The organism is Ruminococcus sp. zg-924 (assembly GCF_024433635.1).
Taxonomy (GTDB): domain Bacteria; phylum Bacillota; class Clostridia; order Oscillospirales; family Acutalibacteraceae; genus UBA7067.
The window spans coordinates 1-55,239 of the sequence record NZ_WNJZ01000018.1 but is presented as its reverse complement, the minus strand read 5'-3'; the positions used below and the strand labels follow the sequence as shown (position 1 = coordinate 55,239).

Sequence of the window (55,239 nt, the reverse complement as noted above, 5' to 3'; positions counted from 1 at the left end):
GAACCGCTGTGTTTTTGCTTGCCTTTTCCGTTACGCTACGCTCCACTCCAAAGGCAAGCAAAAACACTATACCATATCGTTAGTTTATTTTTTTACCAAATTGGGTCACATCTATTTACAACGCAGATCAATTATTTCAATTAATTTTCCGAAAAGTTGTAATAATTAAAAGAAAATGATATAATTAACTTTATAGGAAAATTCTGCAACAGGAGGGAAAGCAGTGGATATAAGGGTTGGCGATGTGCTGCAAATGAAAAAGCCGCACCCATGCTCGTGCAATATGTTCAATGTTTTGCGTGTGGGAATGGATTTTCGGCTTGAATGTCAAAAATGCGGTCATAAAATTATGATTCCCCGAGCTAAGGCAGAAAAAAACGTGAAAAAAATAATCAGAAACGAAGATAACGAAAATACGTCAAAGGTGGAATAATTTTGTTTAATCGGCTTGACATATTTGAAAAAAGATATAACGAGCTTAACATAAGGCTCTATGACCCGTCAGTTGCCGCTAATCCCGATGAGTACGGCAAGGTTATGCGTGAGCTAAAGGAGATTGAGCCTGTTGCACTAAAATACGGAGAGTACAAGACAGCCCTCCAAAAAGAGGAGGAGGCTCTTGCAATTTTAAATGAATCCGGAATAGAGCCTGAACTTAAGGAGATAGCTGCAATGGAGCTTGACGAAGCACGAAACGAAAAGGCGGAGCTTTCGGAGGAGCTTAAGGTGTTGATGCTGCCTAAGGACCCAAACGATGAACGCAACGTAATTGTTGAGATAAGAGGAGGTGCAGGCGGCGAGGAGGCGGCGCTGTTTTGCGGTGTGCTTTACAGAATGTACACTATGTATGCCGAGAAAAGGGGCTTCAAGACAGAGCTTTTAAACGCCAATGAAACCGAGCTTGGCGGCTACAAGGAAATAAGCTTTATGATAAATGGCTCAGGTGCATTTTCACGGCTCAAGTTTGAAAGCGGCGTTCACCGTGTTCAGCGTGTGCCGGAAACGGAGTCGCAGGGCAGAATCCACACATCTACGGTTACTGTTGCCGTTTTACCTGAGGCTGAGGATGTTGAGGTAGAGATAAATCCGGCGGATTTGCAGATTGACACATTCCGCAGCAGCGGTGCGGGCGGTCAGCACATAAACAAGACCGAGTCTGCAATCAGAATTACTCATCTGCCGACAGGCGTTGTTGTTGAATGTCAGGACGAGAGAAGCCAGTACAAGAATAAGGATAAGGCTATGAAGGTGCTTAAATCCAGACTTTTGCAGGCAAAACAACAGCAGCAGCACGATGAGGTGGCTCAGGAAAGAAAAAATCAGGTTGGTACAGGCGACAGAAGCGAGAGAATAAGAACCTATAACTATCCGCAGGGTAGAGTTACCGACCACAGGATAGGTCTTACGCTTTATAAAATAGACGATATTTTAAACGGAAACCTTGATGATGTAATTGACCCGTTAATTGCCGCCGCAAGAGCGCAGCAGCTTAACGAAGAAAGTTAAGAATAACTTAATATATAGTTTAATAATTTTTGATTAAATAGATTTTATCAATCCGAAAGAAAGTAATAATATGGAAACAAAACTATTATCTCAGGAAAATGTTGCAGATGCGGCAAGAATAATTAAAAGCGGCGGATTGGTTGTAATGCCGACAGAAACGGTATATGGCTTGGGCGCAGACGCATTCAACAAGCAGGCAGTTGCCAACATATTCAAAGCGAAGGGCAGACCAATGGATAATCCGCTGATTGTTCATATCGGTGCAATTCAGGATTTGAAGAGGGTTGTAAGTGAAATTCCGGAAAAAGCGTTAGAGCTTGCCAAGGCTTTTTGGCCTGGACCGCTTACAATGGTCCTGCCAAAATCGGACGCAGTTCCCGATGAGGTCAGTGCAGGACTCGACACGGTTGCCGTGCGTTATCCGTCACATCCGCTTGCCGAAACGCTCATTCTCCTCAGCGGCACGCTTATTGCTGCGCCCTCGGCGAATTTATCCGGCAGTCCGAGCCCGACTATGCTTAAGCACGTTGTTGACGATATGAACGGCAGGGTTGACGCTATCTTAGACGGCGGAAGCTGTGAGGTAGGGCTTGAATCAACGGTACTGTCGCTTGTCAGCGATCCGCCAAGACTTTTAAGGCCTGGCGGAGTAACCGTTGACGAGATAGAGAGCGTTATCGGAAAAATAGAGCTTGACCCTGCTGTTACCGAAAAGCTTAAGGAAGGGCAAAAGGCGGCAAGTCCGGGAATGAAATACAAGCATTATGCGCCAAAGGCAAGAGTAATTATTGTAAAGGCCGGTGACGAGCAGTATATTCGTTATGTCAACTCAAAAAAGCAACAGGGAGTAGGGGCAATTTGCTTTGATGAGGACGCTGAAAAGCTCAGCGTTCCGTTTTTCTCTCTCGGTGCTAAAAATGATCAGTCGGCACAGGCGAAAAATCTTTTCTCTGTGCTGAGAAGTGTTGACAAGGCAGGAATAGAGCTTGCGTACGCCCGTTGTCCCCGTCTTGACGGAGTAGGTCTTGCAGTGTATAACCGCCTTATAAGGGCGGCAGGCTTTGAGGTGATAAAACTTGCGTAGCTTTGTTATTTTAGGCCTTACCGGTCCGTCAGGTTCAGGTAAAAGCACCTTTTGTAAGCACTTAACAGACTGTGGCTTTGCCCTTGTTGACGCTGATGCCATAGCAAAGCAGGCACTTATGCCCGGCTCAAGCTGTGTGTTTCAGCTTAAGGCTGTGTTCGGTGACGATATAGCCGACAGTGACGGGGTTGTAAACCGTTCTCTTCTTGCGTCACGTGCGTTTTCATCAAAGCAGAGGACACAGGCACTTAATGATATTACCCATCCATGGGTGTTCTTGCGCTCACTAAAGCTTATCAAACAGCTTGTCGAAAACGGAGAGAGGCTGATTGTATTTGACGCTCCTGTTTTGTTTGAAAGTAACAGCGACGTTATGTGCGACCTTATTGCAAGCGTGATTACAGATAGAGAAACAAGGCTTAAGCGTATAATGAAAAGGGATAATATAACGCAGGAGCTTGCGAATAAACGGTTTGACGCACAGCAAAGCGACAGCTTTTACATTTCAAAAAGCGACTTTGTAATTGACGGTGCAGGGGATGTAGAATACCTTAAAAATATGGCGCTTGAGATAAAACATAAGTCATTGTCACTGAAAGGCGGTGGTTAATATAGCAAGAACAAGAAGAGCAAAATGCCGTGGCGCAGGCTTTTTAGCGGTGATTGTGCTGATTATTTTGTTTGCAGTTTTAGGAACAATTCTTTATTTCAGCAGTTGTAGTATAAATAAGGCGCAATATCAGCTTGAATATCAGGATTTGGTAAATAAATATTCAAAAGAATACAATGTCAGTGACGAGCTTATTTACGCCGTAATAAAAACCGAAAGTAATTTTGACCCAAACGCAGAGTCTGCCGTAGGCGCAATCGGGCTTATGCAGATAATGCCGTATACATTTGAGTGGCTGCAAACATATTATGACGGCGAGGTAACGCTGGATACCGACAGCCTGTACGACCCGGAAACAAGCATAAAATACGGCACGCGTTTTCTTGCTTTTTTGCTTGAAAGATATGAAAACTGCGAGGAAACAGCGGTTGCCGCATATAATGCAGGCTTCGGCGCAGTTGATGAATGGCTCATGGATGAGAACTGTTCAAGCGATGGGGTAACGCTTGATTATATTCCTTACAGCGAAACACGAAATTATGTTGTTAAGGTTGAAAACGCAAAAGAAAATTATAAGGATGTTTACAATCTATAATTTGTGGTAAAATATATACAAGTGAAAGGATGAACGATATGTCAAAGACAAAGGAAAAATCTGAGGCGGCTGTGCTTAAAGAAAAGCTGTTTTGTGACGCCAAAAAGGGGATAGGCACACTTGACGATAATGAGATTGCCGCCGCCGATAAGTTTTGCAAAAAGTATATGAAATTTCTTGATGACGCTAAGATTGAGCGTGAAGCAGTTGCAGTTTCAAGAGAGCTTGCCGAGAAGGCTGGTTTTACAGAGTACAACTTCGGCAAAAAATACGCACCGGGCGACAAGGTTTATTTGGTTAATCGGGGCAAAAACATCATTCTTGCCGTAATCGGCAAAAAGGGTTGCAGCGAGGGAGTAAGGCTGTCAATAGCTCATATTGACTCACCTCGTCTTGACTTAAAGCCAAATCCGCTGTATGAGGCAAATGACCTTGCTCTGTTTAAAACTCATTACTATGGCGGACTTAAAAAATATCAGTGGACTGCAATTCCGCTTGCTTTGCACGGCGTAATTGTTCTGAAAAGCGGAAAGAAGATTACTGTCAAGGTCGGTGAAAAGGAAGATGACCCGTGCTTCTGTGTAACAGACCTGTTGCCGCATCTTGCCAGAGAGCAGATGAAAAAGACCGGCGCAGAAATGTTTACGGGTGAGGATTTGAACGTGCTTATCGGCAGCCGTCCGTTTAAGGATGACAGCGAGTCGGAGCTTGTTAAGCTTAATATTATGAACCTGCTCTTTAAGGAATACGGTATTACAGAAAACGATTTTCTCTCGGCTGATTTGGAGCTTGTTCCTGCTCAAAGGGCAAGGGATGTTGGCTTTGACAGAAGTATGATAGGTGCCTACGGCCACGATGACAGAGTTTGCGCTTATCCTGCTTTGATGGCGGCAATAAACTGTGAGCAACCGGAAAAGACAGCTGTTACGCTGCTTGTTGACAAGGAGGAAATAGGCAGTGACGGTAACACGGGTATGCAAAGCGACTTTATGAAATATTTTATCTTTGATATGGCTAAGAGCGAGGGTCTTGACGAATACAGGGTTATTTCACAGAGCACCTGTCTTTCAGCCGATGTTAACGCCGCATTTGACCCGAATTATCCAAGTGTTTTTGAGGCGAACAACTCAAGCTACATCAATAAGGGTGTTGTTATTACCAAGTACACAGGACACGGCGGTAAATATGATACCTCCGACGCATCGGCGGAGTTTATGGCTGTAATCCGTGAAATGCTTGACAGCGAGAAGGTGCTGTGGCAGACAGGCGAGCTTGGCAAGGTTGACGCAGGCGGCGGCGGTACGATAGCAAAGTATGTTGCAAACCTTAATGTTGATGTTGTTGACCTGGGTGTTCCCGTGCTTTCAATGCACGCACCGTTTGAGGTTGTATCAAAAATTGACGTATATATGGCTTACAGAGCATTCCTTTCGTTCTTTAATAAATAAACTAATCTTAAAAAATCCCATTGCAGAAGCCAAAAGCTCTGTAATGGGATTAATTTTATGCAGTCACATTACTGCGTTTTTATAACTTATTGTAATATGGCAGAATGTGAAAATAACCGACGCAACGATAAGCGGAATATTAAGAGTTATTATGCCGCTGAATATGAACATAACCGATGGCAGAACAGACAGTGCAAGCGACTTGAAAACACAAGATTTACCTCGGAATAACAGCCAGCAAAGGCAGTAAAGGAAACACAAAACAGCGTTTGTGATTATGTAAATTGTTTCCGCATTATTAAAGAAGTATCCAAGGCACAGGTAAGGAATGTTTATTACCATAAGAATAAATGAAGAAAATCGCCCGACCTGCTCAAGCATTATTATCGTTTTATTATTGTATTTGTTTACAAATAAATCCTTGCGCTTTACTGAAACAATAATATTCGGTACCATAATTACTGCCATAAAAATTAAGCCGTAAAGATTAAGCCAATTCATATTATTCCCCCCTTTATTCAGCTATAAGCTTCATGGTAGATTCTGCCTTTTCACGTATTCTGTCCTTGAGTCTTTGCGGAGACAATATCTTTATCCTGTCGCAGTATTGAAACAGCCAGTCGATAAGCCCTGCGCTGTAAAACACAGTTGTTCTCAGGCTGAATTTTTCGCCTAACTCATCAACCGTTACTGCGTCAACGCCGAATTTGTCCACCATCACGTCAAGTAGTCCGTAGTCGCATATAAGCTCCATCTCCGTTTCCTCTCCGTTGTACATCATAATGTTCTTTTTGACATATTCAGTGGTATCAAACACACTGTCCTCACCGCAAATGTCGCTGTATGGTCTTGCGGCTTGTTCAGTTATGCTTATCATCTTCATTTTATCAAGGCGGTAGTTGCTGAGATTGTCATATTTATCATAATTCCCGACAAGATAATATTTGTCGTTCGCCCATACAAGCGCATATGGGCTTATAGCAAAGTGCCTTTGTTTCTTAAGATTCGGCTTGCCGTTTTCAAGTTCGTATTTATAGTAGTCAAATTCAACTTGTCTGCCTGATGCAATCGCCCTGTTAATTTCATCAATTACATAATATATCTGTTCGTTTTGAGATTTAACACGTTCGTGCGGCGATAGCTGAGCCAGAATCTGCTCACGCTGGTGGCGGCTCATAAATTTAAGGAGCTTGTCCCGAAGCTCCCTCGTCTTTTTCTCGGTGATAAACGGGGCTGAGGTTACGGCGTCAACCATTACTCTGACTTCTGAGCTCTGAAAGGTACGCTCAGCAAGAAAGTATCCGTCGTTGCTTGTTGCACCCTTTAGTATTTCATAGCCGAAAAGCTTAAGCGCCGTGATACTGTCATAAACCGTCTTTCTGCCGCATCTGATGCCATTTTCAGCAAGGTATTCTATTATAGTGTTTGAGTTTGCGCAGTGCTCCGAATCTGTGTTTTCTCTGAGATATTCAAGTATATATTCACACCTTAACCTCTTCAATAGAGTTTCTTTATCGTCCATCTTGTTCACCTCTGATAATAGCTTCGGCACATTTAATACCGTCAACTGCCGCTGAAATAATGCCTCCTGCATAGCCTGCACCCTCTCCGCACGGATAAAGCCCCTTACAATTAAGGCTTTGTAAGCTATCGTTCCTGATGATTCTCAGCGGAGCTGAGCTACGTGTTTCCATACCTGTCAGTACTGCGTCAGGGTGGCAAAAGCCCTTTAACCTTTCATCAAACCGAATGATTCCCTGCTTAAGAGAGTCACTCATATATTGCGGCATAATTATGTTTAAATCTGCGCCGGTAACGCCGGGGCGGTAGCTTGGCTTGACCTCGCCGAAGGCGGTGGTTTTTCTGCCGTTTAGAAAATCCTCAACTCTTTGCGCAGGAGCAAAGTAGTTTTCACCGCCAAGCATATAAGCCGCTTTCTCAAACTTCCTTTGCAGTTCAATTCCGGCGAGGACGCTCTCACTGCCGAAATCGTCACAGCCAATTCCTACTAACAGTGCTGAATTTGAGTTTTGCATATCTCTTGCAAAGCGGCTCATACCGTTTGTTACAACAGTCTTAGGCTCGCTTGCCGCTGGAACAACCTCGCCTCCGGGGCACATACAAAATGTGTAAACACCCCTGCCGTTTGGCAAATGTTGTGCAAGCTTATAATCAGCGGCGCCAAGATGCCCTTTTTCTGCAAAAGCACCGTATTGTGAGCAGTCTATCTTTTCTCTGAGATGCTCAATCCTCACGCCGATTGAAAATGGCTTTTGCTCCATAGCGACGCCTAAGTCATATAGCCTTTTGTATGTATCTCTGCTGCTGTGACCGAGAGCAAGAATTACGCTGTCTGTCTGTATTTTTTCGCCCTTGTCGGTGATAACAGCGTTAATTACTCCGTCAGAAACAGAGAAATCTGTAACTGTTGTGTTGAATTTAAAACTGCCGCCGAGCGATATTATTTTGTTTCTCAGATTCTTTACGGCTATATGCAGATAATCCGTACCGACGTGCGGCTTTGCTCTGTAAAGTATCTCCTGCGGTGCTCCGGCCAAAACAAACTCCTCAAGTACCTTCCTTGCCCTTGAATCCTTTGTGCCTGTGTTTAGCTTTCCGTCTGAAAATGCTCCTGCACCGCCCTCACCAAACTGAATATTACTGTTTGCGTTAAGCTTACCGCCGTTTGAAAAGCTATCAACAGACTTAATACGCTCGTCTATCGTTCCGCCACGCTCAATTATAATCGGACAACAGCCTGCCTGCGCAAGAATTAAGCCGGCAAACAGTCCGGCAGGGCCTGCCCCGACTATGACGGGTGCATTACTTGGCTTTTTGGCAAGTTTAGGAAGCTCATATCGGTAAGGGGCTGCAATAACAGCGTTCTTGCTTTTGCATCTGTTTATGACCTTGTTCTCAGATATATTCAGCGTAACGTCAACTGTGGCTGTGAAATGCACATTCGATTTTTTTCTTGCGTCTACCGACAGCCTGTGAAGTTTAATTGTGTCAATCGCATGCTTGTCGCATCTAAGCTGCTCACATACTCTTTTTTGTATTGCTCTGTCATCATAATCGACAGGCAGCTTTATATTACTTATTCTTATCATTCAAACACCCCAAAACAGCGCTTTTTGCGCTTACAGCCGCCGACGCCCACGCCCACTGCAAATTAAAGCCGCCGCATGGGGCGTCAATATTGACAATTTCGCCTGCAAAATAAAGCTTGGAAACTTTTTTAGAGGACATATTGCTCAGGTCGATCTCCTCAACATTAACTCCGCCGCCGCTTACCTGTGCTTTGGTAAAATCGAAATTTTGTTTTGCCGTCAGCTTAAAGGATTTAATTTCATTGCATATTTCAATAAGCTCATGCTTGCTAAGTTCACTACACCTTACGGAAGGGGAGAGAGCAGCGGCTTTTTTTATAATATAGCCGCATAGCTTTTTGTTCATAACGCCCGTCAGCACTTCATCTAAAGCAGTATCGCCGTTTGCAAAAACTGTCTTCATAACAAAGCTTTTAAGCTTGTTTATATTGACTGTCGGAAGTAAATCAATAACAATCTCAGGTGCTTTTTCACCCTTGCTGTAAGCAAGATTGACATAGTGCGAGAGATTAAAAACGCAGATTCCCGAAATATTATTCTCGTTAATTTGCAGCTCCCCGTATTCACAAGCAATTACATCGCCGCTTTTCTTAAGCTTGATTTCACAATCGCACCGAACGCCCTTTATTGAGCGCAAATCCTCGCAAACATAAAGAGGAGTAAGGCTTGGGTACGGCTTTATTACAGTGTGACCGAAAGCCTTTGCAAGCGCAAAGCCGCAACCGTCTGAGCCAAACACAGGCGAAGCCGAACCTCCGCATGCCAAGATAACGCAGTGTGCGCAGTGCTCGCCGCTGCTTGTGCTTATAATAAATTTACCGCCGCTTTTTTTTATTGAAAGAACCTTTTCGTCAACACGTTCCTCTATATTATATTTCTTAAGGCTGTTCCTTAAAATGTCGATGACAGAGGATGCGTTTCCGCTTTGCGGATAGGCTCTGCCTGCACTGTCAGTTTTTATCATAAGGCCAAGAGAGCCGAAAAGCTTTTTTGTGTATTCAAATGTAAGGCGTTGCTTTAGCTTGTCAGGAAAGATTGAGCTGTCGCAAAAGTAAGACTCAGCCGAAGAGAGTGTATTGCCAAGGTTGCACCTACCGTTGCCTGTTGCAAGCAGCTTTCTGCCCGATTTGCTGTTGCGCTCAAAGATTGTTATTCTTAGCCTGCCTTGACTTTCCTGCCCTGCTATACAGCCGCACATCAGTCCGGATGCGCCGCCGCCGATTATTGCAATATCAATTATGCTGTTATTTTTCACATTATCACCATAAAAATAGGGCAGCCAACGCTGCCCCGTAATTTATATTATTTTGGAGCAAATATTGCACCGATTGCACCAAACAAGCCTGCGCTTGCAAGACCCATAATTATGCCGGCAAGAACAACACCGCAGAAAACTGCAATCATACTCGACTTGAAGTCCATATCAAGGAAGCTTGCGGCAAGCGTTCCTGTCCATGCACCTGTACCGGGCAGCGGAATACCAACGAATATCATCAGGGCAAAAAACAAGCCCCTGCCTGCTTTTTGTTGCAGCTTTTTGCCGCCCTTTTCGCCCTTCTCAATACAGAACGTGAAGAACTTGCCGATATATTTCTTATCACGGCCCCAAAGAAGTACCTTCCTTGCAAAGAGATAAATAATTGGCATTGGCAGCATATTGCCTATAATAGCAATTATATATGACGGTACAAGGTCAAGTCCCATTCCGACAGCAAAGGGAATTGCGCCCCTTAGCTCAATCAGCGGAACCATGGAAATGAGAAACACAATAAAATAATTTAGCATTTTTACCTCCCAAATTTTGTGTTACCACAATTTTACATCTTATTATACTAAGAATATACGATTAATGCAAGAAAAATATCCTTTAATAATACTGTTATTAAGCGTATTTTGCCAATGCTTTGACAAATATTAGATTTTGAGCTAATATTTATGTAGAAATTAAAGGAGGGTGATTTTGTATGTTAGCTGTGAAGCTGAAAAAATCCTCTATAGTTTTTATAGTTCTTACCGTCTTGTCGGCATTATTCTTTATTTTAAATTCGCTTGCAAGCAGTGAAGCGTCAAATGCCGCAAGCGGCTTTTTTGTCAGCTTGTTTACCAATTATCTTTTTCCTACAAGTGATACTAATACAATTCACATAATTACACTAATAGTAAGAAAGCTTGCGCACTTTACGGAATTTGCAGTTTTTTTCGGATTTTTTAATTCTTTTATGATTAGTCAGAATGCATATAAAAACCGTATGTTTTATTTTTTGACGCTGTTTCTTGTTCTGTGTGTACCGCTTCTTGACGAAACAACACAGTATTTATCGCCCGGCAGAACGCCGATGGTGTACGATGTTTGGATTGATGCCGCAGGCGGCGTTTTCGGTATTATTGCTTCGAGCGCTATTTATAAGCTGGTTCGTAAAAAAATGTTGAAAGATAAGAGAATTTGATGTATACTTAATAAGCATAATATATTTGATTTATTGGCGGAGTTTTCTTCGCCATAAATTTATGTTATGCGGAATTGTAAAGGTTAAGAGGGGATTAATATGGAGAAAGCAAGTCCTAACAAAATGGGCACAGCGCCGATGTTTAGGCTGATTATTTCAATGGCTACGCCTGCAATGTTTTCTATGATAATTCAGGCGCTGTATAATATTGTTGACAGTATTTTTGTGTCGCAGATTAACGAACACGCACTTACTGCCGTTTCGCTTGCATTTCCGATACAAATGCTTATAATTGCTGTGGCTGTCGGTACGGGAGTAGGTATAAACAGCCTTGTTGCAAGAAAGCTCGGAGAGGGAGATATAAAGCAGGCTGAAAGTGCGGCAACACACGGGCTGTTGCTCGGAGTTTTATCGTGGATTGTTTTTGCAATAGCAGGACTTCTGATAACAAAGCCGTTTTTTGCGCTTTATACCGATAACCCTGAAATTTTTGAAATGGGCGTAAGCTACCTCAGCTGCGTTATGATATTTTCCTTTGGCTGTTTTATCGAGGTAAATATGGAAAAAACACTTCAGGCCACGGGAAATATGATTCAGCCTATGATATTTATGCTTATCGGTGCCTTAACAAATATAATTCTTGACCCGATGTTTATTTTCGGAATTGGCTTCTTCCCAAAGCTTGGTGTATTGGGTGCGGCTATTGCAACGGTAATCGGACAGATTCTGTCAATGGTATATGCGCTTATCATAGTATTTTGCAGAAAACACGCAATAAAAATCCGTTTTAAAGGCTTTAAGCCGAGCCTTGGCACAATAAAAAATATTTATGCTGTCGGAGTACCGTCAATCGTTATGCAGTCCATAGGCTCTGTTATGCTTTTGTTTATGAATCAGATACTTGTTGGCTTTTCAACAGCCGCCGTATCGGTTTTGGGAGTGTATTACAAGCTTCAGTCCTTTGTGTTTATGCCGGTGTTTGGCTTGAATCAGGGCGTTATGCCGATAATGGGATATAACTACGGCGCCAAAAATAAAAAGAGACTATTACTTGCGCTTAAATACGGCTGTTTGATTGCGGTTGTAATTATGACTGTCGGTACAATCGTTTTCTGGGCTTTCCCTGAGCTTTTGCTTTCTTTGTTTTCACCAACACAGGAAATGATTAAAATAGGTGTGCCTGCACTCAGGACAATCAGCTTGTGTTTTATTCCGGCAACAATCGGAGTATTGTTCACAACATTATTCCAAGCTGTCGGCAAGGGAATACGAAGCCTGTTTTTGTCTGTTCTGCGTCAGCTTGTTGTTATACTGCCGGTTGCATATGTTTTTTCGTTTATCGGGTTAGACGCTGTTTGGTATGCCTTCCCGATAGCTGAGGTGGTGGCATTATTAACCGCATTGCTGATGTTCAGAAATCTGCTTCACAACGACTTCAAAAAGCTTGACTCTCACGCATAGTAGCATTATTTCCGTATTGCAAACATAATATATACCAAAACAGACTGGGATGTGGCAATATGGAAAAAGATGACTTTGCGTATAATGAGTTTGAGCAGAATGAATTTGAGCAAAACGAATACGATCAGGATTGGCAATCGGTACAGCAGTATCACGCCCTGCCGGTTGGGTATGACGCCGATGAATATAATTCCGAATACGGTGAGGAATCGTCAGAAGATGATGAGAATAAAGCTGTAAAGGAAAAAAGAAAGCTTTCAGGATTTCAGAGAACGGTGAAATATCAGCTTATAATCTGCGCTCTGGCTGTAATCGGAGTTATAGCGGTTAAATTCACCAGTGCGGATTTGTATCAGACGGTAAAAAGCTGGTATTATCAGCAGTTAAATTCTCAGCTCTTTGTTTCCGACGTGTTCAACCGGATAAGCGGTAATGCCAATGAAGTTTAAGCTGTTTAAAACGCCTGTTTACCTTAGCTTTCCGCTTGCGGCTATGCTGTGTATAGTCCTGTGCGTTGACAGCAGTATGACTGCGTTTTGTGCTTTGATAAACGCTGTTTTGCACGAGCTGGGACATATTGCTGTGCTCAGGTTTTACGGGTGCAAAATAAAATCAATAACACTCAGTATGTTTGACATTAATATCAAGAAAACAGAGTGCGCTGTGTCAATCAACAGTGAAATTGCCGTTGCGCTGTCCGGTGCGGCGGCTAATATTTTATTCTCGCTTCTGTTTGGAGTGCTGTATTTTTGTTTTGATTTATATATTCTGAGAATACTTTCGCTTTCAGCCGTTTGCCTTGCCTGTTTTAACCTTCTGCCTGTGGATTCGCTCGACGGCGGCTGTGCGCTGATGCTTTTTATGATGAAACGGCTTGACCTTAATAAAGCCTCAATGATACTGAACATTATTTCAGCGCTTGTTATTATCCCTATGGCTGTGTGCGGAATAATTTTACTTTTGATTTCAAAATATAATTTTACTTTACTGTTTACAAGCTGCTATTTGATAGGTATTATATTAATAAAGAAGAAACGGATAACGGAGATGATAGGATGATAAGCAGGGACGTTGAAAAAATACTGCTGAAGGTTCAAAAGCCGGGCAGATATACCGGCGGAGAGCTTAACAGCGTTGTTAAAGATAAGGATAAGGTCGATGTCAGATTCGCCTTTTGCTTTCCTGATGTTTACGAGGTAGGTATGTCGCACCTTGGAATGAAAATTCTTTACGGTCAGTTTAATGAGCGTGAGGATATATGGTGTGAGCGTGTGTTTGCTCCCTGGACAGATATGGAGGAGCAGATGAGGAAAAATAACATTCCTCTTTATGCGCTTGAAAGCGGCGACAGCCTTGATAAATTCGACTTTATCGGCTTTACCCTGCAATATGAATTGTCCTTTACCAATATTCTCTATATACTGGAGCTTGGCAATATACCGCTTTTGTCTAAGGACAGAACAGACCTTTTCAATATTGTTGTCGCAGGAGGCCCGTGTGCCTGCAACCCTGAGCCACTTGCCGATTTTATTGATTTGTTCTTTATCGGCGAGGGTGAAGAGGTTGACCTTGAGGTAATGGACTTGTACATACAGTGCAAGAAAAATAACGAAACAAAGCAGCAGTTCCTTGAAAAGGCTGCTCAAATTCAGGGCGTGTATGTTCCTGCGCTGTATGATGTAGAATATAACGCTGACGGCACGATAAAATCCTTTATGCCGAAAAATAATGCGCCGGCGACTGTTAAAAAGAGGATAATAACCGACCTTGACAATCTTTACTATCCTGATAATTTTGTAGTGCCGTCTATTGAGATTGTTCACGACAGAGCAATGGCTGAAATTTTCAGGGGCTGTATCAGAGGCTGCCGCTTTTGTCAGGCAGGCTTTTTGTACCGCCCTGTACGTGAAAAATCTCCTGATGTAATAGACAGACAGTGCCATATGCTCTGCAACAACACAGGCTATGACGAGGTGTCGCTCTCATCCTTAAGCTCAAGCGACTACACAAAAATCGGCGAGCTGCTCACAAACCTTACAAAATGGTCTAAGGATGAAAACGTCAGCATATCTTTGCCGTCGCTGAGAGTTGACGGATTCTCGGACGAAATTCTTTCTAAAATAAAAACTGTAAGGAAAAGCGGGCTTACCTTTGCGCCCGAAGCAGGAACACAAAGGCTTCGTGACGTTATCAATAAAAACGTAACTGAACAGGAGCTTATGAGCACTTGCTCAACAGCCTTCAACGGTGGCTGGACAACCGTTAAGCTGTATTTTATGATAGGTTTGCCTACCGAAACCCTTGACGATGTTGCAGGAATTGCACAGCTTGGGCAAAAGGTTGTAAACGCATATTATAATGCAGAAAACAGGCAAAAGGGAAAGAGTGTTAAGGTAACGCTGAGTACAGCAAGCTTTGTGCCAAAGCCGTTTACGCCGTTCCAGTGGTTCCCGCAGGACACAATGGAGTCGCTCAGGGAAAAGCAGATGCATCTTAAGGACTCAATTACCACAAAGAAGATTAACTATAACTATCATGATTCCTCAACAAGCTTTGTTGAAGCTGTTTTTGCACGTGGTGACAGACGTCTGTGCAAGGCTTTGCTCAAGGCGCACGAAAAGGGTATGATTTTTGACGGCTGGGGCGATTTTTTCAGCCTTGACAAATGGCTTGATGTATTTGATGAATGTGGTATTGACCCAGCATTTTACGCTAACAGACAAAGAGAATTCGACGAGCTGCTACCGTGGGATCATATCGACTACGGCATAAAAAAATCGTTTTTAATTGAGGAATGTAAAAAAGCTTACAATAACAAAACAACGCCGAATTGCCGTCAAAAATGCAGCAACTGCGGCGCAGCACAGTGGAAAAGAGGTGTGTGCTTTGAAAAGCGTTAGAATCTGGTTTAAAAAAGATGGACTTTCAAGGTTCATATCTCACCTTGACCTGAACAAGGTTATGACTCTTGCAATTAACCGCAGCCGTATTCCTATCTGGCACACCGAGGGCTTCAATCCTCACCCGTTCTTAACCTTTGCTCTGCCATTGTCATTAGGCTTTTGCGGCGAATGTGAAACTATGGATATTAAAATTGAGGATGACAGCTTTGATATTTCACAAATTCCGGACAAGCTCAATATGGGCTTGCCGGAGGGTATAAGAGCATATAAGGCTGCTGAGCCTGTTATGAAGCCTGCAAAAATTGCGCTTGCAAGCTATAAGCTCAGAATCGGCAGTGACACCCAAAGCGCCGAAGAAATATATAATGATTTTAATTCAATGCTCAGCACCGACAGCATCATAACACAGAAAAAGACGAAAAAGGGCATAAAGGACATAGATATAAAACCGCATTTGTCCGATTATTCACTTGATGTTGACGGCGAGGAGGTTGTGTTCTTTGCAACGCTTCCGGCTGGCAGCACGGTAAATATTAACCCGATACTTTATATCAATGCGCTTACGGAAAAAACGGGAAGAGAGTACTATTACTCGGGTGTAAGAACAAAAATTATGAACGAGGCCGGTGAGAGCTTTGAATAAGCTTGCCGGCATAAAATACATTTTTCTTGATGCAGACGAAACCCTGCTTGACTTTACCTTTGCCGAACATTTTGCATTTAAGTCAACAATGGAGCATTTCTCTATTCCGTATTCCGAAGGCTTGTACGGGGAATACTCGGCTGAGAATCTAAGACTTTGGAAGCTGCTTGAAAAGGGAGAGCTGCAAAAGCAACGCCTGCTTACGCTGAGGTTTGAAAATGTATTCAATAGAAACGGTATTACCATCTCATCAGTAGATGAAGTTAACAATTGCTTTTTTTCGTATATGAAAAAGTGCGGAAAAATTATTGATAATGCAGACAAGCTGTGTGAAAGCCTGCGTCGGGACTATAAGCTTTACATAGCAACAAACGGCTCAAGATATGTTGCTATGGGTCGCCTTGAGCAAAGCGGATTGCTGCCATATATCACTGATGTTTTTATTTCTGACTATGTTGGGTACAACAAACCGTCAAAGAAGTTCTTCGACTATTGCTTTGATAAAATCGGGGACTACGACAGGAGCAGATATATTATCCTCGGCGACTCGTTAAGCTCGGATATGCTCGGCGGCAAAAACGCAGGAATTATAACCTGCCTGTATGACCCAAAAGACAAAACGCAAATGCCAAACGAGCTTTGCAATTATAAAATTGACAGCCTGCTTGATTTCAAAGAGCTTTTAAAGAAGGGTGAAAAACTTGACTAAAAAAAGAATCAGCCTCATAATGTCAGCGGTAATACTATTGCTCTTTCTTGCTTCCTGTGCTCAGAATGAAACGCCGGCAGAATCTATTTACAGCGATAAAAACAACTGGGCTTACTTCGCTCAGGGTGAAAACAAAAACGCTGATTTATTCCTGATTTGCCCAACGGTATATTCCGGCAGTGATGACAGTCATAATATGAGCCTTAACGACGCAAACGTAAGAGCAAGCTTTTACAGTGCGCTGAATATGGAAAAGGGTATATATGAGAATGACTGCCGTATGTTTGCGCCGTATTACCGTCAGGCAGGATTAAACGTATATTTGATGAGTGCGATTGACAGGGAGCAGTATCTTGAAAAGGCATACAAAGACGTTAAAGAAGCGTTTATATATTATATGGAAAACCTAAACGATAACCGTCCGTATATTTTAGCCGGCTTTTCACAGGGCGCGGATATGACTATAAGGCTTATGAAGGATTTATTTGATGATGAAAAATACAGCAAAAACCTTATTGCAAACTATGCAATCGGATGGTACCTTACAAATGAGGAGGTCAAGGAATATCCTCAGCTTAAGCCTGCCCGTGGTGAAACCGATACCGGCGTAATTATAACCTTTAATTCAGAGGACAAGAGTATAAAAACCTCGGTTATAGTTGAGGATAAAACGCTCGGTATAAATCCGCTGAACTGGAAAACCGATTCAACCGCAGCGGATAAATCGCTTAATTTAGGCGCTTGCTTTACAAATTACAACGGTGAGATTATCAAGGAGATAAAGAATTTCACCGGAGCGTATCTTGACCCGGACAGAGGAACGCTTAAGGTAACGGATATTAATAAAGCCGATTACCCGTCCTCAAACTCACTTTTCCCGGACGGCGTATATCATATTTACGATTACCAATTTTTCTATCGTAACCTGCAAAAAAATGTGGGCGATAGGATAGGGGCGTTTTTGGAAAACTAAAATAGCTTGCAAAATATAAAGGGCTGTATCTAAAATCTGCCGTCAGCAGATTTGATACAGCCTTATAATTTTTGCTTTTATTCCTCATTTTTGTAAAATCCATATTTTAAATAATTAATATGCTTGTTGTATTCGTCCGATGCTTCCTGCATTGTTATGCTCCCATCAAAGTATGCTGAAATATATTTGATAGTCAGCATATTCATAAGCATAGCGAGCATCAAAATATCCTCACTGTTGGTTGCTGTAAGATTATCGGTGTTGAAATTTTCAAAGAATTCCGTCATCGGTGGAGCAATATGCTTCATATCGTCTTGAAGATTGAATCTGTTGAACAGAGAAATAGATTTATCCTTGAAAAGTCTTATCAAATCGAACGATACAATATTCTTCATCATCTGCTTTGCCAGCGATTCGTTTTCGGTTCCTTTGATTGCAAGATAGTATTCAAAACGTGCCACAAATACGCTGAAAATATCGTGTTTTTTCTCAATGGAATTCATATACTCGTAAAATTCGTTCTGAAATTTTACAAAATAAACGTAGGAATAAAGGTCAGCCTTATTTTTAAAGTAATAGTAAAATCCGCTTCGTGATATTCCTGCTGAGTGCGCTATCTTAAATACCGATACCTTTTCATACGGCGTTGCTGAGAATTCCTCAACTGCGGCTTCAATAAACCTTTTCTTTTTATCTTCCTTAAGTTGAAAAAAAGCGTCTGTCGGCATATTTATCCCTCCGTTGACACCGTGTCAAATTTATTAAATTATATGATTACAGCTTTTTTATGTCAAGGCAAAAGCAGGAAAATAATTCGAATTTACAGATTGGTAATATAATGTTTTCTTCTGCCTTTGCAAAACCCTTGAAGAAACGACAAATTTGTGATATTATAATCTTTAAGTTTAAAAGAATGGAGTACAAGCGATTTGAGCGAAAAAGATATGTTTCTTGATCTTCAAAATGAATATATAAACCTCGTTGCAGAGATTATGCAGATTAGGGCAATTGGTGAAAAACCTTTGGCTTATATACGCACATACGGCTGTCAGCAGAATGTTGCCGACAGCGAAACAATTAAGGGTATGCTTGCCTTAATGGGCTACGGCTTTACCGATACCCCTGATAACGCTGACTTTATCCTCTTCAACACCTGTGCTGTACGTGAGCACGCAGAGGACCGTGTTTTCGGCAATGTTGGAGCAATCAAGGCAATAAAGAAAAAGCACCCAAGTGTGCTGATTGCGCTGTGCGGCTGTATGATGGAGCAGGAGCATATTGCGCAGAGAATATACAAAAGCTTTCCGTTTGTTGGACTTGTTTTCGGCACACACTGCCTTCACGAATTTCCCAAGCTTTTGTATAACAGCCTGCTTACAGGCAAGCGTCAGTTTATACGTAACAATGATGACTTACTTGTTCATGAGGGTATGCCGAAGCTTCGGGACGGGCAGTTCAAGGGCTGGCTACCTATTATGTACGGCTGTGATAATTTCTGTTCATACTGCATAGTGCCGTATGTCAGGGGCAGGGAAAGAAGCCGCAAGAGCGAAATTATATTACAAGAGGCAAGACAGCTTATTGAAAGCGGATACAAGGATATAACGCTGTTAGGACAAAACGTAAACTCCTACGGCAAGGGTCTTGACGAGGACATAACCTTTGCGCAGCTTCTCAAAAAAATAGACGCAATAGACGGTGACTATACACTGCGCTTTATGACCTCGCACCCAAAAGACTGCACAAAGGAGCTTATTGACACAATAGAGCAAAGCCGCCATATATCAACTCATCTGCATTTGCCGTTCCAGTCGGGCAGCAACAGGATTTTAAAGCAGATGAACAGGCGTTACACAAGGGAGAAATACCTTGAAATTGTAAACTACGCTAAAGCGAAAATTCCAAACCTTTCCCTTACAAGCGATATTATAGTAGGCTTTCCGGGTGAAACTGAGGAGGACTTCCGGGACACACTCTCGCTTATTGAGGAGGTAGGCTTTACATCACTGTTCACCTTTATTTACTCAAAGCGTGTCGGAACGCCCGCCGCAAAAATGGAGGACCCGACAACTGCTGAGGAAAAGTCAGAACGCTTTCAGCGACTGCTTGATTTGCAGGAGAAAATCGCTGCGTGCAGATGTGCTTCAATGGTTGGAACCCGGCAAAAGGTTTTGTTTGAGGAAAAATCAAAGAAAGACGGTGTATTAAATGCAAGAACATCGGGAAATATTGTTGTAGAGGTTCCGGCTGACGAGAGTTTAATCGGCTGTTTCGGAAACGTAGAGATTACAGAAGCAGGAAACTGGATTTTAAGAGGTAAATTAATTTAATTATTATATAAAGATAACTGAAAGGAAGATTAAAATGGATATTATTCAGATGGCAAGAGAGATTGGACACGCAATTCAGAAAGAGGACGCTTATTTAAAGCTTCAGATTGCTCAGCAGAACAGCGACAATGACCGGGAGCTTCAGAATTTGATAGGCGAATTCAACTTAAAGAGGATGTCAATCAACAACGAGGCTCAGAAAAGCGACCGTGACGACCAAAAGCTTCAGCAGCTCAATGTTGAAATGCGTGAGGTTTACGCAAAGATTATGCAAAACGAAAATATGAACGCATACAACGACGCTAAGGAGTCGCTTGATTCAATACTTCAAAGAGTGCTTACTATTATCAGCAACTCCGCAAACGGCGAAGACCCCGACACAACCGATTATTCTCCAAGCTGCACAGGCAGCTGCTCAAGCTGCGGCGGCTGTCACTGATGAGTGCAGCTGACAGCAAAGCATAATGAAGTCGTCCGGTCGTTTTGCTGTTAGCAGTTTCCAAGCTATTGCTTAATATTAATTCTAATTATAACAGAGGTGAATATAATGGCAGAGCTTTCTCCTATGATGAAGCAGTATCTTCAAATTAAAGAGGAGAACAAGGATTGCATCCTGTTTTTTCGCTTAGGCGATTTTTACGAAATGTTCTTTGACGATGCCAAGCTTGCTTCAAAGGAGCTTGAGCTTACTCTTACAGGCAGAGACTGCGGACAGGAGGAGCGTGCGCCAATGTGCGGCGTTCCGTACCACAGCTGCGAAGGCTATATTGCACGCCTTGTAGCAAAGGGCTATAAGGTTGCAATTTGCGAGCAAATGGAGGACCCCTCAACCGCTAAGGGTCTTGTCAAGAGGGATATAGTAAGAATCATCACTCCGGGTACGGTTATGGAGAGCAGTATGCTTGACGAGGCGAAGAATAACTTTATCGCCTGCTGCTATGCCGAGAACACCTCTATTGGCGCTTGCTTTGCTGATATTTCAACAGGCGAGCTGCACTGCACACAGATAAGCGGCGACGGCTCGTTTGACTCGTTTAAAAATGAGCTTTTCCGCTTTGCTCCGAGAGAAATCCTAATCGGCGGCGACATAAGAAGCTTCAGCGGTTTGCCTGCACTTATTCGTGACAAGCTTTCGGCAGGAGTTGAAATGCTGGAGGATGAAAAGTTCGATTACGAAACCGCACTTGAAACAGTAACAAAGCAATTTGGTGAAAAGCAGGCGCAGCAGCTTATCTCTCAGAATTACCGTGTTGTAATTTCATCGCTCGGTGCGCTTGTAAGCTACCTTCTGCTTACGCAGAAAAACGGCCTTGAACGCATAAACAAAATTGATTTTTACCTTGGAAATCAGTTTATGAACCTCGACTTCAATACAAGACGAAACCTTGAGCTTTTGGAAACCATGCGCAGCAAGGAGAAAAAGGGTTCGCTCTTGTGGGTGCTTGACAGAACAAAAACAGCTATGGGCAAGCGTCTTATCAGAAACTGGATTGAAAAGCCGCTTGTAAGCTGTGCCGCAATTATCAAGCGCCAGAACGCTGTGGACGAGCTTTATTCAGATACGCTCAAAAGGCTTGACCTTGTCAATGCCTTAAACGGTGTGTTCGATATTGAAAGACTGATGACAAGAATTGTATACGGCAGTGCTAACGGCAGAGAGCTTCGCAACCTTTGTGCCGCATTGCAGTGTATTCCCGAGATAGTCTCAATTATCGGTGAGGTAAGCTCTCCGCTTTTAAAGGAGCTTTTATCATCAATAGATCAGCTTGAAGATATAACTGCTCTTATCAACAATTCTATTGTTGAAGAACCGCCTTTTTCAGTTCGTGAGGGCGGAATTATTAAAGAGGGATATAGTGAACAGCTCGATATGCTAAGAAACGATATGAACAATTCATCATCAATCTTAGCGCAGATTGAAGCAAGAGAGCGTGAAAAAACATCTATCCCCAAATTAAAGGTAGGCTACAACAGGGTATTCGGCTATTATATTGAGGTGTCAAACTCGTATAAAAACCTTGTACCCGAGGAATATATACGAAAGCAAACGCTTACAAATTGCGAAAGATACATAACGCAGGAGCTTAAGGACTTGGAGGGCAGAATTCTTGGAGCGAAGGAAAGATCCTTCGGCCTTGAATACAAGCTTTTTGAGGAGATAAGAACTAAGGTTGCAGATAACCTTGAGCGTATTCAGACAACGGCTTCGGCTATTGCAAATATTGACGTGCTCGCATCTCTTGCGTCAGTTGCCGCAGATAATCGCTACTGCAAGCCGAATATATCGTTAAGCGGCGGTATTCATCTTAAGGAGAGCCGCCACCCTGTTGTTGAACAGCTTTTGACGGGCGCTCCGTTTGTACCGAATGACGCAGTTCTCGACAGCAATGATAACACAGTTGCAATCATAACAGGACCGAATATGGCGGGTAAATCAACCTATATGCGGCAGGTTGCACTGATTGTGCTTATGGCGCAGATTGGCTCGTTTGTGCCTGCAAGCAGCGCCGATATTGAGATATGCGACAGCATTTTTACCAGAGTAGGCGCATCTGATGACCTTGCAGCAGGACAGTCAACATTTATGGTTGAAATGAGCGAGGTTGCCTCTATTGTTAAAAATGCAACGTCAAAAAGCCTGCTCATTTTAGATGAAATAGGCAGAGGTACATCCACCTTTGACGGTATGAGTATAGCAAGGGCAGTGCTTGAGTACGTCGCAAACAAGAAAAAGCTCGGTGCTAAAACGCTTTTTGCAACTCACTACCATGAGCTTAGCGTAATGGAGGATATTCTTGACGGCGTTAAAAACTACAATATAGCTGTAAAAAAACGTGGCGACGACATAACCTTTTTGCGCCGCATTGTTCCCGGCGGTACAGACGACAGCTACGGAATAGAGGTAGCAAAGCTTGCCGGTGTTCCGGAATGGATAATCAAGCGTGCCAAGCTAATATTAAAGGAGCTTGAAAGCGGCAGTGCAAAGCAGGAACGCAAGCCTCAGCCGAAAAAGGACGAGAAGCTTGAACAGCTTTCTTTCTTCTCCGGCGGCAATCCTGCAATAGAGGAAAAGCTTAAATCAATTGATATAAACACTCTAACCCCAATTGAGTCGATGAATATACTGTTTGAGCTTATAAAAATGTGTAATTAATTACTTGTAGGAGGTGAGCCTGTATGGGCAGAATTAATGTGCTTGATAAGCACACAGCCGAGCTTATTGCAGCCGGTGAGGTTGTTGAAAGACCGGCGTCCGTCATTAAGGAGCTTGTTGAAAATTCTATTGATGCAGGCTCAAAATCAATTACAGTTGAAATAATGCGTGGCGGAGTTTCGTATATTCGTGTTACGGATGATGGATGCGGAATAATGAAAGAGGACATTAGAAATGCCTTTGTACGCCATGCAACAAGCAAGGTTGCAACTGAGGACGATTTGGCTTCAATTTCAACTCTCGGCTTTCGTGGCGAGGCTTTGGCTTCTGTCAGCGCAGTTGCAAAGGTTGAGCTTCTGACGTTGAGCGACAACGAGGAAATCGGAACACGTTTTGTTATTCACGGCGGCGAGGAAATTGAGTTTGACAGTGCAGGGTGTCCTCAGGGCACAACGATAATCGTACGTGATATTTTTTATAACGTGCCTGCAAGAATGAAATTTCTTAAAAAGGACGTTTCCGAGGGCAATGCCGTCACTGCAATAATAGATAAAATCGCACTGTCGCACCCCGAGGTTGCGTTTACATACATTCGTGACGGAAAGCAGGCGCTCAAAACAACAGGAGACGGAAAGCTGCTTTCTGCTGTCTACGCAGTATTCGGCAGGGATTTTGCAAAGGGGCTTATTCCGGTTGACTATTCGCTCGGCGGAGTATCTGTAAGCGGCTATATCTCACAGCCGTACAACGCAAGACCCAACAGAAATATGCAGAATTTCTTTATTAACAACCGTTACGTTCGCTGCCGCACTGCAATGGTAGCTCTTGAGGAAGCCTGCAAAGGCTCTGTTATGGTCGGCAAATTTCCGGCTTGTGTGCTTCAAATTTCCTTGTCTTTTGAGGGTGTTGACGTCAATGTTCACCCTGCAAAAACAGAGATACGCTTTATCAACGAACGACCTGTTTTTGATGCGGTTTATCACGGTGTTAAGTCTGCGCTCAATACAAACCACAGGGAAAAGGAAGTAACGCTCAAAAGCTCTCAGCCGAATGAAAAAACTGTTTATAACGCATCGGGTCAAAAGACCCCGTTCAGCTTTGACAGCCTTAAGCTTATTTATCAAAAGCAGAGCAACACGCAAAACCTAACTGCTCAAGGACAAAACAGCAGCGTTAGTTCGCAGCCGATTGTATCAGTTCCGAGAACAAGCTCATATTCTCAGCCGCATAGGCTTTCCGACAGCACAAGCGACAGAGAATCCGTTGAGGCATATTTGAATATGCTTGACAATGCGAATATCATTGTAAATCAAACTTCGGTAGGGACTGAGAAAAATGATGCTGACAACAGCCGCAATGCTGATAAACTCCGGCAGGGTTCAATTGGAAACAGCACCGAAGAAATAAAAACTGAAGAGTGTAAAAGTGAGGATATTCCGGTCGCTCAGGCTGAAATTTCTTTAACACAAGAGGAGATAGACAGCAGTAATCCGATAACCGAGATTGCAAAGCCTGCGGTGAGGTATATCGGCGAGGTGTTCAATACATATATTCTCGCACAGCGGGGCGACAAGGAAATGTTGATTATTGACAAGCACGCAGCACATGAGAGAATAATATATGAAAGATTAAAGCAGGAAAAGGGAACGGCTTATTCTCAAACATTGCTTGAACCTGTTTCCGTACTGCTCAGCAGCGGCGAATATGACGCTGTTACGAATAATATTGAAGCCTTTACACGCCTTGGATTTGAAATAGACGAATTCGGCAGTTCAACTGTTTTGGTAAGAGCGTATCCGCAGTATCTGAAAATTGAGGATTTAAAATCAACGGTTGAAGAAATGGCAGGGTATCTTCTTGATAACAAAAAGCTTATCGAAAGCGAAAAGATGGATTGGGTCTATCACAATGTAGCCTGCCGTGCGGCTATCAAGGGCGGCAATATCAACAATGAAGCAGAGCTTAAGGAAATACTTCGTATAGTAGAAAACGACGAAAGAATACGCTACTGTCCTCACGGACGTCCGGTATGCACTGTTATAAAGAAAAGTGAATTTGAAAAAATGTTTGGCAGGGTGTAATAAATTGAATGATTTACAAAAAATCCCGCTTGTTGCAGTTGTCGGCCCCACCGCATCCGGCAAAACTTCGCTTGGGATTGAGCTTGCAAAAAAATATAACGGCGAAATAATCTCTGCCGATTCAATGCAGATTTATAAATATATGGATATTGCTACGGCGAAGCCTACCAAGAAAGAAATGCAGGGAATACCGCATCATCTTATAGGCTTTTGTCCGCCCGATACTCCGTTTTCGGTGGCAGATTATGTTGCCGTTGCTAAGGAGAAAATCCTTGACATTCACAGCCGAGAAAAGCTTCCGATAATTGTCGGCGGCACAGGGCTTTACATATCTTCGCTGCTCAATAACATTGAGTTTTCGCAGTCCTCATCAGATGAGAATTTAAGAGAAGAGCTGTTAAGCGTTGCCAAAGCACAGGGTGCAGACAAGCTGCTTGAAATGCTCAGTGAGTTTGACAGTGAAAGTGCTAAAAGATTATCTGAACAAAAAAACGTCAAGCGTATTGTCCGAGCAATTGAAATTTACAAAACAACAGGCGTTACAATGACTGAAAGCATAAAAAATTCCCGTCTTTCACAGCCGCCGTATAATGATGTAAGAATAGGTCTTAAATCTGAAAACAGGCAGTTATTGTATGACAGAGTAAACAAAAGGGTAGATATTATGCTTGAAAGCGGTCTGCTTGACGAAACAAAAAGGATTATGGCTTTAAACCTCGGCAAAACTGCAAAAATGGCGATAGGCTACAAGGAGCTTATACCGTATCTTGAGGGAAGTATGACCCTTGATGACGCCATAGAGAAATTAAAAATGGAAACACGCCGATACGCAAAGCGACAGCTTACTTGGTTTCGGCGTGATGAAAAAATTAATTGGATTGATATTGATAAATTGTCAAATGGTGATATTATTAAAGAAGCCTGCAATATTGTCGAGTGCAGCAGGATTTTAGATTGACAGGTAAGGTGAAAAACATTGGGAAAGTCAACATTTAAAAAGGCTTGTATCATAGCACTGTGCTTTATAGCCTTTTTGTATATTATATATTTGCTCTACGGAGCTAACTTCTCGGTTGTAAAGACTGAAACCGTTGCGCTTTCAACAGCCGCTGATTCCATTTATGCGGACGGTTATATTGTACGCAACGAAACACTTATCACTAACGATACAAACGGCGTTGTTTCCTACGAATATGACGGAAACAGAAAGGTTGCCGCAAACGGAATAATAGCAAAGGTTTATGCAAGCGAGCAGGACGCAAACAACCATAAGCTTATGAATCAGATACAGCAGCGGATAGATAGTTTCCAAAAGCTCAACAAGTCTGCTCAGCGTGAAACATCAGGCCTTGACAGCATAAGAAACCAAATAAATTCACAGATTATGGATATTAGCAAAAACATAGTCAGCGGCAATATGCTAAGCCTTGTTGACAACGATGACAGCCTTCTCTACTCTCTTAACGAAAGTATGCTTGTTGTGGGAGCTGTTAAGGATTATTCCCCAAAGATAGCGTCGCTTCAGCAGGAATACAACACGCTTAAGGGAACAACCGGAGAGGCCATTGCCGAGATAAAGTCACCGGTTGCAGGTTATTTTACAACTACAACAGACGGCTTTGAAAAAAAGTTTGACTACAAAAAAGCAACTGAAACAACGCTTGACCAAGCTAATAAAGAGCTTAAATATGAGGCGGACAAGGTTGCCGATAATGTAATAGGAAAGGTTGTAAGCGAGCTTAACTGGTATATGATTTGTCCTATAAAGGCGGAGGAAAGCCTTGCAATCAACAAAAACCTTGACTCGTCACAGATAAAGGTTAATATGCCCTACGTTTCGGCGCAGAGCGTGCCGGTAAAAATAGCCGCTATGAACCAAGAAACCAAAACCTCCGACGGAGCGCTTGTACTCCAATGCAATTATTTGAGTCCTGTGCTTGCCTCGGTAAGGCAGGAGCAGTTAAGAATTGATATTCAAACCTATGAGGGACTTAAAATAAGCAAGTCGGCTCTTCACGAGGGAACTGTTACAAGAACGGTTACCGATGACAAGGGCAATGAAAAAGAGGAAAGCCGAAAGGTTAAGGGTGTTTACGCTGTCAGCGGAAACGTAATGGAGTTTAAGGAGGTTATTATTCTTTACTCCGACGAGGACTTCGTTATCTGCAAGCAGACAACCGACAATGACGAGGAGCTTTTCAGCGACGAAACAGTTAAGCTCTATGACAGGGTAGTAATAGGAGGTACTGATTTATATGACGGAAAAAGTGTTAGAGTATGATACCAAGAAAATGGAGGACGTTGAATATAACTTCAAGCAGATTGAGGAGAATATTTCTGTTGCCGCACAGAAGGCGGGAAAGAGCAGGAAGGATATAATTTTTCTTGCCGCAACAAAAACTGTTGAGCCTGTATATATTAACCGTGCAATTTCCTGCGGACTAAAATATATAGGCGAAAACAGGGTGCAGGAGCTTCTTGCAAAATATGATTATTACGACCTTGAAAATGCTTCACTTCATTTTATCGGACATTTGCAGAGCAATAAAATCCGCCAGATTGTCGGTAAGGTTGACCTTATCCAGTCGGTTGACAGCTTAAAGCTTGCAACGGAAATATCAAGGCAGGGTCAGCTGAAAAGCACAAAAACAGATATACTTGTTGAGGTAAATATCGGCGGAGAGGAAAATAAATCGGGAGTTGAGCCGGAAAAACTGGAGGAGCTTTTGGGTGAAATAGCCGAGCTTGACAATATTTCCGTCAAGGGATTGATGACAATTCCGCCAATTTGCAGTGAAAAAACAGAGATTAGAAAATATTTTTCAAGAATGAACAAACTATTTATTGACATTAAGGGCAAAAAATTAGATAATGTAGATATGCAGATTTTATCTATGGGTATGTCTTCTGACTATGAGGAGGCTATTTTAGAGGGTGCAAACATGGTCAGAGTTGGCTCTGCACTGTTTGGACCGAGAATATATGTTTAACGGAGGAAAAATAAATGGCAGGTTTAGTAGATAAATTCAAACGTATGTGGGACGTTCCGGATGACGATTACGATAGCTATGACGAGGATTATGATAACTACGATGATTACGATGACGACGAAGAGGATGTAAGCGATTACTCAAGCTCACGCTCAAGCAGCTCTTACTCTTCTTCAAGCTCCTCATCTTCATCATCATCTTCTTTTGCTTCAAGCTACCCGTCCTATTCTTCTTCAACAGGTGAAACAAGAAAGAACAAGGTTGTAAATATCAGCGCCACAGCAAAGCTTCAGGTTGTTCTGTTCCAGCCGGAAACCTTCGGTGCAGAAACAAAGGCTATTGCAGACGAGCTGATAAAATCACATACGGTGGTTTTGAATCTTGAAAAAACAGACCGTGATATTTCAAGAAGAATACTTGATTTCTTAAGCGGCTGTGCATACGGAAGTAACGGCTCAGTTAAGAGAATTGCAACAAGCACCTATCTTATTATTCCGAATAATGTTGACTTAACAGGAGACGAGCTTCTTGACGAGCTTGAAAGTAACGGCTTGTACTTCTGATGAATTCTGAAAATAGTGTTTCCTTGCAGATAAAGGACGCAATTCGCCTTGCTGAGCTTCGGGACAAGCCGCAGTTTGTTGGCTTCCTGAATGAAGAGGAGGCGCAGCAGGCGGTGACCCTACTTAAAGGGCAGAACACTGTAAATTACCTGCTTTGGGGCGGTAATGACAACGCACTGCGAACAATAGCAGGGATTTTTCCCGATGCAATATCACCGCAAGGAAGTTTCTTTCCGATTAAGATAATAAAGGCAGACTATCCGAATCAGTTTAAGCTTTCTCACCGTGATTTTTTAGGTGCATTAATGAGCCTTGGAATCAAGCGAAGCTGTGTAGGAGATATTAAAATATCCGATGGTATAGCCTTGATTTATGTAAAGTCGGAAATATCCGATTACATTATTTCTCAGCTTGAGAAAATCGGCAGAGTAGGTGTAAAGCTTGAATATACCGACGCACAGGATATTCAATTTAAGGACGATACAGAATATTTGAATATCACTGTTTCTTCGCTAAGACTTGACAATGTGGTGTCTGCGGTATTAAACTTAAGCAGAGATAAAAGCTCACAGGCGGTTAAGTCAGGGCTTGTATCGGTTAATCACACAATAAGGCAGTCGCCGTCATATCAGCTTAAACAGGGCGACTCGATTGTGTTCAAGGGGAAAGGCAAGCTTGTTTTAGAGGAGCTTGCCGGCGAAAGTAAAAAAGGAAAGAAAAAACTGATAATAAAAAAATACAGATAGGAGAGAATAATTTATGCTTACAATTGATGAGGTAAAAAATATCAGCTTCAGAAAGGCAAATCTTGGCGGTTTCCGTCCGGATGATGTTGAGGTATTTATTGAAGATGTTGTTGCAACACTTGAGCAGAATAAGAAGGACAAGATTGAACTTGTTAAAAAGCTTGACATACTCGCTAAGAGAATTGAAGAATACCGCCGTGACGAGGAGAACGTAAGGGGTGCTCTTATTAATGCTCAGAAGGTTATGGACGCTACAAAGAAAGAGGCTAACGAGCAGGCTGAAAAGATTGTGAACGATGCTAAGGTTAAGGCTCACGATATTATCGTAAATGCAAATGCAGCCGTTGTTGAGCAGAAAAACAACTATCTCAAGCTTCAGGCTGACGCCGTTGTGTTAAGAGAGCAGCTCCTTGAGATATATAAAAACCACTTGGCTCTTATAGACGAGCTTCCAACTGTTGAGGATATGAGCAAAACTAAGAATGAGCTTGACAGAAAGTACCCTGTTGACGAGAATGCTGTTTACACACCGGTTGCTCATTCAGAGGTTGAAAAAACAGTTAATGAGATTACAAAGGAAACTGCGCCAAAGGATAAGGACGTAGTTGATATTACAACAGAATTCTCAACCGACGCTGTTCAGAAGGCAGCAGAGGAAGCTGTAAGCAACGCTCAAAGCGAGGAATAATCCCTGTTACACCTGTAATAATATACATAACCAATAATCTTGGCGGTGTGTCTGTCGATACGCCGCTATATTATTATTCGGAGAACTGATTATATGAAAAAAATAATGACATTTATCATAGCCGCTGTTGTGGTAGCTGCTGACCAGCTTGTCAAAATACTCGTTATCAATCAATTAAAGCCTATAAGGTCCGTAACAGTTATTGAAGGCCTGCTAAACTTCACATATGTTGAAAACAAAGGTATGGCGTTTGGAATGCTTGCCAATCAGCGTTGGATTTTTATTGCGCTTACATCGGTAGTAATACTTGCGTTGATTGTAGCAGTGCTTAAGCTAAAGAATCAGAGCAATCTGTTTTATATTTCGGCGGCTCTTTTAATAGGCGGCGGTATAGGAAATATGATAGACAGAATACTATACGGATACGTGGTAGATTATATTCAGCTGTCATTTTTTCCGCCGGTGTGCAACTTTGCCGATTACTGTGTTACGGCAGGCGTGATTATATTCCTGATTTATCTGTTCTTCTTTACCGACTTTCTGAAAAGCGATAAGGAGAAAAGGATTGATAAAAATGCAGCAGCTTGACTTTTTGTGTGATGATACCGCCGTCGGAGTAAGACTGGATAAATTTCTTTCTCAGCAGATACCTGACCGGACAAGGAGCTTTTTGTCAAAGCTTATTGAGGACGGACAGGTGCTTATCAGCGGTAAGGTGCAGACAAAAAATTATAAGTTAAGAATCGGCGACAGCGTAACGGTGACAATACCGGACCCTGTTGATGTTTCAGCACAGCCGGAGAATATACCCCTTGACATCGTGTATGAGGACGATGATTTGATTGTGGTAAACAAGCCCAAGGGTATGGTTGTTCATCCTGCTCCAGGTAATTACAGCGGTACGCTTGTAAACGCACTGCTGTATCACTGCAAGGATTCGCTTTCCGGCATAAACGGAGAGCTTCGACCCGGTATAGTTCACAGAATTGACAAAAACACAAGCGGCTTGCTTATAGTGGCAAAAAATGATAACTCACACAAGCACCTTGCATCTCAGATAAAGGAACATTCCTTTACAAGGGAATATATGGCTGTTGTCTGCGGAGGAATATCCGAACACGGTACTGTTGACGCTCCGATAGGGCGACATCATATCGACAGAAAAAGAATGACGGTTACAGACAAAAACTCGAAAAATGCCGTTACTCATTATTTTGTTAAAAAGCAATATAACGGATACACACATATTATATGCCGGCTGGAAACAGGCAGAACGCATCAGATAAGGGTTCATATGTCGTATATCGGGCATCCGGTTGCAGGAGATGACGTTTACGGCGGAGTCAGGCGGGACAACGAAAAATACTTAGTCGGGCAATGTCTGCATGCCTACAAAATAGGCTTTGTTCACCCGTCAAGCGGTAAGTACCTTGAATTTCAGTCGCCAATGCCGCAGTATTTTGAACGCTTTGTTTCTTATCTTGAAAAAAAGGAAAAATAACTCTTGATTTACTTTGCCAAGTGTGATATAATACTTAAGCATTTGAAATCCGTTACCTGCTTAACGGGAGTCAACAGCCCGACTATTGTCGAGATATTGAAGCGGACAGTCCTCTGCGTAAGCATGAATGTCTATAAAACAGGAGGAAAAAATTATGACAGAAGCATTAAAGAAAATTTCAGCTGATTCAATGAAATCTGAAATTCCGCAGTTCAACATCGGTGACACTGTAAGAATCAGTGTAAACATCCGTGAGGGCGAAAGAGAAAGAATCCAGATGTTCGAGGGTACAGTTATTGCAAAAAGAGGTAGCGGCGTAGCCGAAACCTTCACAGTAAGAAGAGTATCCTACGGCGTTGGTGTTGAAAGAGTATTCCCGATTCACTCACCTAACGTAAAGGATGTTAAAATCGTTAGATACGGTAAGGTTCGCAGAAGTAAGCTCTATTATCTTCGTGACAGAGTTGGTAAGGCTGCTAAGGTTAAGGAGCAAATTCGCTGATAATTTTTTAAAGGGACAGTTTTTGTCCCTTTTTTGCTATAACACACGGAGGTATAACATATGACCGACGATTTAGATTTTCTTCATGACGAAAACGAGGACTTTTTGCGTGCCGCACAGGACAGCGAAGCGCCGGCTCCTGTATCAAGGGTAAATACTATTGAGCAGAAAAAGGGTCCGCTTGTATCTGCTTTTGAGTGGATACAGCTCCTGCTACCGCCAATGTTGGTTGTGGTTTTACTGCTCACATTTGTTTTAAGACTTATCCGTGTTGACGGTAGTTCCATGAAGGATACCTTGTTTGACGGCGAGCAGGTTTTTACAACAAATTTGCTTTATGAGCCTGCTGACGGCGATGTTGTTGTTATTAGTCACGGACAGGAATACCCTACGCCGATTATCAAAAGAGTAATTGCCACAGAGGGTCAGTCTGTTAAGATTGATTATGAAAACAACCGTGTTCTTGTTGACGGCGTAGTAATTGACGAGCCTTATCTGCCGGAACCCATGGTTTACAATCAGCTTGATAGCGACCTTGAAATTCCTGATGTAATCCCGGAGGGAAAGGTCTTTGTTATGGGTGACAACAGAAATCACTCCCTTGACAGCCGTTCACAGAAGGTCGGCTTAATAAATAAAACCGATATTATCGGCAAGGCTCAGCTTATTTGGCTGCCATTTAACAGATTCGGTTTTGTCGATTAATTTCGTTAATTACTTATGAATATTAACGGGCGTACACTTCAGTACGCCTGATTTTTTTAGGAGGATAAAATGGCTGATAAACAAAATATACAGTGGTTCCCCGGACATATGACAAAGGCTATACGCCGAATAAAGGAAAGCCTGCGTATGGTAGATCTTGTTGCAGAAATAGTTGACGCAAGGCTCCCTCAAAGCAGTCGCAATCCCGATATTGACGCTCTTGTGAAAAATAAGCCGAGAATAGTCCTGCTCAATAAATGCGATATGGCTAATCCAAACGTTACCGCAATGTGGGTGAATTACTTTAATTCAAAAAATATCAAGGCTATTCCGGTTGACTGCAAAAGCGGTAAGGGTGTTAAGCAGTTTTTGCCTGCGGTTCGTGATATTATGAAGCCGAGCATTGACAAGTGGCAGCAAAGCGGAATGATAGGCAGGGGCATAAGAATAATGATTGTGGGTATTCCAAACGTGGGAAAATCCTCATTTATTAATAAGCTTGCAGGGAAAACAAGAGCAAGGGCAGAGGACAGACCCGGTGTTACAAGGGGAAATCAGTGGTACACAATTGACGGAAATATAGAGCTGTTGGACACGCCGGGTGTTTTATGGCCGAAGTTTGACGATCCGGAGGTGGGCGAAAAGCTTGCTTTCACTGGTGCGGTTAAGGATCAAATCCTTGACATAGAGCTTTTGGCAGTAAGGCTGCTTGAGGTTTTTCAGGAATGTCCCAATCAGTTCTTTATTGAGCGTTTTAAGCTTCAAAACACAAACCTTAACGATTACACGCCGTATGAGCTTTTAGAGCTTGTCGGCAGAAAAAGAGGAATGTTAATTTCGGGCGGAGAGGTTGACACAGAGCGTGCCGCCAATGTGCTTTTGGACGAATACAGGGGAGGAAAACTCGGCAAGGTGAGCCTTGAGCTGCCGCCGAGAGGATAAAATATGGATTGGTTAGAATACGAAAACAAGGTCATTGCAAGCGGCTTCAGCGCAGTCTGCGGAGTTGATGAAGCCGGCAGAGGGCCATTGGCTGGGCCGGTGTGTGCGGCTGCCGTTATTTTGCCGCCGAATACAATAATTGAAGGCGTGAATGACTCAAAGAAGCTAAGCGAAAAAAAGAGGGAAAAGCTTTTTGACGTAATAACCGAGCAGGCGGCGGCATATTGTGTTGCATGGGCAAGCGTTGAGGAAATAGAGGAAATCAATATTTTAAACGCCGCAATGCTTGCTATGAAGCGAGCTGTCGAAGGCTTGCCGATTAAGGCAGATTTTGCGCTGATTGACGGAAATAAAAAGCCGAGCCTTGAAATTCCTGCTTACCCGATTGTAAAGGGTGACGCACTGTCAATGTCGATAGCCTCAGCGTCAATTCTTGCAAAGGTCAGCCGTGACAGACTGATGTATGAATACGATAAAAAATTTCCGCAGTATCAGTTTGCAAAGCACAAGGGCTACGGCACGAAGCTACATAGAGAAATGATTCTCGAATACGGCCCGTGTGAGATACACAGACCGTCTTTTCTGAAAAAAATAACAGGTGGAAAATAAATGACTAAAGAGGAAATCGGGCATCTCGGTGAGGACAGAGCGCAAAAGTATCTGCTCAAAAATCAATACAAAATAGCCGATACAAACTTTACCACAAATCTCGGCGAGATTGACATTATTGCAGTTAAGAACAACATAATAGCCTTTGTCGAGGTCAAGACAAGGGTAGAAGGCTCGCTTGTTCGCCCTGTTGAAGCTGTAAACAGAGCAAAAATAAATAAGATAATCAGAACAGCTCATCTGTATATGGTGCGCAATTATGTTAAATTACAGCCACGCTTTGATATATGCGAGGTTACTTACTTTCAGCAAACGCAGCAGTTCAGAGTAACAAATTATATAAAGAATGCTTTTCAGCAGGAGGGCAGCTATGCAGTATATTGACTTGCATTGCGACACTCTCTACCGTGCGGTGACGGAAAATAAAAATCTGTACGATAACGATTTCCATATTTCGCTCGGAGACAAAGATTCCTTTAAAATATGGGTTCAGTGCTTTGCAGTGTGGATTCCGGACGATATAACGCTTGAGCAGGCGCAAAGCTTGTATCAAAAAGCAGTACAAAGGTTAAATACAGATGCATATGATAATTCTTTTGATATTTATAAAGGTAACGGCTTTGGCGGAAAATACACCGCCGTTCTGACCGTAGAGGGCGGCAGACTTATTGGTAGTGATTTAAGCAATATCAAGCGGCTTGCCGATGATAATGTTAAGATACTGACTCTTACGTGGAACGGCGACAATCAAATAGCCTGCGGTGCGCAAACTAATAATGATACAGGACTTACAGATTTCGGCAAGGCGGCAGTGCGGGAGCTGGAGAGAAATAAAATTGTTGTTGACGTTTCCCACCTGAGCGACCGCTCGTTTTATGATACTGCCGAGAATTCAACTGCTCCGTTTGTTGCAACACATTCAAACTCAAGGACAATTTGCAACCACAGGCGAAACCTCACCGACGAGCAGTTTAAAATAATCAGGGACACAGGCGGAATAATCGGACTAAATTTTTACCGTGACTTTTTGTCCTGTGGAAAAGCCGGAATTAAGGACATAGTGAAGCACTGCGAGCATTTTCTGTCGCTCGGCGGAGAGGACACAGTTGCAATTGGCAGTGACTTTGACGGCAGTGATATGCCCGACGATATATGCGGCATAGCTGATGTGCCGAAAATATATAATGAATTTTTGCGGCTGAATTACAGCGAAACACTTGTAAATAAGATATTTTGGGCAAATGCTCACAATTTTTTTGAAACCTTTGACAATACGTGAATTTTGTTATAGAATAGGGTGTAATATACCGTAAACCTGAGGTTTTGCGGCTTTATGGGAAAGGATGATTACTATGTTGTATAACAGCACAACAAATAAGGCTGTGTCTGTTTCGGCTGCTCAGGCTATTGCACAGGGTATTTCTGCTGACGGCGGATTGTTTGTACCCTGCGAAATTCCAAGCTACAGCTTAAATGATATTGCAGAGCTTACAAAGCTTGACTATTGCGGCAGAGCCAAGAAAATCCTGAGCGACTATCTTGAGGATTTCACACAGGAAGAAATTGACGAGTGTGTAACTAAGGCTTATACAAAGGAAAAATTCGGCGGCGATAATCCTGCTCCGGTTGTTTTTAAAACTTGCAACGGCGCACAGATGAATATTCTTGAGCTTTGGCACGGACCAACCTGTGCATTCAAGGATATGGCGCTTCAGATTTTGCCGCATCTTCTTACAAAATCTCTCAAAAAGACCTCTGAGGGCAAAGAGGCTGTTATACTTGTTGCAACCTCAGGCGATACAGGTAAGGCGGCTCTTGAGGGCTTTAAGGATGTTGACGGCACAAGGATAATCGTCTTTTATCCGGAAAAGGGCGTTAGTCCGATGCAAAAGCATCAGATGAACACTCAGCTTGGCAACAACGTAAACGTATGCGCTATTGAGGGTAACTTTGACGACGCTCAGACAGGCGTTAAGAACATCTTCACAACCTCTCAGATTATAGAAAAGCTCCACGATAACAATATGCTTTTCTCAAGCGCAAACTCAATCAACTGGGGCAGACTCCTGCCGCAGATTGTATATTATTTCTCAGCCTACTGCGATATGGTAAACAGCGGAAGAATTAACCTTGGCGACAAAATCAACGTATGCGTGCCGACAGGTAACTTCGGAAACATTCTCGCTTCATACTATGCTATGAGAATGGGTCTGCCTATAAATAAATTTATCTGTGCATCTAACTCTAACAATGTTTTAACCAACTTTATCCGTTCAGGTGAGTACAATAAAAACAGAAGCTTCTACACAACAATTTCTCCTTCAATGGATATACTTGTTTCAAGCAATCTTGAAAGACTTCTGTATCATCTCTCCGGCAGCAACGATAAGCAGGTTAAGGAATGGATGACTGCGCTGAAATCAAACGGCAGCTACACTGTTCCTGCTGAGGTTAAGGACAAGGTGTCTGCTCTGTTCTACGGCGGTTGCTGTGACGACAAGGGTACAAAGGAAACCATAAGGCAGATGTTTACTGAGTGCTCATACCTTTGTGACACTCACACAGCAGTTGCAGTTAATGTATATGAGAATTACGTTAAGGAAACAGGCGATACAACACCGTCGGTTGTTGTTTCAACTGCAAGCCCATATAAGTTCTCAAAGTCTGTTTTAGAGGCTGTGGACAGCGACAGCACTCTTCCTGAGAATGAGTTTGATATGGTTGACGAGCTTAACAGGGTAACGGCTCAGCCTGTTCCGGCTCCGCTTTCAGCTTTAAAGGACCGTGAGGTTCGTTTTAAGAATGTTATAGCTGTCGGCGATATGCCAACATACGTACTTAATTCTTTGGGTATTGAATAAATGTCTTTGTTTGCCATTGCAGATTTGCACCTGTCGCTTGGTACAAACAAGCCAATGGATATTTTCAGAGGCTGGACAGATTATGTATCTCGCCTTGAGAGCAACTGGAAAAAGCTTGTAACCGATAACGACACCGTTATTATCGGCGGTGATATTTCTTGGGCGATGAAGCTTGAGGAAACCTATGAGGACTTCAAGTTTATAAATGAGCTTCCCGGCAGAAAAATATTCATTAAGGGCAACCACGACTATTGGTGGCAGACAAAAAAGAAAATCGAGGATTATCTAAAGCAAAACTGCTTCGATACAATTTCAATTATGTTTAACAACGCATATGAGCTTGATAATTACGCCGTCTGCGGCACAAGAGGATGGTTCTATGACGCCGAGGCTGACGCTGATAAAAAGATTATCAACCGTGAAGCAGGCAGGCTTAGAACGTCTATTGAGGCGGCGCTGAAAACAGGAAAGGTGCCTGTGGCGTTCCTGCATTATCCGCCTGTATATCAGGGTCGGGAATGTGAAGAGCTGATGAATATTCTGCTTGAATATAAAATCGGCAAATGCTACTACGGGCATCTTCACGGCTCAAACGCTTTTAAGTATGCCGTAACGGGCGACTACAAGGGTGTTGAAATGCATCTGGTTTCCTGTGATTATCTTCGCTTTATCCCTAACCTGATAAGATAAAAAGTTTATAAAATATTTACACATTAAGCTATGGCAATCTACGTTAATGTGTGATACAATATGAGATACACTGTTATTATGGAGGAAATGTAAAATGAGTTTGAAGTCAACTAAAGAGGTAGAAACAAATCGCCATGAGCTTGAGGTTCAGATTGACGGCGAAACCTTTCAAAAGGCAATTAACAATGTTTTCCGTAAAAAGAGCAAAAATATAAACGTTCCGGGCTTCCGTAAGGGAAAGGCACCGAAGAGCATTATTGAGAAAATGTATGGCAAAGAGGTTTTCTATGAGGACGCTATGCAGGATTTATATCCGGAAGCACTCGAAGAAGCCGCTAAGGAAGCAGGTCTTGAGATAATAAATGACAAAATCGACCTTGATGTTGTTGAGGTAGGTGATGACGGCTTTACATTCATGGCTGTTGTTACAGTTAAGCCGACAATTGATGTAAACAACTATAAGGGTATTGAGGTTACTGCAAAATCAACTGAGGTTACTGATGAAATCCTTGAGCAGGAAATTCAAAATGTCAGAGAGCGCAACAGCCGCCTTGTAACAGTAGAGAACAGACCGGTTCAGAACGATGACCTCACTGTAATTGACTTTGAGGGCTTTGTTGACGGTGTAGCATTTGAGGGCGGCAAGGCAGAGAATTACAACCTCAAAATCGGCAGCGGCAGCTTTATCCCCGGTTTTGAGGAGCAGATTATCGGCCACAACACAAACGACGAATTTACAATCACAGTTAAGTTCCCTGAGGATTATCAGGTTGACGACCTTAAGGGCAAGGACGCTGAGTTTAAGATTGTTCTCCATGAAATCAAGGAAAGACAGCTTCCGGACTTTGACGACGAGTTTGTTAAGGACGTAAGCGACAAGGAAACAATAGACGAGTACAAGGAAGAGCTTAAGGGCGAGGTTGCCCAAAGACTTCAGAGAGAGTCTGAAAACGATGTTGAAAACCAGCTCACTGACAAGCTGGTTGAGCTTCTTGAGGGTGAGGTTCCTCAGGCTATGTACAATAACGAAGTGAACGAGATGCTCAGAGAGTTTGATATGCGTTTGCGTCAGCAGGGAATGGACCTCGAAACATATATGCAGTACACAGGTATGAATGTTGAAACTCTTGCAGGCGGATACAGAGAGCAGGCTGAAAAAAGAGTTAAGCTCCGCCTTATTCTTGAGAAGATTGCCGAGAAGGAAGCAATCGAGGTTGCAGACGAGGATGTTGAGAACGAGTACAACAGACTTGCCGAAGCATACAGCATGGAGGCTGACAAGGTTAAGAACGCTATTCCGGCTGATGCTCTTGCAAAGGATCTTGCCGTTGAAAAGGCAATGCAGCTTGTTAAGGACAGTGCAAAAATCGCTTAATTTTGAATACATAGCTTAATTTTTGACTATCCTCTGATTTGTATATTAAATATAAAGGGATGATTTCTTATGAGTTTAGTTCCATATGTAGTTGAGCAGGACGGCAGAGGCGAGCGTTCTTACGACATCTTCTCACGTTTGCTCAAGGACAGAATCATTATGCTCAATGATGAAGTAAACAGCGCCACAGCAAGCCTTGTTGTTGCTCAGCTTCTGTTTTTAGAGGGACAGGATCCGTCAAAGGATATTTCCCTTTATATCAACAGTCCCGGCGGCAGCGTAACAGACGGTCTTGCAATTTTCGATACAATGAATTACATCAAGTGTGATGTATCAACAATTTGTATGGGTATGGCGGCAAGTATGGGCGCATTCCTGCTTGCAGCGGGAACAAAGGGCAAAAGACTTGCCCTGCCTAACAGCGATATTATGATTCACCAGCCAAGCGGCGGTGCTAAGGGTCAGGCAACTGATATTATGATTCACGCTGACCATATTTTGCAGACAAAGAAAAAGCTCAACACAATTTTGTCTGAAAAAACAGGTCAGCCGTACGATGTAATCGCACGTGACACCGAAAGAGATAACTTTATGACAGCTCAGCAGGCGCTTGAATACGGTCTGATTGATAAGGTTATCGAGAAGAGATAAATCTTGATTGTTTAAGATAGGAGCTTAATTTCAATGGCGAACAAAGATGACTCAAGCAGAGAGAGAAACATTCACTGCTCTTTTTGTGGAAAGCCACAGGAGTTGGCAGGAAGATTAATAGCCGGCAACGGTGTTTACATCTGTGATGAATGTATTGAGCTTTGTAACTCAATATTGCAGGATGAAAAATCCAATGCCAAAGGCAAAAAGAAAAAAAAGAATATTGCTTTTGATAATTTGCTTAAGCCCGAAGAAATTAAAGCAAAGCTTGATGAATACGTTATCGGACAGGACAGTGCTAAAATTACCTTGAGCGTAGCAGTTTATAACCACTATAAAAGGGTAACGCACGGCAGCGACGATGTGGATTTTGTCAAGAGCAACGTGCTTATGCTCGGTCCTACAGGTACAGGCAAAACTTATCTTGCACAAACGCTTGCAAAGATTCTTGATGTTCCGTTTGCTATTGCAGACGCAACTACTCTTACGCAGGCAGGTTATGTCGGAGAGGATGTAGAAAACATTCTTCTTCGTTTGATTCAGGCTGCGGATATGGACATTGAGCGTGCTGAGATGGGTATTATCTATATTGACGAAATAGACAAGATTTCAAGAAAGTCCGAGAATCCGTCCATCACACGTGACGTAAGCGGAGAGGGCGTTCAGCAGGCGCTGCTTAAAATTCTTGAGGGTACTGTTTCAAATGTTCCGCCACAGGGCGGCAGAAAGCATCCTCAGCAGGAGTTTTTGCAGATTAACACGAAGAACATTCTCTTTATATGCGGCGGTGCTTTTGACGGACTTGAAAAGGTTGTTGAAAAGAGAACAGGCTCGTCAAGCCTTGGCTTCGGTGCTGAGGTTATGAGCAAGACAGAGCTTAACGAAATCTCTTGGATGAGCAATGTTATCTCGCATGACCTTGTTAAATTCGGCCTTATTCCTGAGCTTGTCGGCAGACTGCCTGTAATCACTGCACTTAACGGCCTTGACAAGGCTTCTCTCGTCAGAATACTTAAGGAGCCTAAAAATGCACTTATTAAGCAGTATCAGCGGCTTTTTGCCCTTGACGATGTAGTGCTTGAGTTTGAAGATAAGGCGCTTGAGGCTATTGCGGATAAAGCGATAGACGAAAAGACAGGCGCAAGAGGACTTCGTTCAATCCTTGAGAGTATCCTCAAGGACTTGATGTTCAAGGTGCCGTCTGATTCTACTATTGAAAAGGTTATCATTTCAGCCGAAACCGTTAAGAATCCCGAAAACGTAACAATAATTCATAATCAAGGCAAAGTACCGGCTCCGCTGAGTATCAATGATGATGAAATAAAAAGCCCAAGGAAACCCAACGCATCTTAAATTTGATTTTTCTTATACGAGCTGTAACTGATTCCACGGTTGCAGCTCTTTGTCTTTAACACATATTTAAAATTGAGGTTGTGGGTAAAACCCGCCAACAACCTGTCAAAATGGCAAAATTTTATTACAATGCGGTTAATTTTACAACTTTGTGTGCACAGGGAGGGATAAAATGAGTAAAACTTTGACTGAAACCACAGAGCTTACGTTGCCAATGCTGCCGCTTCGTGGCTTGGTTCTTTTTCCGAAAATGAAGCTTCATTTTGATATAGGTAGAAAAAAGTCTGCTAAAGCGATTGAAGTGGCTATGAAAAGTGACCAAGTTATTTTTATTGCAACACAGAAAAATATAAATTGCTTAGAGCCTAAGCAGAATGATATATATTCAGTCGGCGTAATTGCACAGGTAGTGCAGGTTATAAAGCAGCCTGATGAAACAGTGAGAGTAATTGTTGAGGGAATGTGCCGTGCAAGCGTTGAAAACGTGATAAACGCACCGTCATATATGTCTGCTACTGTTACTAATATTCAGCCGGATTATTATGACCAGCCGACTTCATACGATATAGCGATAATCAGAAGCGCAAAGGATATATTTGAAAGATACCTAATGTACGCCCCAAAACCACCGGCAGAGCTTTTGTATAAGCTAAACGTTATTACGGCTACTGAGGATTTAGCAAACTTCATTGCAGCAAATTCAAATCTTCCTTATCAGAAAAAGCAGGAAATTCTTGAAATAGACGAGCCGACTAAGCGTCTTGAAACGCTTGTTGACTGTCTGACGCAGGAGCTTTACATACTGAGCATTCAGGAGAACATAGCGAAGCAAGCCAAAGAAAAAATAGATGAATCCCAGCGTGAATACTATCTTCGTGAACAGCTTAAGGTGATTGAGTCTGAAATAGGTGCCGAGGACGAGGACTACGCTGAGATTGAGGATTTGCGCTCAAAGATTTTAGAGCTTCACCTGAGCGAGGAAAATGAAAAGACGCTTTTAAAGGAATGTGATAGATTAGAGAGAATGCCATACGGCTCACAGGAAGCAACCGTAATGCGCACATATATTGATACTTGCCTTGAACTGCCGTGGAACACAAGCACCGAGGAGAAGATAGATATCTTGTCGGCACGTGAGGTACTTGATGAAAATCATTACGGGCTTAAGAAGGTTAAGGAAAATATCCTTGAAAACCTTGCAATCCGAAAGCTGTCACCTGATATAAAGGGTCAGATTCTCTGCCTTGTAGGCCCTCCGGGAGTCGGCAAAACCTCAATCGCACAATCGGTAGCTCAGGCTATAAACAGAAAGTGCCAGAGAATCGCTCTTGGCGGTGTTCGTGATGAATCCGAAATCCGAGGTCACAGGAGAACCTATATCGCCTCTATGCCGGGCAGAATAATAAATGCAATAAAAGCAGCAGGGGTAAATAACCCCGTTCTTGTCCTTGATGAAATTGATAAGCTTGGTAACGACTACAAGGGCGACCCAACCTCTGCATTGCTTGAGGTGCTTGACAGCGAGCAGAACAATAAATTCTATGACCACTATATAGATATGCCTTTTGATTTGAGCAAGGTTCTGTTCATTACAACTGCAAACGATCAGTCAATGATTCCGGCACCTCTGCTTGACCGAATGGACGTAATCACCCTTGACAGCTACACAAGGGAAGAGAAGTTCCATATTGCAAAGGATCATCTTATCCCAAAGCAGATGAAGAATTGCCGGATAACAAAAAAGATGTTTAAAATCAGTGACGAGGCAATTTACACTTTGATTGACGGCTACACAAGAGAAGCCGGCGTCCGCAGCTTAGAGCGCAGAATAGTTGAGCTTTTAAGAAAGGCGGCTATAATGTTTGTTGAGGGTGAGGCAAAATCCTTGACAGTTACTCCGAAAAAGATTGAAAAGCTTATCGGTCCGATAAAGTATAAGACGGAAAAGGCTCAAAAAAATTCCGAGGTCGGTGTTGTCACAGGTCTTGCTTGGACGTCTGTCGGCGGAGAAACGCTGCCGATTGAGGTTGCGGTGATGAACGGCTCAGGTAAAATCGAGCTTACCGGTTCTCTCGGTGATGTAATGCAGGAATCGGCAAAGACTGCCGTTACCTGTATACGCACAATGGCGGATACACTGCACATTGAACAGGACTTCTATAAAAAATACGATATTCATATTCATGCCCCTGAAGGAGCAGTTCCAAAGGACGGTCCGTCAGCGGGTATCACAATGGCGACAGCTGTTGCCTCAGCTTTGACAAAACGCCCTGTCAAGCCGAATATAGCAATGACAGGCGAGATTACTCTGCGTGGCAGAGTGCTGCCGATTGGAGGTCTAAAGGAAAAATCAATGGCTGCGTACCGCTACGGTGTTGACACAGTGATTTTCCCTGAGGACAATGTGTCCGATATTTCTGAAATTGACGAGCAGGTGAGAAGCTCAATAAACTTTGTGCCTGTCAACTCAATTTCACAGGTAATAAAGCTTGCGCTTGAAAGCGGCAAAACGGGCAAAATCTCAAAAGCCGCTGCTAAGCAATAGGAGGGATATTTTGATTAACCTTAATAATTCCGTCTTTGAGGCGGCTTACGGTACTTCAAAGCAGCTGCCGCCGTCTGAATTGCCGGAGATTATCTTTTCCGGCAGGTCAAACGTAGGTAAGTCATCGCTTATAAACAAGCTGCTTAATCGAAAAGCCCTCGCCAGAGTAAGCGCAACTCCTGGCAAAACGGCGACAATAAACTTTTTTGATATTGATAAAAAGGCGAAGTTTGTCGATTTACCCGGCTACGGCTATGCAAAGGTTTCGCAGTCTGAAAAGCAACGCTGGGCAGACCTTGTTGAGGGCTATTTTGCAGGAGAGAGAAAGTTCTGCGTTGTAGTGCAGATTATTGATATGCGGCACAAGCCGACAGCAGACGATATGAATATGCTTGATTTTCTTAGCCATAACCGTCTGCCGTTCATAGTTGTGTTGACTAAAAGGGACAAGCTGAATAAAACCGAGCAACAAAAACAGACGGAACTGTTCGGCGAGATTTTCAGCGACTTCGGAAGCGTACCTGTATTTCCTTTTTCGGCACTTAAAGGGGATGGGAAAGAGGAAATACTGCAATATCTTCAAGAGAAAATTGAAGAATATATCTGATAAGGAGATGTAGAAAATGTTTGTTAATGACTGTTTAAACACAAATGAAAAGGGTCACCTTACTATCGGCGGCTGTGATACCGTGGAGCTTGCAAAGAAGTACGGCACACCGCTGTATGTACTTGACGAAAATGTAATCCGCAACACATGCAAGTCCTATGTTGATTCCTTCAAAAGGCACTACAACGGCAACGGTCTTGCTCTTTACGCAAGCAAGGCTCTCAGCTGTAAGGCTTTGTGCCAGATTGCAAAGGAAGAGAATATGGGTCTTGACGTTGTGTCGGGCGGCGAGCTTTACACAGCTTTAAAAGCAGGCTTTCCGGTTGAGAATATCCACTTTCACGGCAACAACAAAACCTATGACGAGCTGTGCTTTGCTGTTGACAGTAATATTGGCAAAATAGTTGTTGACAACCTGACAGAGCTTGAAACACTTGACAGAATATGCGCTGAAAAGGGCAAGGTTCAGAAGATTTCAATGAGAATTAAGCCGGGTGTTGACGCTCATACACATAACTTTATCAGAACAGGTCAAATTGACTCTAAGTTTGGCTTTGCTCTTGAAACAGGCGAGGCTATGAACGCTGTTAAGGAAGCGATTGAGCTTAAGAATGTTGAGCTTACAGAGCTTCACTGCCATATTGGCTCACAGATTTTTGACATAGACCCGTTTGTTACTGCCGCTGAAATTATGATGGATTTCATCGGCGCTATAAAGAACGAAACAGGCCACGTTGTAACCGAGCTTAACCTCGGCGGCGGCTTCGGCATAAAGTATACAGATAATGACAACCCAACTGCATATGACAACTATATGAACTCTGTTTCAAAGGCTGTTCATTCAAAGGCAGAGCACTACGGTTTGCCGGTGCCGTTTGTATATATAGAGCCGGGCAGATCAATTGTAGGCGAGGCCGGAATTACGCTTTACACAGTAGGCGCCGTTAAGACTATTCCTAATGTCAGAACCTATGTTTCTATTGACGGCGGTATGTGCGACAACATAAGATATGCGCTTTATCAGTCGGAGTACACTGTTGTAACAGCTAACAAGGCTGATAAAGAGGCTGACACGGTTGTAACAATAGCAGGCAAGTGCTGTGAAAGCGGCGACCTTATTCAGGAAAACACAAAGATTGCAAAGGCTGAGCCGGGCGACACAATAGCAGTTCTTTCAACCGGAGCATATAACTACTCAATGGCTTCAAACTACAACAGAATCCCAAAGCCGCCTATCGTGCTTGTAAACAACGGCACAGACAAGCTTATAGTAAACAGGGAAAGCTATGACGACTTAATTAAGAACGATTTGGATTTGTAATTCATTATTGACGAATTTGTAGTCTAAACCCACGCAGTTCAGAGCAAAACGGCGTGGGTTTGTTTTATTGTGATAAAAGAAAAATATATGAATAACAGAAACAATAATAATTTGTAATTCCGCAAATTTTAACATTTCACAATAAATTCCTGCAAAAAAATTATTTACTTTATTACGCTGATGTGTTATCATATTAGAGTAAAATTTATTGAAACGAGGGACTCAAAATGAACAAAAAATCATTTTCAAAACTACCAAAAAGACTTTTAATGCTTGTGTTAGCATTTGCTTTGGCTCTTCCGCTTATTTCCTGCGGCGGCAGCACAAGTTCACAGGCTGACGCTAAAAAAACCTTTACAGTTGGCTTTGACGCAAGCTTTCCTCCGTACGGTTACAGAGATGACAACGGTGAGTATGTAGGCTTTGACCTTGACCTTGCACAGGAGGTCTGCAACAGACGTGGCTGGACTCTTGTAAAGCAGCCGATTGATTGGGACTCAAAGGATATGGAGCTTAGCTCAAAGACAATCGACTGTATCTGGAACGGCTTCACAATGAGCGAGGACAGAATTGATAAGTACACATGGACAGATCCGTATGTTGACAACAGCCAGGTTTTTGTAGTTGCCAAGGATTCAGGCATTAAAACCTTTGATGACCTTGAAGGAAAAACAGTAGCTGTTCAGGCTGCATCATCAGCTCTTGAGGCACTTGAGGGCGACGATTGCAAGGAGCTTACAGCTTCATTCAAAAGCCTTGAGCAAATTCCTGAGTACAACACCGCATTTATGAACCTTGAGGCTAAGTCAGTCGACGCTATCGCAATGGACATCGGCGTTGCTAAATATCAGATTGAGAGCCGTGGCGACAAATTTGTAATGCTCTCAGAACCAATTATTACAGAAAAGTACGGCGTTGCATTCTTAAAGGGCAACGAATCTCTTCGTGACGAGGTTCAGAGCACACTTTATGAAATGCTTGATGACGGTAAGTTTGACGAGATAGCTAAGAAATGGGAGCTTAGCGACAGCGTAATCTTCGGCAGTGAGAAGAGCGCTGAGAAATAAAAAATAACAGAGCTTTACTATTAGGATGCTGTATAGTACTGATTTCCGAAAAGGGCGATTGGTATAAAATAGCATCCTAATTTGCTATTAATGAAAAAGGAGTGTTCTATTAATGAGCATTTGGGATATGCTGCTGCAGATGACGTCCGGTATGCTTGAAACAATCAAAATATTTGCGATAACGCTTATCCTCACTTTGCCGCTTGGGCTTGTAGTAACCTTTGGCAGAATGTCAAGGTTCAGAATAATCAGATACATAACTCAGCTTTATATCGCAATAATGAGAGGTACTCCTCTTATGCTTCAACTGCTTGTTGTGTACTTTGGACCGTATTACCTGTTCGGTATTTCGCTTTCGCTTGAATACCGCCTTGTTGCAGTTATCATCGGCTTTGTATTAAACTACGCCGCATATTTTGCAGAGATTTACCGCTCAGGTATAGAGTCAATGCCGGTGGGTCAGTATGAGGCGGCAAAGATTCTCGGCTACACAAGAGCGCAAACCTTCTTTAAGATAATTTTTCCGCAGGTTGTCAAGCGCATTTTGCCGTCTGTAACCAATGAGATTATTACACTTGTCAAGGATACATCACTTGCCTTCTCAATAGCGTATGTTGAGCTGTTCTCACTTGCAAAGGCGATTGCAGCCGCTCAGACAACAATGATGCCGTTCGTAATTGCCGGCGTGTTCTACTTTGTGTTCAACTTCATTGTTGCCTTTGTTATGAATAAGATAGAGAAGAGATTCAGCTATTATGATATAAAATGATTGTGAAAGGATTTCGTGGTCATAAAATGAAACTGCTTGAAATTAACAATATAAAAAAGAGCTTCGGTGAAAACGAGGTTTTGAAAAATATCTCCGTGTCAGTTAGCCAGGGAGAGGTTGTGTCAATTATAGGGCCGTCCGGTTCTGGCAAATCAACTCTTTTAAGATGTGCTACAATGCTTGAAAAGATGGACAGCGGCGAGCTTATTTACTTTGGTAAAAAAGCGGCTTGGAATGATAAAAACGGAAAATCTGTTTATGCTGCAAAGCCTCAGCTCAGGGAAATTCAAGGTTACTTCAGCCTTGTTTTCCAAAACTTTAATTTGTTCCCTCACTTTACTGTGCTAAAAAACCTTGCGCATGCGCCGATAAATGTTCAAAAAAGAAACAAGGAGGAGGTCTACGCAAGCTGCCGTGAGCTTTTAAAGCGTATAGGACTTGCCGATAAGGAAAACGCCTATCCATGCCAGCTTTCCGGAGGACAGCAGCAGCGTGTGTCAATAGCACGTGCGCTTGCTATGAACCCGCAGATACTCTTCTTTGACGAGCCTACTTCGGCTCTTGACCCTGAGCTTACAAATGAAATACTAACCGTAATCAAGGAGCTTGCAAAGGAGCATATGACTATGGTAATTGTAACACATGAAATGAACTTTGCAAGAGATGTGTCCAACCGCATCATCTTTATGGAGGACGGTTATATTGTTGAGGAAGGCTCTGCGCAGCAGGTTATCAACAATCCTAAGAGTGTAAGGACAAAGGAGTTTATCAATAAGTTTGATTGACAAAACAACGGTATTCGTGTAAACTATATACTTAGCAGATGTTACAAAAAATCTAATGCTAAGAGGATAGTATATATGGATATTATAGTTGGTTACACAGGCTTTGTCGGCTCAAATATTGCAGCTGAGCATACATTTGATTATTACTTTAATTCTAAAAACATACAGGACGCTTTTGGGCTTAACCCCGATTTGTGCGTTTACAGCGGTGTGCGTGCCGAGAAATTCTTGGCTAATAATGACCCCGACGGCGATATGGCAATTATAAATAATGCCATTGATAATATCAAAAAAATCAACCCCAAAAGACTTGTTTTGATTTCGACAATTGACGTTTACAAAAACCCTAACGGCGCTGATGAGGACGTTTTGATTGATACGGACAACCTGCACCCATACGGGCTCAACAGATATCGCCTTGAGCAGTGGGTGAGCGAAAATATTGAGAATTATCATATTATCCGTCTGCCCGGACTTTTTGGCAAAAACATAAAGAAGAATTTCATCTTTGATTTAATTAATATTATTCCGTCAATGCTGAACGAGAAAAAGTATAGTGAGCTGTCGGCAAAAAGCGAGCTTATCCGCTGCTGTTACAAAAAACAGGACAACGGTTTTTATAAGTTTTGTGACAGCAGCCAATGCACTAAGTCGGCACTTAAGCAGGAATTTTTAAGTATTGGCTTTTCTGCGCTTAATTTTACCGACAGCCGTGGTGTGTACCAGTTTTATAATCTGTCAAGGCTTTGGGAGCATATTGAGATTGTTATTAAAAACGATGTAAGGCTTGTAAATATGGCGGTTGAGCCTGTTTGCACTGCTGATATATACAGGAGGATTACAGGCAAAGAGTTTGTAAACGAGGTTGCACAGACCCCGCCGCTTTATGACTTTAAAACGAAGCATTATTCACTTTTCGGCGGTAAGGACGGATATATTTTTGATAAGAATCAGGTAAGCTGTGATATAGAGAATTTTGTTAAATCTCAGCTTAATGAAGCTTAAGGAGGCGGCTTTATGAAGCTCTCAATTTCAAATATTGCGTGGGGTAAGGAGTTCGACACAGATATGTATGCCTTTTTGTGTAAAGCCGGCTATTGCGGTCTTGAAATTGCCCCAACACGTCTTTTCCCCGAAAACCCCTATGATAAAATTCAAGATATAAAAGACTTTGCACGCTCTATCTACGAGCAATACGGTTTTGTTATTTCTTCAATGCAGTCAATCTGGTACGGCAAAACGCAGAGTATTTTCGGCTCTCAGCAGGAAAGACAGCAGCTTATCGACTACACGAAGAAAGCTGTTGATTTTGCCTATGCCGCAGGTTGTCACAATCTTGTGTTCGGATGCCCAAAAAACAGGGTAATTCCCGACAGCACATATATCCCTGAGGCAATAGAGTTTTTTAACATAATAGGCGACTATGCCGCTTCAAGCGATACTGTAATTGCGCTTGAGGCAAATCCGCCGATATATAACACCAACTTTATGAACACAACGCACGACGCTTTTGAAATTTGCAGAAAGTGTGCAAACAAGGGCGTTATGGTTAACCTTGACCTCGGAACAGTAATTTATAACAATGAAACTCTTGATGAAGTCAAGGAGAATACGGCTCTTGTTAATCATATTCATATATCCGAGCCGTATCTTGCGCCGATTGAAAAAAGACAGCTTCACTCGCAGCTTAAAACGCTCGATTACGATAAATTTATTTCAATTGAAATGGGCAATAAGGATAACATTGAGCAGGTTAAGAATGCCGTTAAATATGTTGCGGAGGTTTTACTTTGATTTTTGAAAATATAGACGGCGTGCCGAAATTCCAATGTGACGAATACGCCGAAAAAAACAGCAAATACTGCGTTTTAATTCCCATCATTAATGAGGGTGAGAGAATTAAGAAGGAGCTTTTAAAGGCGCAGGAAAACAATATAGACAAGCTTTGCGACATTATTATTTGTGACGGCGGCTCTAAGGACGGCTGTACAGATGAAGCACTGTTAAAATCCCTTGGAGTAAACACTCTGCTGACAAAGCAGGATATAGGCAAGCAGGGAGCACAGCTGAGAATGGGTTTTTACTGGGCGCAGCAAAGAGGCTATGAAGGCTTTATTACAATAGACGGCAACAACAAGGACTCTATCGAGGACATTCCTAGATTTATTGAAAAGCTTGAAGAGGGTTACGATTTTATCCAAGGCTCACGCTTTGTCAAGGGCGGCAAGGCAATTAACACTCCGCTTATGCGCCTTGTATCAGTCAGATTAATCCATGCACCGGTTATTTCACTTACGGCTCATCAGTGGTTTACAGACACAACAAACGCTTACCGAGCCTACTCAAGACAATACATAACTCATCCCGATGTTCAGATTTACAGGGACGTGTTTATGACATACGAGCTTTTGGCTTATTTGTCCGTTAGATGCTCACAGCTTAAGCTAAAAGCCTGTGAAATTCCCGTTACAAGGCAGTACCCGAAAAACGAGAAAACGCCGACAAAAATCAGTCCGCTCAAGGGAAATGCCGAGCTTATGAAGATACTGTTCAAGAATCTTTTTGGCTCTTATAAGCCGAAAAATAATGGAAAGTAAAATGGTAAATAAAATGGAAAAAGTAAAATCAAACAAGAAAATAGATTTCAGCGCATTGAACTCGCTAAACGTGTTGGAAAAAATAATGTATATTGCAATTGTGCTGATGCCTGCATTTGTTCTAACGTCGCTTCAGGCTTATGTTGCAAATCCTGTATACATACCCACAAGTATTCTTTTAGGAATCGGATTCGGCGTTATTGCTCTTTTGCTTTGCAAATTTCTTATACCTTCTGCACTTAAGGGAAACGAGATTTTAAAAATTATTGCTCTGTTCTTACCGTCAGTTCTATTGGTGAGCTTCGCCATTGATCTGCGTCAGTCGACGCCGTTCTTTTGCATATCGTTTATTGCAATTTTTGTGCTGATGTACTTCGGCTTTGTATTTCCGATAAAAGACAGGGGAAAGCACATTTGTGCGGCGATAATACTTATTGCTATGCTTTTTGCAATCGAGTACAGTCTGTATGTATATGACCTGTTTTCACCGGACTCATACTCATACTACGACATAAGCCGCACTATTTTCGGTAACTTTTACAATGTAGCAACTCAGCGTCAGTATATTGTTGATACTGAGCTTGGAATATCCTTTCCATATCTTTATCCAACCCTTGTTGCGGTAGTTGACTCTCTTACCGGACTTAAAATTTACAGCGGCACAATTTTGAATATTGTTATTACCTGCATAAGCTGTTTAATGCTCTACAAAATCTCTACCAAGCATTTTAATAACCCATACGCAGGTACAATAGCGGCTGTGTTTATGGTGACAAACGATCCGTATCTCACAGAGATGCGTGTAACAAGAAGCGTTCCGCTTGCTATTTTGTCTATTCTTATTCTCACCTACTATATTCTTGATTTGCCAAGTATCAAAACAAAGAGCTGTATTTTGGCAGGAGTAGGGGCAGGCTGTGCAATGGTTTGCCGCTTTGATGCGCTTGTTGCCGCAGGACTGTGCCTTATAGTAATGCTAATATTCTCGGAAAAAGGCAATCGCATAAAGAATTCGGCTAAATACGCAGGCGGTCTGCTTATTCCAACTGCGCCTTGGATTATCTTTTCGCTTGTCAACTTCGGTAAGCCGTGGATAAGCGACAACGGCGGAACAATGTGGCTGGTAACGCCGTCTATACCTCAAAGATATTATTCAAGCACATATGTGCCGCAGACAATTTTCAATAATTTTGACGCATGGTTCAAGTGCCTTTTTGATGTCAAGCTGAGAGGAATACTCGACAGAATAGGCTCTCAGATACTGCCGACAGCCGTGTTGATAATTCTTGCTGTATGGATTGTAGTAATGCTTTTGCGCTTTATGAATTGCAGGAAGATAGGCTTGTACTTCTCATCTCACATAAAGCTTTTAATCAGCACAGGAGTGTGTGTGTTGGTTTACTTAGCAAAATTCTGCGGAATCTGGGTTGTTGGCTTTGCTGATTCAAGATACCACACAGAAACCTTTGTTATGCTCATTTTGTTTTTATTTTCTGTTGTTTACAGTATATCTGCATTTACAAAGGTCAGAGATACCGTTGGGAAAAAGAAGAAGTCAAAAGCCTTGTCTGCTTCTGTGCAATACGCTGAAAGCTATGAAAAAACCTCGAAAAGCTGGGTTGTTAACATTACAACTGTGCTTGTTTGCCTTGCGCTTATCGTTACGGCAGGTTCAACATATTTAAGCCGCTACACACCGTATGTTATGCTTCAATCGCTCCTTGACAAGCCTGCGGCGGCAGCTGAGATTGAAAGCGTTGTTACAGCTAAAAACGATAATCCACGAGTATTTTTCAGCGGCATAAACGAGGGTGACCCGTTCTCCTTTGGAGCTTATACAGGAATAAAAACCTTCGGACCGCCATGGTCAAAGCCAAGCGACCCGAACGCTCTTATTGAGCTTACCGATAATTTTGTAACGCCGGACTATGTTGTGTGCAAGGCAGAGAATATAAGACCTGATTTTGTTTCACGCTACGGTCTTATTCCAATACACACCTGTCAAGGTAATATTACAATTTATGAGGTAACAAATAAATCAACATTTGCAAGCGAAAGAAAATTATTCCCATACGGCGAGAGAAAGTGACAGCAGGGGAGGCAGTGTAATTGATTTATGATAAAATAATAATCGGAGCAGGACTTTACGGACTTTATTCCGCTTTGTTTTGCGGTAAGCTCGGTCAAAAGGTTCTTGTTCTTGAATGTGACGATGCACCTTTTAAACGTGCTACATATATAAATCAGGCGAGAGTTCATATGGGGTATCACTATCCCCGTTCTATTTCAACAGCAGTGAAGTCAAGGGGATATTTTGACAGGTTCAACAAGGATTACGGCTTTTGTGTTCACAGTGAATTTGATCAGGTTTATGCAACAAGCGCTAATTTCAGTTGGACGAATGCAGAGCAATTCAAAAAGTTCTGCAAAGACGCAAACATAATGTGCGAAGACGAGCCGGTTTCCCGCTATTTCAAGGAGGGTATGTGTGACGGCGCATTTCTGACTAAGGAATACACCTACGATGCGCAGATACTCAAGGATTATTTCCTTTCAGAGCTTGAAAAATACAAGGGAGTTACAATAAAATACAGCGCAGTGATTGAAAGCATTGAAAACACAGGCGCAGCTTACAGTGTTAGGCTTAAGGATTCATCAGAGGTTTCTGCTCCGTTTATTCTTAATGCAACGTATGCAGGAGTTAACCAGATACTTGATATGATGGGATTTGAGCCGTTTGGAATAAAATATGAGCTTTGCGAGATTATCCTCTGTACGGTGTCGGACAAGCTCAAGAACACAGGAATAACGGTAATGGACGGACCGTTCTTCTCAATAATGCCGTTTGGCAAAACGGGGCTTCATTCGCTTACCTCGGTTACGTTTACTCCGCATATGACAAGCTATGACTCTGTTCCGCATTTCCCGTGTCAGGCAAAAAGCGGCGGTTTCTGTACACCGCAAAGACTTGGAAACTGCAACGACTGTCCCGCAAAGCCGCAGAGTGCGTGGCCGTTTATGTCTAATCTTGCAAGAAAATATCTTAAGGACAGCTTAGGCTTTGAATATGTTTCTTCTTTGTATTCAATGAAGCCGATTTTAAAGGCGTCTGAAATAGACGATTCAAGACCGACAGTTATTAAAAAATTCAGTGAAAATCCAACCTTTGTATCTGTGTTGTCGGGCAAAATCAATACTGTATACGATTTGGACGAGGTGTTGAAAAATGGTTAAAGATAAAGAAAAAAACTTTGTTTCCGCTGTTGTGTATGTCCGCAACAGGGAAAATACTGTTGTGGATTTTTTAAAAAAAATTAACGGCGTTTTTCAGGAGCATTTTCTTAAATATGAAATTATCTGTGTGAATGATGCTTCATATGATGAAAGTGCAAAAAAAATAAAGGAGTTTGGCGAGAAGTACCTTGAATGTCCGTTAAGCATTGTCAATATGGGATTTTTCCAAGGGCTTGAAATGTCTATGAACGCAGGCGTTGACCTTTCAATAGGCGACTTTGTGTTTGAGTTTGACAGCGATATTATTGACTTTGACCCGTCCCTGATTATGGATGTATACAATCACTCGCTTAAAGGCTTTGATATTGTTTCAACAGCCGCAAATGGCAAAAAGAGATTAACCTCAAAACTGTTTTACAAGCTGTTTAACAAAAGCGCCAAAACACAGTATAAGCTCTCCACAGAGTCTTTTAGAATACTATCTCGTCGAGCAATAAACCGTGTTCACGCATTGAGCAAAACTATACCGTACAGAAAGGCGTTGTACGCAAATTGCGGACTTAAAATGGATACTATTCAATATGAGCCGCTAAACAACGCAAGGCTTGAGTCTGCCAATAAGCCGTCAGATGCACGTCTTGAAACTGCACTTGACAGCCTTATGCTCTTTACTAATATCGGCTATCGTGCATCAATGATATTGACGGTAATTATGATACTTGCAACAATAGGCATAGGGATATACACAATCCTTGTGTTTGCGCTGGGTCATCCTGTTCCGGGCTTTACCACTACAATGCTTGTGATAACAGGCTCCTTCTTTGGTGTTTTTGCAATTCTGACAATCATAATAAAATACCTCTCATTGCTTGTAAATCTCATATTCAAAAAGCAGAGATATCTTGTTGAATCAATTGAAAAGATAAGCAAATAAAGAAAAAATAAACGGGCGAGATTTTGATATGCACCCCAAAAGTTAGACACTTTTGGAGGTGCATATTTTTATGGGTAAAACAGGAAGAAAAAACAAAGTATATAGTGCAGAATTCAAAATAGGTGTTATAATGGATATGCGAGAACACCA

55 protein-coding genes are annotated in these 55,239 nt (G+C 42.4%); 49 read left to right on the top strand and 6 right to left on the bottom strand.

Annotated features, from left to right (window positions below):
* Nucleotides 1-223 precede the first annotated feature (223 nt).
* The 6 genes from GMA13_RS09185 (at nucleotide 224) to GMA13_RS09160 (ending at nucleotide 5,243) form a co-directional block, all read left to right on the top strand.
* On the top strand, nucleotides 224-433 hold the full coding sequence (locus GMA13_RS09185) for a DUF951 domain-containing protein (protein WP_255883468.1): 210 nt from the start codon (nucleotides 224-226) through the stop codon (nucleotides 431-433).
* Nucleotides 434-435: 2 nt separating this feature from the next.
* On the top strand, nucleotides 436-1,506 hold the full coding sequence (gene prfA / locus GMA13_RS09180) for a peptide chain release factor 1 (protein ID WP_255883469.1): 1,071 nt from the start codon (nucleotides 436-438) through the stop codon (nucleotides 1,504-1,506).
* Nucleotides 1,507-1,576: 70 nt separating this feature from the next.
* The gene (locus GMA13_RS09175; RefSeq protein ID WP_255883470.1) at nucleotides 1,577-2,590 is read left to right on the top strand and encodes an L-threonylcarbamoyladenylate synthase; all 1,014 of its coding nucleotides are present in this window, start codon (nucleotides 1,577-1,579) and stop codon (nucleotides 2,588-2,590) included.
* The gene (gene coaE, locus GMA13_RS09170) at nucleotides 2,583-3,200 is read left to right on the top strand and encodes a dephospho-CoA kinase (RefSeq protein ID WP_255883472.1); all 618 of its coding nucleotides are present in this window, start codon (nucleotides 2,583-2,585) and stop codon (nucleotides 3,198-3,200) included. The genes GMA13_RS09175 and coaE overlap by 8 nt, the downstream gene beginning before the upstream one ends.
* On the top strand, nucleotides 3,193-3,795 hold the full coding sequence (locus tag GMA13_RS09165) for a lytic transglycosylase domain-containing protein (RefSeq protein WP_255883473.1): 603 nt from the start codon (nucleotides 3,193-3,195) through the stop codon (nucleotides 3,793-3,795). Before coaE ends, GMA13_RS09165 begins: the two co-directional genes overlap by 8 nt.
* Before the next feature lie 38 nt (nucleotides 3,796-3,833).
* On the top strand, nucleotides 3,834-5,243 hold the full coding sequence (locus tag GMA13_RS09160; RefSeq protein ID WP_255883474.1) for an aminopeptidase: 1,410 nt from the start codon (nucleotides 3,834-3,836) through the stop codon (nucleotides 5,241-5,243).
* 63 nt (nucleotides 5,244-5,306) lie between these two features.
* Here GMA13_RS09160 and GMA13_RS09155 read toward each other — a convergent pair whose 3' ends face one another.
* Genes GMA13_RS09155 through GMA13_RS09135 form a run of 5 tightly spaced genes read right to left on the bottom strand, consistent with a single transcriptional unit; the run spans nucleotide 5,307 to nucleotide 10,138 of the window.
* Nucleotides 5,307-5,744, bottom strand: a complete 438-nt coding sequence (locus GMA13_RS09155) for a hypothetical protein (protein ID WP_255883475.1) — start codon at nucleotides 5,742-5,744, stop codon at nucleotides 5,307-5,309.
* Between the two features lie 13 nt (nucleotides 5,745-5,757).
* Nucleotides 5,758-6,765, bottom strand: coding sequence for a YafY family protein (locus GMA13_RS09150; protein ID WP_255883476.1), 1,008 nt, complete (start codon nucleotides 6,763-6,765; stop codon nucleotides 5,758-5,760).
* Nucleotides 6,755-8,353: an NAD(P)/FAD-dependent oxidoreductase gene (locus GMA13_RS09145; protein ID WP_255883477.1), complete on the bottom strand. Its 1,599-nt coding sequence runs from the start codon at nucleotides 8,351-8,353 to the stop codon at nucleotides 6,755-6,757. Before GMA13_RS09145 ends, GMA13_RS09150 begins: the two co-directional genes overlap by 11 nt.
* Nucleotides 8,337-9,608, bottom strand: coding sequence for an aminoacetone oxidase family FAD-binding enzyme (locus tag GMA13_RS09140; RefSeq protein WP_255911072.1), 1,272 nt, complete (start codon nucleotides 9,606-9,608; stop codon nucleotides 8,337-8,339). Before GMA13_RS09140 ends, GMA13_RS09145 begins: the two co-directional genes overlap by 17 nt.
* Before the next feature lie 47 nt (nucleotides 9,609-9,655).
* Nucleotides 9,656-10,138, bottom strand: coding sequence for a small multi-drug export protein (locus GMA13_RS09135; RefSeq protein WP_255883479.1), 483 nt, complete (start codon nucleotides 10,136-10,138; stop codon nucleotides 9,656-9,658).
* Between the two features lie 179 nt (nucleotides 10,139-10,317).
* Here GMA13_RS09135 and GMA13_RS09130 point away from each other — a divergent pair, with 179 nt between their 5' ends.
* The 8 genes from GMA13_RS09130 to GMA13_RS09095 all read left to right on the top strand — a co-directional run bounded on the left by GMA13_RS09130 (nucleotide 10,318) and on the right by GMA13_RS09095 (nucleotide 17,489).
* A complete protein-coding gene (locus GMA13_RS09130) occupies nucleotides 10,318-10,800 on the top strand; it encodes a VanZ family protein (RefSeq protein ID WP_255911069.1) in 483 nt (160 codons plus the stop codon).
* 99 nt (nucleotides 10,801-10,899) lie between these two features.
* Nucleotides 10,900-12,261 (top strand): MATE family efflux transporter, encoded by a 1,362-nt coding sequence (locus GMA13_RS09125; protein WP_255911066.1) that lies wholly within the window; start codon nucleotides 10,900-10,902, stop codon nucleotides 12,259-12,261.
* A 59-nt stretch (nucleotides 12,262-12,320) separates the two neighbouring features.
* Nucleotides 12,321-12,710 (top strand): hypothetical protein, encoded by a 390-nt coding sequence (locus GMA13_RS09120; RefSeq protein ID WP_255911063.1) that lies wholly within the window; start codon nucleotides 12,321-12,323, stop codon nucleotides 12,708-12,710.
* Entirely contained in the window at nucleotides 12,694-13,320 is a 627-nt protein-coding gene (locus tag GMA13_RS09115) for a hypothetical protein (RefSeq protein WP_255883483.1), read from the top strand. The genes GMA13_RS09120 and GMA13_RS09115 overlap by 17 nt, the downstream gene beginning before the upstream one ends.
* A complete protein-coding gene (locus tag GMA13_RS09110) occupies nucleotides 13,317-15,161 on the top strand; it encodes a TIGR03960 family B12-binding radical SAM protein (RefSeq protein WP_255911060.1) in 1,845 nt (614 codons plus the stop codon). The genes GMA13_RS09115 and GMA13_RS09110 overlap by 4 nt, the downstream gene beginning before the upstream one ends.
* The gene (locus GMA13_RS09105; RefSeq protein ID WP_255883487.1) at nucleotides 15,148-15,807 is read left to right on the top strand and encodes a TIGR03936 family radical SAM-associated protein; all 660 of its coding nucleotides are present in this window, start codon (nucleotides 15,148-15,150) and stop codon (nucleotides 15,805-15,807) included. The genes GMA13_RS09110 and GMA13_RS09105 overlap by 14 nt, the downstream gene beginning before the upstream one ends.
* Entirely contained in the window at nucleotides 15,800-16,516 is a 717-nt protein-coding gene (locus GMA13_RS09100) for a YjjG family noncanonical pyrimidine nucleotidase (protein WP_255883489.1), read from the top strand. The genes GMA13_RS09105 and GMA13_RS09100 overlap by 8 nt, the downstream gene beginning before the upstream one ends.
* Complete coding sequence (locus GMA13_RS09095; protein WP_370687076.1) at nucleotides 16,500-17,489, top strand: DUF3089 domain-containing protein; 990 nt, start codon at nucleotides 16,500-16,502, stop codon at nucleotides 17,487-17,489. The genes GMA13_RS09100 and GMA13_RS09095 overlap by 17 nt, the downstream gene beginning before the upstream one ends.
* A gap of 77 nt (nucleotides 17,490-17,566) precedes the next feature.
* Here the strand turns inward: GMA13_RS09095 and GMA13_RS09090 are convergent, their stop codons facing one another.
* Nucleotides 17,567-18,217, bottom strand: a complete 651-nt coding sequence (locus GMA13_RS09090) for a TetR/AcrR family transcriptional regulator (RefSeq protein WP_255883491.1) — start codon at nucleotides 18,215-18,217, stop codon at nucleotides 17,567-17,569.
* A gap of 201 nt (nucleotides 18,218-18,418) precedes the next feature.
* On the opposite strand from GMA13_RS09090, the gene miaB reads away from it, so the two are divergent.
* From miaB to GMA13_RS08915, 35 genes are all read left to right on the top strand, one after another.
* On the top strand, nucleotides 18,419-19,819 hold the full coding sequence (gene miaB / locus GMA13_RS09085; RefSeq protein WP_255883492.1) for a tRNA (N6-isopentenyl adenosine(37)-C2)-methylthiotransferase MiaB: 1,401 nt from the start codon (nucleotides 18,419-18,421) through the stop codon (nucleotides 19,817-19,819).
* A 34-nt stretch (nucleotides 19,820-19,853) separates the two neighbouring features.
* Entirely contained in the window at nucleotides 19,854-20,258 is a 405-nt protein-coding gene (locus GMA13_RS09080; protein ID WP_255883493.1) for a YlbF family regulator, read from the top strand.
* A gap of 108 nt (nucleotides 20,259-20,366) precedes the next feature.
* A complete protein-coding gene (gene mutS, locus GMA13_RS09075; RefSeq protein ID WP_255883494.1) occupies nucleotides 20,367-22,973 on the top strand; it encodes a DNA mismatch repair protein MutS in 2,607 nt (868 codons plus the stop codon).
* Between the two features lie 23 nt (nucleotides 22,974-22,996).
* Entirely contained in the window at nucleotides 22,997-25,054 is a 2,058-nt protein-coding gene (gene mutL, locus GMA13_RS09070) for a DNA mismatch repair endonuclease MutL (protein ID WP_255883495.1), read from the top strand.
* Nucleotides 25,055-25,058: 4 nt separating this feature from the next.
* Nucleotides 25,059-26,012: a tRNA (adenosine(37)-N6)-dimethylallyltransferase MiaA gene (miaA, locus tag GMA13_RS09065; RefSeq protein ID WP_255883496.1), complete on the top strand. Its 954-nt coding sequence runs from the start codon at nucleotides 25,059-25,061 to the stop codon at nucleotides 26,010-26,012.
* Nucleotides 26,013-26,030: 18 nt separating this feature from the next.
* Nucleotides 26,031-27,335, top strand: coding sequence for an HlyD family efflux transporter periplasmic adaptor subunit (locus GMA13_RS09060; RefSeq protein ID WP_255883497.1), 1,305 nt, complete (start codon nucleotides 26,031-26,033; stop codon nucleotides 27,333-27,335).
* Nucleotides 27,310-28,044, top strand: coding sequence for a YggS family pyridoxal phosphate-dependent enzyme (locus tag GMA13_RS09055; protein WP_255883498.1), 735 nt, complete (start codon nucleotides 27,310-27,312; stop codon nucleotides 28,042-28,044). The genes GMA13_RS09060 and GMA13_RS09055 overlap by 26 nt, the downstream gene beginning before the upstream one ends.
* A 14-nt stretch (nucleotides 28,045-28,058) precedes the next feature.
* Nucleotides 28,059-28,607: a cell division protein SepF gene (locus GMA13_RS09050; RefSeq protein ID WP_255883499.1), complete on the top strand. Its 549-nt coding sequence runs from the start codon at nucleotides 28,059-28,061 to the stop codon at nucleotides 28,605-28,607.
* A complete protein-coding gene (locus GMA13_RS09045; RefSeq protein WP_255883500.1) occupies nucleotides 28,607-29,353 on the top strand; it encodes an RNA-binding protein in 747 nt (248 codons plus the stop codon). Before GMA13_RS09050 ends, GMA13_RS09045 begins: the two co-directional genes overlap by 1 nt.
* Nucleotides 29,354-29,366: 13 nt before the next feature.
* Nucleotides 29,367-30,041, top strand: coding sequence for a DivIVA domain-containing protein (locus GMA13_RS09040; RefSeq protein WP_255883501.1), 675 nt, complete (start codon nucleotides 29,367-29,369; stop codon nucleotides 30,039-30,041).
* A 93-nt stretch (nucleotides 30,042-30,134) separates the two neighbouring features.
* Nucleotides 30,135-30,629 carry a signal peptidase II gene (gene lspA / locus GMA13_RS09035; RefSeq protein ID WP_255883502.1) on the top strand — a complete coding sequence of 165 codons (495 nt, stop codon included), beginning with the start codon at nucleotides 30,135-30,137 and terminating at the stop codon, nucleotides 30,627-30,629.
* Nucleotides 30,616-31,542 (top strand): RluA family pseudouridine synthase, encoded by a 927-nt coding sequence (locus GMA13_RS09030; RefSeq protein WP_255883526.1) that lies wholly within the window; start codon nucleotides 30,616-30,618, stop codon nucleotides 31,540-31,542. Before lspA ends, GMA13_RS09030 begins: the two co-directional genes overlap by 14 nt.
* Nucleotides 31,543-31,696: 154 nt before the next feature.
* Nucleotides 31,697-32,044 carry a 50S ribosomal protein L19 gene (rplS, locus tag GMA13_RS09025; RefSeq protein ID WP_255883503.1) on the top strand — a complete coding sequence of 116 codons (348 nt, stop codon included), beginning with the start codon at nucleotides 31,697-31,699 and terminating at the stop codon, nucleotides 32,042-32,044.
* A 60-nt stretch (nucleotides 32,045-32,104) separates the two neighbouring features.
* Nucleotides 32,105-32,749, top strand: a complete 645-nt coding sequence (gene lepB, locus GMA13_RS09020; RefSeq protein WP_255883504.1) for a signal peptidase I — start codon at nucleotides 32,105-32,107, stop codon at nucleotides 32,747-32,749.
* Between the two features lie 69 nt (nucleotides 32,750-32,818).
* Entirely contained in the window at nucleotides 32,819-33,691 is an 873-nt protein-coding gene (gene ylqF, locus GMA13_RS09015; RefSeq protein WP_255883505.1) for a ribosome biogenesis GTPase YlqF, read from the top strand.
* Between the two features lie 3 nt (nucleotides 33,692-33,694).
* Nucleotides 33,695-34,300, top strand: a complete 606-nt coding sequence (locus GMA13_RS09010) for a ribonuclease HII (RefSeq protein ID WP_255883506.1) — start codon at nucleotides 33,695-33,697, stop codon at nucleotides 34,298-34,300.
* On the top strand, nucleotides 34,301-34,684 hold the full coding sequence (locus GMA13_RS09005; RefSeq protein ID WP_255883507.1) for a YraN family protein: 384 nt from the start codon (nucleotides 34,301-34,303) through the stop codon (nucleotides 34,682-34,684). It begins immediately after the preceding gene.
* Nucleotides 34,671-35,579 (top strand): dipeptidase, encoded by a 909-nt coding sequence (locus GMA13_RS09000; protein ID WP_255883508.1) that lies wholly within the window; start codon nucleotides 34,671-34,673, stop codon nucleotides 35,577-35,579. Before GMA13_RS09005 ends, GMA13_RS09000 begins: the two co-directional genes overlap by 14 nt.
* A gap of 73 nt (nucleotides 35,580-35,652) precedes the next feature.
* Nucleotides 35,653-37,161 (top strand): threonine synthase, encoded by a 1,509-nt coding sequence (gene thrC / locus GMA13_RS08995; RefSeq protein WP_255883509.1) that lies wholly within the window; start codon nucleotides 35,653-35,655, stop codon nucleotides 37,159-37,161.
* The gene (locus GMA13_RS08990; protein ID WP_255883510.1) at nucleotides 37,162-37,851 is read left to right on the top strand and encodes a metallophosphoesterase; all 690 of its coding nucleotides are present in this window, start codon (nucleotides 37,162-37,164) and stop codon (nucleotides 37,849-37,851) included. It begins immediately after the preceding gene.
* 94 nt (nucleotides 37,852-37,945) lie between these two features.
* Nucleotides 37,946-39,226, top strand: a complete 1,281-nt coding sequence (gene tig, locus GMA13_RS08985; protein WP_255883511.1) for a trigger factor — start codon at nucleotides 37,946-37,948, stop codon at nucleotides 39,224-39,226.
* Nucleotides 39,227-39,295: 69 nt separating this feature from the next.
* Complete coding sequence (gene clpP, locus GMA13_RS08980) at nucleotides 39,296-39,877, top strand: ATP-dependent Clp endopeptidase proteolytic subunit ClpP (RefSeq protein ID WP_255883512.1); 582 nt, start codon at nucleotides 39,296-39,298, stop codon at nucleotides 39,875-39,877.
* Nucleotides 39,878-39,910: 33 nt separating this feature from the next.
* Entirely contained in the window at nucleotides 39,911-41,230 is a 1,320-nt protein-coding gene (gene clpX / locus GMA13_RS08975) for an ATP-dependent Clp protease ATP-binding subunit ClpX (RefSeq protein ID WP_255883513.1), read from the top strand.
* 172 nt (nucleotides 41,231-41,402) lie between these two features.
* The gene (gene lon, locus GMA13_RS08970) at nucleotides 41,403-43,775 is read left to right on the top strand and encodes an endopeptidase La (protein WP_255883514.1); all 2,373 of its coding nucleotides are present in this window, start codon (nucleotides 41,403-41,405) and stop codon (nucleotides 43,773-43,775) included.
* Nucleotides 43,776-43,788: 13 nt separating this feature from the next.
* Nucleotides 43,789-44,382, top strand: coding sequence for a ribosome biogenesis GTP-binding protein YihA/YsxC (yihA, locus tag GMA13_RS08965; RefSeq protein ID WP_255883527.1), 594 nt, complete (start codon nucleotides 43,789-43,791; stop codon nucleotides 44,380-44,382).
* 16 nt (nucleotides 44,383-44,398) lie between these two features.
* The gene (lysA, locus tag GMA13_RS08960) at nucleotides 44,399-45,703 is read left to right on the top strand and encodes a diaminopimelate decarboxylase (RefSeq protein WP_255883515.1); all 1,305 of its coding nucleotides are present in this window, start codon (nucleotides 44,399-44,401) and stop codon (nucleotides 45,701-45,703) included.
* 227 nt (nucleotides 45,704-45,930) lie between these two features.
* Complete coding sequence (locus GMA13_RS08955; RefSeq protein WP_255883516.1) at nucleotides 45,931-46,770, top strand: amino acid ABC transporter substrate-binding protein; 840 nt, start codon at nucleotides 45,931-45,933, stop codon at nucleotides 46,768-46,770.
* Between the two features lie 112 nt (nucleotides 46,771-46,882).
* The gene (locus GMA13_RS08950; RefSeq protein ID WP_255883517.1) at nucleotides 46,883-47,539 is read left to right on the top strand and encodes an amino acid ABC transporter permease; all 657 of its coding nucleotides are present in this window, start codon (nucleotides 46,883-46,885) and stop codon (nucleotides 47,537-47,539) included.
* 26 nt (nucleotides 47,540-47,565) lie between these two features.
* Nucleotides 47,566-48,324, top strand: a complete 759-nt coding sequence (locus tag GMA13_RS08945; RefSeq protein WP_305119729.1) for an amino acid ABC transporter ATP-binding protein — start codon at nucleotides 47,566-47,568, stop codon at nucleotides 48,322-48,324.
* 75 nt (nucleotides 48,325-48,399) lie between these two features.
* Nucleotides 48,400-49,329 (top strand): NAD(P)-dependent oxidoreductase, encoded by a 930-nt coding sequence (locus GMA13_RS08940; protein ID WP_255883518.1) that lies wholly within the window; start codon nucleotides 48,400-48,402, stop codon nucleotides 49,327-49,329.
* Nucleotides 49,330-49,341: 12 nt separating this feature from the next.
* Entirely contained in the window at nucleotides 49,342-50,118 is a 777-nt protein-coding gene (locus GMA13_RS08935) for a sugar phosphate isomerase/epimerase (protein WP_255883519.1), read from the top strand.
* Complete coding sequence (locus GMA13_RS08930; RefSeq protein WP_255883520.1) at nucleotides 50,115-50,921, top strand: glycosyltransferase family 2 protein; 807 nt, start codon at nucleotides 50,115-50,117, stop codon at nucleotides 50,919-50,921. The genes GMA13_RS08935 and GMA13_RS08930 overlap by 4 nt, the downstream gene beginning before the upstream one ends.
* A gap of 1 nt (nucleotide 50,922) precedes the next feature.
* Nucleotides 50,923-53,010, top strand: a complete 2,088-nt coding sequence (locus tag GMA13_RS08925; protein WP_255883521.1) for a glycosyltransferase family 39 protein — start codon at nucleotides 50,923-50,925, stop codon at nucleotides 53,008-53,010.
* A gap of 20 nt (nucleotides 53,011-53,030) precedes the next feature.
* On the top strand, nucleotides 53,031-54,155 hold the full coding sequence (locus tag GMA13_RS08920; RefSeq protein WP_255883522.1) for an FAD-dependent oxidoreductase: 1,125 nt from the start codon (nucleotides 53,031-53,033) through the stop codon (nucleotides 54,153-54,155).
* Complete coding sequence (locus GMA13_RS08915) at nucleotides 54,148-55,089, top strand: glycosyltransferase (RefSeq protein WP_255883523.1); 942 nt, start codon at nucleotides 54,148-54,150, stop codon at nucleotides 55,087-55,089. The genes GMA13_RS08920 and GMA13_RS08915 overlap by 8 nt, the downstream gene beginning before the upstream one ends.
* The last annotated feature ends 150 nt before the right edge of the window (nucleotides 55,090-55,239 follow it).

Bases quoted from the DNA above. Each gene is read 5' to 3' on its own strand.
- GMA13_RS09175 (WP_255883470.1), top strand. From the start codon at position 1,577: ATGGAAACAAAACTATTATCTCAGGAAAATGTTGCAGATGCGGCAAGA.
- GMA13_RS09160 (WP_255883474.1), top strand. From the start codon at position 3,834: ATGTCAAAGACAAAGGAAAAATCTGAGGCGGCTGTGCTTAAAGAAAAG.
- GMA13_RS09155 (WP_255883475.1), bottom strand. From the start codon at position 5,744: ATGAATTGGCTTAATCTTTACGGCTTAATTTTTATGGCAGTAATTATG.
- GMA13_RS09150 (WP_255883476.1), bottom strand. From the start codon at position 6,765: ATGGACGATAAAGAAACTCTATTGAAGAGGTTAAGGTGTGAATATATA.
- GMA13_RS09145 (WP_255883477.1), bottom strand. From the start codon at position 8,353: ATGATAAGAATAAGTAATATAAAGCTGCCTGTCGATTATGATGACAGA.
- GMA13_RS09135 (WP_255883479.1), bottom strand. From the start codon at position 10,138: ATGCTAAATTATTTTATTGTGTTTCTCATTTCCATGGTTCCGCTGATT.
- GMA13_RS09130 (WP_255911069.1), top strand. From the start codon at position 10,318: ATGTTAGCTGTGAAGCTGAAAAAATCCTCTATAGTTTTTATAGTTCTT.
- GMA13_RS09125 (WP_255911066.1), top strand. From the start codon at position 10,900: ATGGAGAAAGCAAGTCCTAACAAAATGGGCACAGCGCCGATGTTTAGG.
- GMA13_RS09120 (WP_255911063.1), top strand. From the start codon at position 12,321: ATGGAAAAAGATGACTTTGCGTATAATGAGTTTGAGCAGAATGAATTT.
- GMA13_RS09115 (WP_255883483.1), top strand. From the start codon at position 12,694: ATGCCAATGAAGTTTAAGCTGTTTAAAACGCCTGTTTACCTTAGCTTT.
- GMA13_RS09110 (WP_255911060.1), top strand. From the start codon at position 13,317: ATGATAAGCAGGGACGTTGAAAAAATACTGCTGAAGGTTCAAAAGCCG.
- GMA13_RS09090 (WP_255883491.1), bottom strand. From the start codon at position 18,217: ATGCCGACAGACGCTTTTTTTCAACTTAAGGAAGATAAAAAGAAAAGG.
- GMA13_RS09080 (WP_255883493.1), top strand. From the start codon at position 19,854: ATGGATATTATTCAGATGGCAAGAGAGATTGGACACGCAATTCAGAAA.
- mutS (WP_255883494.1), top strand. From the start codon at position 20,367: ATGGCAGAGCTTTCTCCTATGATGAAGCAGTATCTTCAAATTAAAGAG.
- mutL (WP_255883495.1), top strand. From the start codon at position 22,997: ATGGGCAGAATTAATGTGCTTGATAAGCACACAGCCGAGCTTATTGCA.
- GMA13_RS09055 (WP_255883498.1), top strand. From the start codon at position 27,310: ATGACGGAAAAAGTGTTAGAGTATGATACCAAGAAAATGGAGGACGTT.
- GMA13_RS09050 (WP_255883499.1), top strand. From the start codon at position 28,059: ATGGCAGGTTTAGTAGATAAATTCAAACGTATGTGGGACGTTCCGGAT.
- GMA13_RS09045 (WP_255883500.1), top strand. From the start codon at position 28,607: ATGAATTCTGAAAATAGTGTTTCCTTGCAGATAAAGGACGCAATTCGC.
- GMA13_RS09040 (WP_255883501.1), top strand. From the start codon at position 29,367: ATGCTTACAATTGATGAGGTAAAAAATATCAGCTTCAGAAAGGCAAAT.
- lspA (WP_255883502.1), top strand. From the start codon at position 30,135: ATGAAAAAAATAATGACATTTATCATAGCCGCTGTTGTGGTAGCTGCT.
- GMA13_RS09030 (WP_255883526.1), top strand. From the start codon at position 30,616: ATGCAGCAGCTTGACTTTTTGTGTGATGATACCGCCGTCGGAGTAAGA.
- rplS (WP_255883503.1), top strand. From the start codon at position 31,697: ATGACAGAAGCATTAAAGAAAATTTCAGCTGATTCAATGAAATCTGAA.
- lepB (WP_255883504.1), top strand. From the start codon at position 32,105: ATGACCGACGATTTAGATTTTCTTCATGACGAAAACGAGGACTTTTTG.
- ylqF (WP_255883505.1), top strand. From the start codon at position 32,819: ATGGCTGATAAACAAAATATACAGTGGTTCCCCGGACATATGACAAAG.
- GMA13_RS09010 (WP_255883506.1), top strand. From the start codon at position 33,695: ATGGATTGGTTAGAATACGAAAACAAGGTCATTGCAAGCGGCTTCAGC.
- GMA13_RS09005 (WP_255883507.1), top strand. From the start codon at position 34,301: ATGACTAAAGAGGAAATCGGGCATCTCGGTGAGGACAGAGCGCAAAAG.
- GMA13_RS09000 (WP_255883508.1), top strand. From the start codon at position 34,671: ATGCAGTATATTGACTTGCATTGCGACACTCTCTACCGTGCGGTGACG.
- thrC (WP_255883509.1), top strand. From the start codon at position 35,653: ATGTTGTATAACAGCACAACAAATAAGGCTGTGTCTGTTTCGGCTGCT.
- GMA13_RS08990 (WP_255883510.1), top strand. From the start codon at position 37,162: ATGTCTTTGTTTGCCATTGCAGATTTGCACCTGTCGCTTGGTACAAAC.
- tig (WP_255883511.1), top strand. From the start codon at position 37,946: ATGAGTTTGAAGTCAACTAAAGAGGTAGAAACAAATCGCCATGAGCTT.
- clpP (WP_255883512.1), top strand. From the start codon at position 39,296: ATGAGTTTAGTTCCATATGTAGTTGAGCAGGACGGCAGAGGCGAGCGT.
- clpX (WP_255883513.1), top strand. From the start codon at position 39,911: ATGGCGAACAAAGATGACTCAAGCAGAGAGAGAAACATTCACTGCTCT.
- lon (WP_255883514.1), top strand. From the start codon at position 41,403: ATGAGTAAAACTTTGACTGAAACCACAGAGCTTACGTTGCCAATGCTG.
- lysA (WP_255883515.1), top strand. From the start codon at position 44,399: ATGTTTGTTAATGACTGTTTAAACACAAATGAAAAGGGTCACCTTACT.
- GMA13_RS08955 (WP_255883516.1), top strand. From the start codon at position 45,931: ATGAACAAAAAATCATTTTCAAAACTACCAAAAAGACTTTTAATGCTT.
- GMA13_RS08950 (WP_255883517.1), top strand. From the start codon at position 46,883: ATGAGCATTTGGGATATGCTGCTGCAGATGACGTCCGGTATGCTTGAA.
- GMA13_RS08945 (WP_305119729.1), top strand. From the start codon at position 47,566: ATGAAACTGCTTGAAATTAACAATATAAAAAAGAGCTTCGGTGAAAAC.
- GMA13_RS08940 (WP_255883518.1), top strand. From the start codon at position 48,400: ATGGATATTATAGTTGGTTACACAGGCTTTGTCGGCTCAAATATTGCA.
- GMA13_RS08935 (WP_255883519.1), top strand. From the start codon at position 49,342: ATGAAGCTCTCAATTTCAAATATTGCGTGGGGTAAGGAGTTCGACACA.
- GMA13_RS08925 (WP_255883521.1), top strand. From the start codon at position 50,923: ATGGTAAATAAAATGGAAAAAGTAAAATCAAACAAGAAAATAGATTTC.
- GMA13_RS08915 (WP_255883523.1), top strand. From the start codon at position 54,148: ATGGTTAAAGATAAAGAAAAAAACTTTGTTTCCGCTGTTGTGTATGTC.